Origin of the sequence: Micromonospora sp. NPDC049114 (genome assembly GCF_040648635.1) — a bacterium.
In the GTDB taxonomy this organism is placed as follows: Bacteria; Actinomycetota; Actinomycetes; order Mycobacteriales; family Micromonosporaceae; genus Micromonospora.
Genome location: NZ_JBEZEA010000020.1, coordinates 1 through 56732, shown reverse-complemented (window position 1 = coordinate 56732; position 56732 = coordinate 1). Strand labels below are relative to the sequence as shown.

57 protein-coding genes (1 of these 57 running past the window's edge) are annotated in these 56732 nt (G+C 72.3%); 18 read left to right on the top strand and 39 right to left on the bottom strand.

Annotation, left to right across the window (positions count from 1 at the left end):
* Positions 1–81 carry the end of an aconitate hydratase gene (locus AB0B39_RS31680; RefSeq protein ID WP_357576120.1) on the top strand. Its footprint begins 2772 nt before the window's first position, so 81 of the gene's 2853 nt are visible here — the last part of the coding sequence; the start codon falls outside the window, past its left edge; it ends in the stop codon at positions 79–81.
* A gap of 228 nt (positions 82–309) precedes the next feature.
* On the opposite strand, the gene AB0B39_RS31675 is transcribed toward AB0B39_RS31680, so the two are convergent.
* The 9 genes from AB0B39_RS31675 to AB0B39_RS31635 all read right to left on the bottom strand — a co-directional run bounded on the left by AB0B39_RS31675 (position 310) and on the right by AB0B39_RS31635 (position 10048).
* The gene (locus tag AB0B39_RS31675) at positions 310–1569 is read right to left on the bottom strand and encodes a sigma-70 family RNA polymerase sigma factor (protein ID WP_357576119.1); all 1260 of its coding nucleotides are present in this window, start codon (positions 1567–1569) and stop codon (positions 310–312) included.
* Positions 1570–1573: 4 nt separating this feature from the next.
* Complete coding sequence (locus AB0B39_RS31670; protein ID WP_234588219.1) at positions 1574–1909, bottom strand: YciI family protein; 336 nt, start codon at positions 1907–1909, stop codon at positions 1574–1576.
* Positions 1910–1992: 83 nt separating this feature from the next.
* Positions 1993–2604 carry an ATP/GTP-binding protein gene (locus tag AB0B39_RS31665; protein ID WP_234588218.1) on the bottom strand — a complete coding sequence of 204 codons (612 nt, stop codon included), beginning with the start codon at positions 2602–2604 and terminating at the stop codon, positions 1993–1995.
* Positions 2585–2971 (bottom strand): DUF742 domain-containing protein, encoded by a 387-nt coding sequence (locus AB0B39_RS31660; protein WP_007462630.1) that lies wholly within the window; start codon positions 2969–2971, stop codon positions 2585–2587. Before AB0B39_RS31660 ends, AB0B39_RS31665 begins: the two co-directional genes overlap by 20 nt.
* Before the next feature lie 5 nt (positions 2972–2976).
* Positions 2977–3399, bottom strand: coding sequence for a roadblock/LC7 domain-containing protein (locus AB0B39_RS31655; protein WP_234588217.1), 423 nt, complete (start codon positions 3397–3399; stop codon positions 2977–2979).
* A 91-nt stretch (positions 3400–3490) separates the two neighbouring features.
* The gene (locus AB0B39_RS31650; RefSeq protein ID WP_357576118.1) at positions 3491–6076 is read right to left on the bottom strand and encodes a nitrate- and nitrite sensing domain-containing protein; all 2586 of its coding nucleotides are present in this window, start codon (positions 6074–6076) and stop codon (positions 3491–3493) included.
* Between the two features lie 123 nt (positions 6077–6199).
* Positions 6200–7804 (bottom strand): prenyltransferase/squalene oxidase repeat-containing protein, encoded by a 1605-nt coding sequence (locus AB0B39_RS31645; protein WP_357576117.1) that lies wholly within the window; start codon positions 7802–7804, stop codon positions 6200–6202.
* Positions 7797–8714, bottom strand: coding sequence for a terpene synthase family protein (locus AB0B39_RS31640; protein WP_357498917.1), 918 nt, complete (start codon positions 8712–8714; stop codon positions 7797–7799). The genes AB0B39_RS31645 and AB0B39_RS31640 overlap by 8 nt, the downstream gene beginning before the upstream one ends.
* Complete coding sequence (locus tag AB0B39_RS31635; RefSeq protein WP_357498941.1) at positions 8711–10048, bottom strand: cytochrome P450; 1338 nt, start codon at positions 10046–10048, stop codon at positions 8711–8713. Before AB0B39_RS31635 ends, AB0B39_RS31640 begins: the two co-directional genes overlap by 4 nt.
* Before the next feature lie 465 nt (positions 10049–10513).
* On the opposite strand from AB0B39_RS31635, the gene AB0B39_RS31630 reads away from it, so the two are divergent.
* On the top strand, positions 10514–10762 hold the full coding sequence (locus AB0B39_RS31630; RefSeq protein ID WP_234591490.1) for a DUF2630 family protein: 249 nt from the start codon (positions 10514–10516) through the stop codon (positions 10760–10762).
* A gap of 49 nt (positions 10763–10811) precedes the next feature.
* Here the strand turns inward: AB0B39_RS31630 and AB0B39_RS31625 are convergent, their stop codons facing one another.
* The 3 genes from AB0B39_RS31625 to AB0B39_RS31615 form a co-directional block, all read right to left on the bottom strand.
* Positions 10812–11744, bottom strand: a complete 933-nt coding sequence (locus tag AB0B39_RS31625) for an RIO1 family regulatory kinase/ATPase (protein ID WP_357498914.1) — start codon at positions 11742–11744, stop codon at positions 10812–10814.
* Between the two features lie 210 nt (positions 11745–11954).
* Positions 11955–12599, bottom strand: a complete 645-nt coding sequence (locus AB0B39_RS31620; RefSeq protein ID WP_234591492.1) for an HAD family hydrolase — start codon at positions 12597–12599, stop codon at positions 11955–11957.
* Between the two features lie 65 nt (positions 12600–12664).
* Positions 12665–13525, bottom strand: a complete 861-nt coding sequence (locus AB0B39_RS31615; protein WP_357576116.1) for a carbon-nitrogen hydrolase family protein — start codon at positions 13523–13525, stop codon at positions 12665–12667.
* 77 nt (positions 13526–13602) lie between these two features.
* Between AB0B39_RS31615 and AB0B39_RS31610 the strand changes: the two genes are divergently transcribed.
* The 6 genes from AB0B39_RS31610 to mug all read left to right on the top strand — a co-directional run bounded on the left by AB0B39_RS31610 (position 13603) and on the right by mug (position 18057).
* Positions 13603–14175, top strand: a complete 573-nt coding sequence (locus AB0B39_RS31610) for a TetR/AcrR family transcriptional regulator (protein WP_234591495.1) — start codon at positions 13603–13605, stop codon at positions 14173–14175.
* A 226-nt stretch (positions 14176–14401) separates the two neighbouring features.
* Positions 14402–15331 carry a TIGR04222 domain-containing membrane protein gene (locus tag AB0B39_RS31605; protein ID WP_357576115.1) on the top strand — a complete coding sequence of 310 codons (930 nt, stop codon included), beginning with the start codon at positions 14402–14404 and terminating at the stop codon, positions 15329–15331.
* Positions 15328–16146, top strand: coding sequence for a DUF692 domain-containing protein (locus tag AB0B39_RS31600; RefSeq protein WP_357576114.1), 819 nt, complete (start codon positions 15328–15330; stop codon positions 16144–16146). Before AB0B39_RS31605 ends, AB0B39_RS31600 begins: the two co-directional genes overlap by 4 nt.
* Positions 16143–16667: a hypothetical protein gene (locus AB0B39_RS31595; RefSeq protein WP_357498905.1), complete on the top strand. Its 525-nt coding sequence runs from the start codon at positions 16143–16145 to the stop codon at positions 16665–16667. The genes AB0B39_RS31600 and AB0B39_RS31595 overlap by 4 nt, the downstream gene beginning before the upstream one ends.
* Positions 16652–17413, top strand: a complete 762-nt coding sequence (locus tag AB0B39_RS31590; RefSeq protein ID WP_357498903.1) for an SDR family oxidoreductase — start codon at positions 16652–16654, stop codon at positions 17411–17413. The genes AB0B39_RS31595 and AB0B39_RS31590 overlap by 16 nt, the downstream gene beginning before the upstream one ends.
* A 44-nt stretch (positions 17414–17457) precedes the next feature.
* Positions 17458–18057, top strand: coding sequence for a G/U mismatch-specific DNA glycosylase (mug, locus tag AB0B39_RS31585; protein WP_357576113.1), 600 nt, complete (start codon positions 17458–17460; stop codon positions 18055–18057).
* Positions 18058–18159: 102 nt separating this feature from the next.
* Here mug and AB0B39_RS31580 read toward each other — a convergent pair whose 3' ends face one another.
* The 3 genes from AB0B39_RS31580 to AB0B39_RS31570 form a co-directional block, all read right to left on the bottom strand.
* Positions 18160–20136 (bottom strand): ABC transporter ATP-binding protein, encoded by a 1977-nt coding sequence (locus AB0B39_RS31580; protein ID WP_357576123.1) that lies wholly within the window; start codon positions 20134–20136, stop codon positions 18160–18162.
* Between the two features lie 114 nt (positions 20137–20250).
* The gene (locus AB0B39_RS31575) at positions 20251–21018 is read right to left on the bottom strand and encodes an enoyl-CoA hydratase/isomerase family protein (protein WP_357576112.1); all 768 of its coding nucleotides are present in this window, start codon (positions 21016–21018) and stop codon (positions 20251–20253) included.
* A 46-nt stretch (positions 21019–21064) separates the two neighbouring features.
* The gene (locus tag AB0B39_RS31570; RefSeq protein WP_007462679.1) at positions 21065–21292 is read right to left on the bottom strand and encodes a helix-turn-helix domain-containing protein; all 228 of its coding nucleotides are present in this window, start codon (positions 21290–21292) and stop codon (positions 21065–21067) included.
* Positions 21293–21504: 212 nt separating this feature from the next.
* Here AB0B39_RS31570 and AB0B39_RS31565 point away from each other — a divergent pair, with 212 nt between their 5' ends.
* Positions 21505–22104: a cadmium resistance transporter gene (locus tag AB0B39_RS31565; RefSeq protein WP_357576111.1), complete on the top strand. Its 600-nt coding sequence runs from the start codon at positions 21505–21507 to the stop codon at positions 22102–22104.
* Positions 22105–22150: 46 nt separating this feature from the next.
* Here AB0B39_RS31565 and AB0B39_RS31560 read toward each other — a convergent pair whose 3' ends face one another.
* Complete coding sequence (locus AB0B39_RS31560; protein ID WP_234588419.1) at positions 22151–23755, bottom strand: ABC-F family ATP-binding cassette domain-containing protein; 1605 nt, start codon at positions 23753–23755, stop codon at positions 22151–22153.
* A gap of 246 nt (positions 23756–24001) precedes the next feature.
* Here AB0B39_RS31560 and AB0B39_RS31555 point away from each other — a divergent pair, with 246 nt between their 5' ends.
* Positions 24002–24904: a neutral zinc metallopeptidase gene (locus AB0B39_RS31555; RefSeq protein WP_357498893.1), complete on the top strand. Its 903-nt coding sequence runs from the start codon at positions 24002–24004 to the stop codon at positions 24902–24904.
* Between the two features lie 60 nt (positions 24905–24964).
* On the opposite strand, the gene AB0B39_RS31550 is transcribed toward AB0B39_RS31555, so the two are convergent.
* The 12 genes from AB0B39_RS31550 to AB0B39_RS31495 all read right to left on the bottom strand — a co-directional run bounded on the left by AB0B39_RS31550 (position 24965) and on the right by AB0B39_RS31495 (position 34551).
* Entirely contained in the window at positions 24965–25330 is a 366-nt protein-coding gene (locus tag AB0B39_RS31550; protein ID WP_357576110.1) for an SgcJ/EcaC family oxidoreductase, read from the bottom strand.
* A 2-nt stretch (positions 25331–25332) separates the two neighbouring features.
* Positions 25333–25644, bottom strand: a complete 312-nt coding sequence (locus tag AB0B39_RS31545) for a muconolactone Delta-isomerase family protein (RefSeq protein ID WP_357498889.1) — start codon at positions 25642–25644, stop codon at positions 25333–25335.
* A gap of 107 nt (positions 25645–25751) precedes the next feature.
* Positions 25752–26414: an acVLRF1 family peptidyl-tRNA hydrolase gene (locus AB0B39_RS31540; protein ID WP_357498887.1), complete on the bottom strand. Its 663-nt coding sequence runs from the start codon at positions 26412–26414 to the stop codon at positions 25752–25754.
* A 53-nt stretch (positions 26415–26467) separates the two neighbouring features.
* Positions 26468–27094 (bottom strand): LysE family transporter, encoded by a 627-nt coding sequence (locus AB0B39_RS31535; protein ID WP_357498885.1) that lies wholly within the window; start codon positions 27092–27094, stop codon positions 26468–26470.
* A gap of 568 nt (positions 27095–27662) precedes the next feature.
* A complete protein-coding gene (locus tag AB0B39_RS31530) occupies positions 27663–28118 on the bottom strand; it encodes a metal-sulfur cluster assembly factor (RefSeq protein ID WP_357576122.1) in 456 nt (151 codons plus the stop codon).
* Positions 28119–28263: 145 nt separating this feature from the next.
* Positions 28264–28737, bottom strand: coding sequence for a Fe-S cluster assembly sulfur transfer protein SufU (sufU, locus tag AB0B39_RS31525; RefSeq protein WP_234588465.1), 474 nt, complete (start codon positions 28735–28737; stop codon positions 28264–28266).
* Positions 28738–28739: 2 nt separating this feature from the next.
* Positions 28740–30044, bottom strand: coding sequence for a cysteine desulfurase (locus AB0B39_RS31520; RefSeq protein ID WP_234588430.1), 1305 nt, complete (start codon positions 30042–30044; stop codon positions 28740–28742).
* A 20-nt stretch (positions 30045–30064) separates the two neighbouring features.
* On the bottom strand, positions 30065–30838 hold the full coding sequence (gene sufC, locus AB0B39_RS31515; protein ID WP_151489655.1) for a Fe-S cluster assembly ATPase SufC: 774 nt from the start codon (positions 30836–30838) through the stop codon (positions 30065–30067).
* The gene (locus AB0B39_RS31510) at positions 30838–31164 is read right to left on the bottom strand and encodes a non-heme iron oxygenase ferredoxin subunit (protein ID WP_234588432.1); all 327 of its coding nucleotides are present in this window, start codon (positions 31162–31164) and stop codon (positions 30838–30840) included. The genes sufC and AB0B39_RS31510 overlap by 1 nt, the downstream gene beginning before the upstream one ends.
* The gene (gene sufD, locus AB0B39_RS31505; RefSeq protein ID WP_357498880.1) at positions 31164–32309 is read right to left on the bottom strand and encodes a Fe-S cluster assembly protein SufD; all 1146 of its coding nucleotides are present in this window, start codon (positions 32307–32309) and stop codon (positions 31164–31166) included. Before sufD ends, AB0B39_RS31510 begins: the two co-directional genes overlap by 1 nt.
* A gap of 92 nt (positions 32310–32401) precedes the next feature.
* On the bottom strand, positions 32402–33832 hold the full coding sequence (gene sufB, locus AB0B39_RS31500; protein WP_357576109.1) for a Fe-S cluster assembly protein SufB: 1431 nt from the start codon (positions 33830–33832) through the stop codon (positions 32402–32404).
* Positions 33829–34551, bottom strand: coding sequence for a transcriptional regulator (locus tag AB0B39_RS31495; protein WP_234588466.1), 723 nt, complete (start codon positions 34549–34551; stop codon positions 33829–33831). The genes sufB and AB0B39_RS31495 overlap by 4 nt, the downstream gene beginning before the upstream one ends.
* 173 nt (positions 34552–34724) lie before the next feature.
* Between AB0B39_RS31495 and AB0B39_RS31490 the strand changes: the two genes are divergently transcribed.
* Entirely contained in the window at positions 34725–35687 is a 963-nt protein-coding gene (locus AB0B39_RS31490; protein WP_357498878.1) for a COX15/CtaA family protein, read from the top strand.
* A 250-nt stretch (positions 35688–35937) separates the two neighbouring features.
* Here the strand turns inward: AB0B39_RS31490 and AB0B39_RS31485 are convergent, their stop codons facing one another.
* The 3 genes from AB0B39_RS31485 to AB0B39_RS31475 all read right to left on the bottom strand — a co-directional run bounded on the left by AB0B39_RS31485 (position 35938) and on the right by AB0B39_RS31475 (position 38445).
* Positions 35938–36852: a hypothetical protein gene (locus AB0B39_RS31485; protein WP_357498876.1), complete on the bottom strand. Its 915-nt coding sequence runs from the start codon at positions 36850–36852 to the stop codon at positions 35938–35940.
* Between the two features lie 14 nt (positions 36853–36866).
* A complete protein-coding gene (locus AB0B39_RS31480; protein WP_357498874.1) occupies positions 36867–37202 on the bottom strand; it encodes a hypothetical protein in 336 nt (111 codons plus the stop codon).
* Between the two features lie 289 nt (positions 37203–37491).
* Positions 37492–38445, bottom strand: coding sequence for a heme o synthase (locus AB0B39_RS31475; RefSeq protein ID WP_357576108.1), 954 nt, complete (start codon positions 38443–38445; stop codon positions 37492–37494).
* A gap of 265 nt (positions 38446–38710) precedes the next feature.
* Here AB0B39_RS31475 and tkt point away from each other — a divergent pair, with 265 nt between their 5' ends.
* The 6 genes from tkt (at position 38711) to pgl (ending at position 47268) form a co-directional block, all read left to right on the top strand.
* Positions 38711–40849: a transketolase gene (tkt, locus tag AB0B39_RS31470; RefSeq protein WP_357576107.1), complete on the top strand. Its 2139-nt coding sequence runs from the start codon at positions 38711–38713 to the stop codon at positions 40847–40849.
* Between the two features lie 15 nt (positions 40850–40864).
* Positions 40865–42040: a transaldolase gene (gene tal, locus AB0B39_RS31465; protein ID WP_234588441.1), complete on the top strand. Its 1176-nt coding sequence runs from the start codon at positions 40865–40867 to the stop codon at positions 42038–42040.
* 117 nt (positions 42041–42157) lie between these two features.
* Complete coding sequence (locus AB0B39_RS31460; RefSeq protein WP_357576106.1) at positions 42158–43807, top strand: glucose-6-phosphate isomerase; 1650 nt, start codon at positions 42158–42160, stop codon at positions 43805–43807.
* A gap of 2 nt (positions 43808–43809) precedes the next feature.
* Complete coding sequence (zwf, locus tag AB0B39_RS31455) at positions 43810–45363, top strand: glucose-6-phosphate dehydrogenase (RefSeq protein ID WP_357576121.1); 1554 nt, start codon at positions 43810–43812, stop codon at positions 45361–45363.
* Entirely contained in the window at positions 45360–46376 is a 1017-nt protein-coding gene (locus AB0B39_RS31450; protein WP_234588443.1) for a glucose-6-phosphate dehydrogenase assembly protein OpcA, read from the top strand. The genes zwf and AB0B39_RS31450 overlap by 4 nt, the downstream gene beginning before the upstream one ends.
* A gap of 121 nt (positions 46377–46497) precedes the next feature.
* On the top strand, positions 46498–47268 hold the full coding sequence (gene pgl / locus AB0B39_RS31445) for a 6-phosphogluconolactonase (protein ID WP_234588444.1): 771 nt from the start codon (positions 46498–46500) through the stop codon (positions 47266–47268).
* Between the two features lie 34 nt (positions 47269–47302).
* Here the strand turns inward: pgl and AB0B39_RS31440 are convergent, their stop codons facing one another.
* The 8 genes from AB0B39_RS31440 to rapZ all read right to left on the bottom strand — a co-directional run bounded on the left by AB0B39_RS31440 (position 47303) and on the right by rapZ (position 54391).
* On the bottom strand, positions 47303–47647 hold the full coding sequence (locus tag AB0B39_RS31440) for an RNA polymerase-binding protein RbpA (protein ID WP_354860378.1): 345 nt from the start codon (positions 47645–47647) through the stop codon (positions 47303–47305).
* A gap of 139 nt (positions 47648–47786) precedes the next feature.
* Positions 47787–48047 (bottom strand): preprotein translocase subunit SecG, encoded by a 261-nt coding sequence (gene secG, locus AB0B39_RS31435; protein ID WP_234588446.1) that lies wholly within the window; start codon positions 48045–48047, stop codon positions 47787–47789.
* Between the two features lie 95 nt (positions 48048–48142).
* Complete coding sequence (tpiA, locus tag AB0B39_RS31430; RefSeq protein WP_357576105.1) at positions 48143–48934, bottom strand: triose-phosphate isomerase; 792 nt, start codon at positions 48932–48934, stop codon at positions 48143–48145.
* A gap of 2 nt (positions 48935–48936) precedes the next feature.
* A complete protein-coding gene (locus AB0B39_RS31425) occupies positions 48937–50136 on the bottom strand; it encodes a phosphoglycerate kinase (protein ID WP_357576104.1) in 1200 nt (399 codons plus the stop codon).
* Positions 50133–51137 (bottom strand): type I glyceraldehyde-3-phosphate dehydrogenase, encoded by a 1005-nt coding sequence (gene gap, locus AB0B39_RS31420; protein WP_234588452.1) that lies wholly within the window; start codon positions 51135–51137, stop codon positions 50133–50135. The genes AB0B39_RS31425 and gap overlap by 4 nt, the downstream gene beginning before the upstream one ends.
* Positions 51138–51398: 261 nt before the next feature.
* Positions 51399–52379, bottom strand: a complete 981-nt coding sequence (gene whiA / locus AB0B39_RS31415; RefSeq protein WP_074312802.1) for a DNA-binding protein WhiA — start codon at positions 52377–52379, stop codon at positions 51399–51401.
* A 54-nt stretch (positions 52380–52433) separates the two neighbouring features.
* The gene (locus AB0B39_RS31410; RefSeq protein WP_357576103.1) at positions 52434–53489 is read right to left on the bottom strand and encodes a 2-phospho-L-lactate transferase CofD family protein; all 1056 of its coding nucleotides are present in this window, start codon (positions 53487–53489) and stop codon (positions 52434–52436) included.
* Complete coding sequence (gene rapZ / locus AB0B39_RS31405) at positions 53486–54391, bottom strand: RNase adapter RapZ (RefSeq protein WP_234588457.1); 906 nt, start codon at positions 54389–54391, stop codon at positions 53486–53488. The genes AB0B39_RS31410 and rapZ overlap by 4 nt, the downstream gene beginning before the upstream one ends.
* Before the next feature lie 348 nt (positions 54392–54739).
* Here rapZ and recQ point away from each other — a divergent pair, with 348 nt between their 5' ends.
* The gene (gene recQ / locus AB0B39_RS31400) at positions 54740–56581 is read left to right on the top strand and encodes a DNA helicase RecQ (protein WP_357576102.1); all 1842 of its coding nucleotides are present in this window, start codon (positions 54740–54742) and stop codon (positions 56579–56581) included.
* The last annotated feature ends 151 nt before the right edge of the window (positions 56582–56732 follow it).

Below are 56732 nucleotides of genomic sequence, written 5' to 3'. Positions count from 1 at the left end.
ATCGACACCCCGGGTGAGGCGGACTACTACCGCCACGGCGGCATCCTGCAGTACGTGCTGCGCCGCATGATCGCCAACTGACGTACCGACGCGCGCCAGGCTCCTTTCCGCAGAAGCGGAAGGGAGCCTGCGTCGTCTTCCCGCCGCCCCAGCGCGCCAACCACGAGATCTTGGACAGTTTCCGTTCGAGGCGAACGGAAACTGTCCAAGATCTCGGCGTCCCGTGGCTCCATGGCACCGGCCGAACCGGCCCGGGGGGCCTGGACCCGCTTCCTGGTGCGGGGCAGGCGCGGCTGACCCCCACCCGTCCTACCGGGTGAGTTCGTCCGCCCGGTCGAGCAACGCACGGCGCTCGGCGGCCGAGTCGACCGCAGCCGCGGCCTCCCGGAACAGCGCGGCGGCCCGCGGCCGGTCACCCTGCCGGGCGACCAGATCGGCCCGTACCGCCACGGCGAGCGGGTTGCCGTCCAACCCTCCCCCGGCCTGCGCCGCGTCGAGCACGCCCAACCCGGCGTACGGCCCGTACGCGTAGCCGTGCGCGACGGCGCGGTTGAGCGCGACCACCGGCGAGGCCCGGATGTCGGCAAGCGCGTCATAGGCCCGCGCGATCGTCGGCCAGTCGGTGTCGTCGGCGGACGGCGCGGTGGCGTGGCAGGCGGCGATCCGGGCCTGCCACGCGTACGGCCCGTCATCGCGTACCCGGGCAAGGGCGGCCCGGCCCTCGGCGATGGCCGCATGGTCCCAGCGCGCCCGATCCTGGCGCTCAAGGGTGAGCAGGTCGCCTGCGGCGTCCCGACGGGCGTCCCGGCGGGAGTGCTGGAACAGCAGCAGCGCCAGCAACGCGGCGACCTCGGACTGCTCCGGCATCAACACCTCGAGCAGCCGGGCCAGCCGGACCGCCTCGTCGGCGAAGGCCGGCTCGCCGTCGACGACGTAGCCCCGGGTGAACAGCAGGTACAGCACGGCGAGGACGCCGGGCAGCCGTTCGGCCAGCGCCGGCCCGCTCGGCACCCGGTACGGGATCCCGGCCTGCGCGATGCGGGTCCGGGCGCGGGTCAGCCGGCGGGTCATCGTCGACTCGCTGACCAGCAGGAGCCGGGCGATGTCGGCGGTCGACACCCCGCAGACGGTCCGCAGGGTCAACGCCACCCGCGCCTCGATCGCGAGCGCGGGATGGCAGCAGGTGAAGATGAGCCGCAGCCGGTCGTCCACCACGTCCCTTCCCGCCGGGGTCTCGGGCCACGCGTCGTCCGGCGCGAGCACCGCCAGTTCGTGCAGCTTGCGGCGCTCGACGGCGGTCCGGCGCAGCACGTCGATCGCCCGGTTGCGGGCCACGGTCAGCAGCCAGCCGCCCGGGTTCCCCGGCACACCGTCGCCGGGCCAGCGTTCCAGCGCGACAGCGAGCGCCTCCTGCGCGCAGTCCTCGGCCAACGCCCAGTCCCCGGTCAGTCGGATCAGGGTCGCGACGATCCGGGGGTACGCGTCCGCGCCGGCGGCCGCGACGGCCTGCGCCGCCGCGGCCGCGCCGACGCTGTCGGGCGCACCGCTGGTGGTGTCGGTGCGGCTCATCCGATCAGGCGGACAGGTCCGCGTACGGGCGCAGTTCGAGCCGCCCCTCCCGCGCCATCGGGTGGGTGCGCGCCACTTCGATCGCCTCGTCGAGGTCGGCGCAGTCGAGCAGGTCGAATCCCACGATGACCTCAGTGGTCTCGGCGAACGGCCCCTCGGAGACGAGCAGCTCGCCGTCGCGGACGCGGACCATGGTGGCGGCGCTGGTCGGCGCCAGCACGTTGCCGGTGAGGCGTCGGCCACGGGAGTCGTTCTCCGCCACCCACTTGTGGATGTCGGGCAGCTCGGTCGGGTCCGTGTCCGGTGCGGTGTCGGTGCAGACGAACATCATGAACTTCATCTGGCGCTCCCTCGTGTGTCCGGGTGTCGCCAGCATGACGAACGGGCGCAGCCGTTCCGGACAGCCTCCCCGAAAAAACTCCGTCAGTCCGTGCCGGCAGCCCGCCGGCGGGCCTCGCGGGTCTTCATGGCGTGTTCCATGAGGGTCACGAGCACCTCCTTGCTGGATTCGCGCTGGCGGGCGTCGCAGAGCAGCACCGGCACGCCCGGGTCCAGGTTCAGCGCGGTCTGCACCTCGTCGAGCCGGTACTTGCGGGCACCCTCGAAGCAGTTCACCGCAACGACGAACGGGGTGCCCCGACCCTCGAAGTAGTCGATCGACGGGAAGCAGTCGGCCAGTCGGCGCGTGTCGGCCAGCACCACCGCGCCGATCGCGCCCAGCGCCAGCTCGTCCCAGACGAACCAGAACCGGTCCTGCCCGGGTGTGCCGAACAGGTAGAGCACCAGGTCGTCGCTGATGGTGATCCGACCGAAGTCCATCGCCACGGTGGTGGTGGTCTTACCCTCCACCCCGGACAGGTCGTCGATGCCGACGCCGGTCTCGGTCAGCACCTCCTCGGTGCGCAACGGCCGGGTCTCGCTCACCGCGCCGACCATTGTGGTCTTGCCCACGCCGAAGCCACCGGCGACCAGGATCTTGATCGCGGTGGGCAGTGGCGTCGCTCCCGCCGGCCGGTCAGAGTGCCCGTAGTCCATTGATTACCGCCTCGAAGATGCTGTTGTCGGGAAGACCGGCCGTGGTCTGGGGTTCGCGTACCTGCACGAGGTTGCGGGCCGCCAGGTCGCCGAGGAGCACCCGGATGGTCCCCACCGGAAGGTCGAGGTGGGCGGCGATCTCGGCGACGGACTGTATTCGCTGGCACAGGCCGACGATCGCCAGGTGCTCGGGACCGAGACCCACCTCCGGCGTCACGTCGGCTCGGGTCGCAGTGACCAGGGAGATCAGGTCGAACGTGCCGGTGACCGGGCGGGCACGCCCGCGTGTCACCGCGTACGGGCGCACCACCGGGCCCGCATGGTCATCCACCCACTGATGCTCTGCGGACTCCCCCTGCACCGTCATGGCCGTTACCTCTCGCCAGCCGACTGTTCGGCGCCCCGCGACGGGGAGGCCACGTACTTGCCGACCCGGGTGACGAGCATCGCCATCTCGTACGCGATGAGACCGACGTCGGCGTCCTCGCTGGCGAGAACCGCCAGGCAGGCGTTGCGGCCGGCGGCCGTGACGAACAGGAACGACGACTGCATCTCGATGATGGTCTGCTGCACCTGCCCGCCGCCGAAGCGCTTGCCGGCACCCCGGGCCAGGCTCTGGATGCCGGCCGCCATCGCCGCGAGGTGCTCACCGTCGTCGCGGCTCAACCCCTGCGAGGAAGCCATCAACAGCCCGTCGGTGGAGAGCGCGACCGCATGCTCGGCCTGCTTCACCCGGCCCACCAGATCATCCAGCAACCACGTCAGGTCGGCACTCGAAGCCGTCTTCTGGGCCACTTCGTCGTCCTCTTCTCGCCCGGCAGTTGCGCCGTATTCGTCTTGGGCTTGACCGTCACACCGCGCGGGAACCCGCAGCACCGGTGCTCGGTCAGGTGGCTTGTGGTTCCTCGTCGGTCGGCTCGGGCGTGCCGCTCGCCGAGGCGTCGGACGCGCCACCGAGCAGTCGCGCCGCGTCGGTCCGACCGCGCCGGGTGCCGGTCTGATACGAGCTCATCATCCGGCGTACCTGCTCCGGCGGCCGTGCCACGTCCTCCTCGTCGGACTCGGTTGCCGCCGGGTCGTCGCGCAGCTCGGGAACGATGTTCGCCTGGCGGACGCGGACCGGCAGGCCCGAGTCGGTCCGGTCCGTCTCGGCGGGCGCCGGGGTCGGCCCGCCGTCGCCGGCCGGCTCGCTGCCGCCACCGCTCGGGCCGACCCGGTCCACCGCGGGAAGGCCGGTGGGCACCGTCGGGCCCTCCAGGGCGGGCTGGCCGAGGCCACGCCGGGCCCGGGTGGGCAGCTCCGCCGCCGGGGCGCCCAGGGTCGTCCGCTGCCGGGTGGGGAGTACGACCTCGCTGTCGGTCCCGTCCACCTGCTGCTCGGTCGGGGTGCTGTTCTCGGGCAGCACCGGGGCGAGGGGGGTCACCGGCGTTGCCGGGCCCGGAGCGCTCGTGTCCGTCGCCGCGGCGGCCACCGCGACCGACGAGAGGCTGGCGGAACGGCCGCCGTCGGCGGGACCGGCGGCGGACGGCCCCGACGGCAAGGCGATGGCAGTCGGCCCGGCGGGAAGAGCGCCGGAGTCCTCCGGGTCGGTCCCGTTCGCGGTGACCAGCTCCAACGGAATGAGCACGACCGCGGTCGTGCCGCCGTACGCCGATTCCTTGAGCCGGACCCGCACGCCGTGCCGCTCGGTCAGCCGGCTCACCACGTAGAGGCCGAGCCGGGCGGCGTTGGCGAGGTTCAGCTCGGACTGGTCGACGATGCGGTGGTTCGCCGCGGCCAGGTCCTCCTCGCTCATGCCGAGGCCCCGGTCCTCGATCTCGATGGCGAACCCGTTGGCCACGAGCTGGCCACGGACCTCGACTGTGGTGTGCGGCGGTGAGAACGACAGGCCGTTCTCGATCAGCTCGGCGAGCAGGTGGATGATGTCGCCGACCGCGCGGCCGGCGAGTGAGACGGGCCCGAGCGGCAGCACGTTGACCCGGGTGTAGTCCTCCACCTCGGCGACCGCGCCGCGCACCACGTCCACCATGGGGACGTTGCGCCGCCACGCCCGGCCCGGGGTGGAGCCGGACAGCACGATCAGGTTCTCCGCGTTACGCCGCATCCGCGTGGCCAGGTGGTCGACCCGGAACAGGTCCTCCAACTCCTCCGCGTCGTGCTCACGGCGCTCCATGGCGTCGAGCAGGGTGAGCTGGCGGTGCACCAGGGCCTGCGTACGCCGGGCCAGGCTGAGGAACACGTCGCGGACGTTGCGGCGCAGCTCGGCCTGCTCGACAGCGGTGCTCAGGGCCGTCTCCTGGACGGCGTTGAACGCCTTGCCGACCTGGCCGATCTCGTCGGTGCCGAACTCCAGCGGGGGCGCCTCGGTGGCGACGTCGACCTCCTCGCCGCGACCGAGCCGCTCGACCACCCGCGGCAGCCGCTCGTCGGCGAGCTGCCAGGCGGCCTGGCGCAGCCGTTCGAGCTGGCGCAGGAGGGTCCGGGCCGTGGTGATGGAGACGACGACCGAGGCGATGACGGCGAGCAGGCCCAGGCCGGTGGCGAGCACCAGCCGGACGACCACCATCACGGCCACGCCGGTGGCCCGGCCGACGATGCCCTCGCCGCCGTCGGTGACCGCGTCGTTCACCTCGGCCAGCGCCGGCTCGACGGTGCCGCGCCACTGCTCGGCGCTGACCGGCAGCTGGGTGGCCGGCCGGCCCTCGCGGATGATGCTGTCCTGCACGGCGCGCAGCCGGGTGAACGCCTCGCCCCCGACGAGCTGCCGGTAACGGCGCTCGTCGGCGTCGGCGAGCCGGGTCCGGGTCTCCTCGCCGAGGAAGCGTTCGGCACCGACCAGGCTGACGTAGCGGGCGTACTCCGGGCCACTCATCCGGCCGTTGCCGAAGAGGCCGCTGAGCAGCGCGTCCTCCTGGGAGATCAGCTCCTTCATCCGGTTGAGCTGGATCAGGGCCGCCGCGTCGGCGGCGATCTCCTTGTCGTCCAGGCCGCCGGTGACGTCGTAGATCCGGAAGATCGATCCGATGGCGCCGGTGTAGGCGTCGGCGGCGGAGATCCGGTCCACCTTGCGGGCGAGCACGTCGGCGCGGGTCTGCTTCAGGCCGTCGATCTGCACGATCGTGGCGTCCAGCTGGGCGTCGAGCGCCGAGCTGCCGGCCACGTCGACCTGCCAGTTGCGGACCGAGTCGGCGAAGTCCTCGGCCAACTGCGCGGCCTTGCGCTGCTCGGCCTCCAGCGTCGCGCGCTGCTCGGCGTCGGGGTTGCTCAGGTACGCCTGGGTCAGCCGCCGCTCCAACTGGAGCTCCTGCAGCAGCGGCTCACTGGGCGTGTAGACCTTGCTGTTGAGCAGCTGGACACCGAGCAGGTTGAAGCCGTCCCGCAGGGTCACCCATGCCGCGAACATCCAGAGCGCGACCAGGGAGAGCAGCAGGGCGACAACCTTGGTGCGGATACTCGTACCGCGAGAACGCATTGAACCGTCCCAGGCCGGGGTTGACTCAGCTCATCAACGGGTGATCATGAAAGACGACGTCCCGCCACAGCGGGGCGTACGGGGCTGAGGCTCTGCGTACGCTAGCAGTGTCCACACAACCCCTCAAGTTGTTGTTTTTGTTGCCGGGTAACCACAATCCACCACCGAACGGTCGGCATCCGCCAGATGGACGGACGCCAGACGGCAGGCTGCGAGCACCGCCGCACGGACGATCGCAGTAGGACAGTACAGCTCCTTGCCGTACCACAGTGGACGGTCGGTCCGGCCGGACGGCAGGTGCAGGTAGGCGTGGCCGCGCGCCACCGCGTCGTCGACCCGGGGCGCCCCGGTCGGTGCGGCCAGCAGCACCTGCAGGGCGTACGCGGTCTCCTCGACCGTGCCGCCCCACCGCCCCCACGAGCCGTCGGCGCGTTGACTGTCCAGCACCCAGCGGGCCGCCCGGTCCACCGCCTCGGCCGCCACGCCGCCTCTACCGAACTCCGCCAGCGCCAGCACGCAGCAGGCCGTGGCGTAGTACGGCGAGGCGTGCCACCGGTCCTGCCACGGGCCGTCGGCGAGCTGGTGTGCGGGCAGCACGGCGCTGAGCCGCTCGACCGTCCGGTGGTAGCGCGGGTCCGCGCCGGGGTACGCGGCCACGTGCTGGCCGAACGCGTCCAGCACGTGCGCGTTGGTGGTGACCGAGAAGCCGTCCTCGCTCCCCGGCCAGGTGCAGAAACCGTCCGCCGTCTCGTACGCCCAGAGGCTGGCCGGGTCGGCGGGGTGGCCGAGTCGGGCGAGCGCGTCGAGCGTGACCGATGTGGTGTCGGCGTCGGTCGGCAGGCCCTCGCCGGTGGCGACGCCCTCGGCGGCGGTGGCGGTGGCCAGGGTGCGCAGCACGGTGGCCGGCGGGTTGACCGCGACACCGGCGCGACGCAGCCCGCTGAGCACCCAGGCCCGCTCGAACACGGTGATCGGGGTCGGACAGGGCACCGGTCCGTCACCCTCGCGGATCAGCTGCCGCAGGAAGGCGTGCGCGGCGGGGCCGGCGTCCGGGCCGGCGGCGGTCAGCCAGGCGGCGGTCGCCGCCGGCGAGGCGCCGACGGCGGTGAGGGTCGGCCCGGCGTCGGCAGGTGTCGCGTCCAGCAGCTCGTAGAAGTGGGCCAGCTTGGTCGGCAGCGGCGCCCCGGCGGCCACCGCGGCCCGCACCGCGCGCAACCGGTCCGGGCCGAGCCCCGGTGGCAGGCTCAGCGGCGGGTGGGGCAGCCGGTCGGCGGTCGCCCGGTCCAGCCGGGTCAGCCGGTCGTTGATCGACTCGACGAGCGCCGGGACGATGAGGTCCAGCGCCGGGGTGTCCGGCAACGCCCGCGCGTGCGTGGTGAGCAGTCGGCCGGCGAGCGCGGCCAGCCCGCGCGCCACCGGGGCGAGCAGGTCCGTCCCGGACCATCCGCCGTCGGCCAGCGCGGCGAGCAGAGCGTCGGTGGCGCTGAGCGTGGGCACCAGGGCGTACCCCTCGGGTGGGCCCCACGCGCCGTCCGGGCGCTGCTCGCGCAGCAGGAACCCGATCCGCTGGTGGTGCCCCGGCAGCCAGGGCGCACCGGCAACGAGCCGACCGCTCTCGTACACCGAGGGGGCGACCTGCCCCCACTGTCGCAGCGCGAGGCCGGCGATCAGCTCGCGCGCGGCGTCGGTGGCCGGCTCGACCAGTACGCGCGGGGAGCCCTCACTCATCGCGCGCCCCCCAGAAGTCCGACAGCTGGTAGAAGCCACCCGTGAAGGAGATCTGCCGGTGCAGGTAGTCCGCCTGGCGGGGGCAGCGTTCGGCGAGGGCGGCCAGGTCGCCGCGGGACCGGGTGGTCAGCTCGGCGAGCCGGGTGTGCACCCGCGCCGGGTCGTCGACCAGCAGCAGGGCGTTCAGGTCGCCCCACTCGGCGTCCCGCCCGTGCGTGGCGAGGTCGTTCACCAGTCGCAGCACCCGCTGCACGCCACGTCCGGCGTCCAGCAGGTCGGTCAACTGGGCGAGGGTCCGCTCGTCGCCGGTGGCGATCCAGTGCGTGACGTTGACGAAGGAGCAGGCGAGGTTGTCCGCGTTGTCCAGATAGCGGTCCAGGTCCGGCAGGCGCCGCCCGGTGGTCGGGTCGGTCGGCAGGTTCTTCCAGTCCCACTCGCGCGACACGGCGGCGAGCATCCGCGCCAGCTCGTCGCGCCAGATCGGGCGCAGCCGGCCGAACGCCGGGACGGTCGTCAACTCGTCGCGCAGGTCGGCCAGCAGCCGCGCCAGGTGCCGGCCCGGCGGCGGCGCGGCTCCGTCGGCCACCGCCAGGCAGTCGGTCACGATCGCCCGGACGTCGTCGGCGGACCGGGCCAGGTAGTCGACCTGCCAGTCGGCGGCGAAGACCCAGAGCAGGGTACGGGTGGTGATCCGCAGTTCGGCGGCGGTGTGCCACGGCGCGGTGAACGCGATAGCGGTGGCCACCGAGCTGAGCAGCGCGGCGTCGAACGGCGCGGCGTCGAAGAGTTCGGGGTGGGCAGCGGTGACGCCCTGCAGGTCGCGGACGCCACGGACGGCGAGCGCGCACACCCGGCCCTGCTCGGCTACCGCGTCGGGCCCGGCCTGCACCGGCCACGGCGCCCCGGTCACGACGCGACCGGCCGCTCGACCGGAGTGAGGATCAGCTCGGCCCGCTGCTTGGGTTGCAGCGAGGCACCGAGCCGGGGTGTCAGGCCGACGGGCTCGCGCAGTCGGAAGCGGTAACGGCTCAGCACGGTGCTGACGATGAGCTGGGCCTCCAGCAGGAACAGGTACTGACCGAGGCACTGGTGCGGGCCACCGCCGAACGGGAAGTACGAGTAGCGGTAGCGCCGCCGGGGCTTCTCCGGCGCGAAGCGCTCCGGGTCGAACAGCGTCGGGTCGTCCCAGAACGTCGACATCCGCTGGGTGACGTACGGGCTGACCAGTACGGTGCCACCGGCCTTGATCCGCACACCGCCCAGCACGTCGTCGCGCACCGCGGTGCGGGGGATCATCCAGCCGGCCGGGTAGAGCCGCAGCATCTCGTCGAGCACCATGCGGCCGTAGCGCAGCTGCGGCAGGTGCTCGCGGCCGACCCGTTCCGCGCCGACGACCTGCTCGATCTCGTCGGTCATCCGCTCGGCCACGTCGGGTCGGGAGGCCAGCACGGGCCACAGCCAGGAGAGCAGGGCGATGGTGGTCTCGGTGGCGGTGGAGAACATCGCGACCACGTCGCCGCGGATCGCGTACTCGTCGGGTTCGCTGCCGTCGGCGCGCGGTCGACAGAGGGTGGAGATGATGTCGTCGCCGTCGGTGGGCCGGGCCCGGGCCTCCCGGATGATCGGCAGCACCACCTCGTCGATGGTCCGCACGGCCTCGGCGAAGCGTCGGTCGCCGGGCATCGGCACCGCGTACGGCACGAAGGGCACCAGCAGGCGCGGAAGCATCGCGGTGGTGACGGTGTCCAGCGCGGCGCTGATCCGCAGCGCGTCCGGCACCGAGATGCGGTCGGCGAAGAGGACCCGCATGGTGGTCCGCAGCACGATCCGGGTCAGCTCGCCGCCGCCGTCGATCGGGCGGCCGTCGCGGGCGGGTTCGAGCCACTCGTCGACGGCCTCGTTGATCGCCTCGGCCATCCGGTCCACGAGCGTCTCGGCCCGCTTCGCGGTGAACAGCGGTTGCAGCGCGCCGCGGCTGGACTCCCAGATCTCGCCCTCGGCGACCAGGATGGCGTCGCCGACGATCCGGCGGACCGGACGCCACAACAGGCCGTCGCCGTCGCGGGTGTAGTTGGCAACGTTGTCCCTCAGGACGCGTTGCAGGTGCTCCGGGTGACTGACGAGGTAGGGGCGGAACGAGCCGAGGTTCAGCCGGACGACCTCACCGCCGGCGGCGTCCGCGAAGCCGACCAGCGCGCCGAGCGGGTCGCGGATCAGCGCGGGCAGGGCGCGACGGAGCGGAATCTTCCGGGGTTCGGTGCTGACGGGGGCGGGGCCGGCATCGGACACCTGGGACATGCAACGTCTCCTCGTCGTTCCGCCGGCCTGGGTTGTCCACTTCGGCCGGACGGGACTGTGGAACTTTCACCTTCTGGGCGACGGAAGCATCTCACCAAATCGGGGGCACCTCTAGACCTGTGACCGGTGAGATTCCACCGACGCGCCCGATGAACATCGATGTCCATGGCGGGCTCGGGTCCTGAGTGGATTGTCAGGATGTGGCACCGGTGCAGGTCGCACCCGTACCGGTTGGGGTCGCGGACACCGGAGGGCCCGCGGGACGGCGGGCCCGGGGGCCGCACGCCCAGCGGAGCCACCCACCGGGTCGCACCCGTGCGATCCCAGAGGGCGGGCGGCGCGTGTGAGCCAGGACGCACCGGTACCTGCGAATCCGGGCGATGCCGGGCACCCTGTGCCAGGCTCTGTGGCATGGACGACAAGACCATCCTGAACCGGATCTCCGAGCTGGTCGACGAGGAACACCGGCTGCGCGCGGACGCCCAGGCCCACGAGTCGGGCACCGAGGGGGAGGCCAGCGAGCGGCTCCGCGCGCTGGAGGAGTCCCTCGACCAGTGCTGGGACCTGCTGCGCCGCCGTCGGGCCGCCCGAGAGACCCACGGCGACCCGGACTCCCAGGGCGAACGCCCCAAGCCCGAGGTCGAGCGCTACCTGCAGTGACCGGTGGGAGTGGGTCGGGCAGCCGCTCGGGCAGCCCGACCCGCTCCGCTCAGCGGATGCCCGCCTCCCGCAGCAGCTCCCCCGTCAGTGCGCCGGGGTCGACCTGCTCGGCGCTCAGCCCCCGGGCCACGAACCACGCGCTGACCACCCGCACGTCGCGGGCCAGGAACTCGGGACCCTGCGGGTTCGCCACCACGTCGACCACCTGCGGCAGATCGATCACGACCAGCCGCCCGGAGTGCACGAGCAGGTTGTACGGCGACAGGTCGCCGTGCGCGTAGCCGGCCCGAGCCAGCACGCGCAGCGCCTCGACAAGCTGGCCCCACAGGTCGCGCAGCTCCGCCGTGCCGGGCCGGAGCTGGGCCAGCCGAGGCGCGGCAAGCCCCGACTCGGCGTCGCCGACGAACTCCAACATCAGTTCGGTGCCCCGCAACTGCACGGGGTACGGCACGGCGATCCGGTCGTAACCGGCGCCGATCTCCCAGAGCCGGGCCAGCGCGGCGAACTCGGCCGCCGCCCACTGCCCGGCGATCATCTGCCGGCCGAAGGCCGTCCGGCCGGCCATCGCCCGGTTTTCCCGGGACCGCCGCACCCGGCGCCCCTCCAGGTAGCCGGCATCACGGTGGAACAGCCGGTGCTCGGCGTCCCGGTATCGCTTGACGGCCAGCAGGCAGGATCGGTCCGTGTCCGGTACCGCACGGCGGACCAGGTGGACGTCCGCCTCCTTGCCGGTCTTGAGCACACCCAGTTCGGTGTCCTTGGCGGCCAGCTCGGTGATCAGCCACTGCGGGTGCGGCTCGGGGCCGTGCACGGCGTCGTCCCACGACGACCAGCGTTCGCCGGTGGCCGGGTCGGGTTCGCCGTCGGGGTCGGCGGGCGGCTCGGTGGGCCGCCCGCGCTTCAGAAACTGCGGTTCGTCGTCGTCGAAGCGGCTCTTGCCGCGGCTGCGGCGCTCCAGCGCCGGCAGGTCATGATCGCGCACTGTGGTGAGGTTCCCTTGGTCGAGGCTGAGTTAGGCAGCTGGAAGCGACCTGCGAAGACGGCCATGACCGACCCCCTCTCCTCGACCGGGCGCACGCCCGGGTGCACGATGCGCCGCCCATGCTGCCGTCGCCCCGACGGCGGGTCAATCGAATTAGCGCGGCCGCTGCAACGGCCGGGTGCACGCCGCGTCCGGCGGCGGCGAACCCCGTCAGCTAGCGAGCACCGTGGCGACCGCGGCGATCAGCCCGTCCACCGTGCGGCTCGGCGCGAACCGGACGTCCGACCAGGTCCGTCCCCGGTGCAGCCAGACGCTGGGCAATCCGACGGCCGCGGCGCCGCCGATGTCCGCCTCCGGGCTGTCGCCGACCACCCAGGCGCCGCGCAGCGGCATCCGGACCCGCTGCGCGGCGAGCGCGAAGATCCGCGGGTTGGGCTTGCTGACCCCGGCCTCCTCGGAGATCACCCAGTCGGCGACGTACCGATCCAGGCCGGTACGTCGGATCTTGGCGTCCTCGACGCGTACGGTGCCGTTGCAGACCACCACCGGCACCCAACCCGCGTCGTCGGCGATCCGCAGCGCGCAGGCGGTCAGCGGATCGAGGCGGGTCTGCTCCACCACCCCGTCGTGCAGCTCCTCCACCAGGTCGATCGAGGGGATACGCAGCTCGTAGCGGTCCCGGATGGCGTCGGCGAGATCCCAGCGGTCGGTCAGACCGTCGGCGTCGATCGAGAGCAGCCAGTCGATGTCGGTGGGGGGCGCACCTATGCCGTCCAGGAAGCGCTCACCCCAGCGGCGGAACGGCCCGGCCCGATCCAGCAGGGTGTTGTCCAGGTCCAGCAGGAGCAGTGGCACTCGGGCACCCTACGGGACCGACGTGTCCGCCAACAGATCCCGCGGGCGTCGACCTGACGGTGGGCTCAACCGGTCAGCGACACCCGTGGGCCGCCCTGGCCCGGCAGCAGATCGGCGAGCATCGAATGGGCCGACCGGGTGTCCGCGAGCGCGGCCGGGTCGAGGGTCGCCACCAGCACCGCCGTGCCCTCGTCGGCGCCCCGGGCGAGCGTACGTCCCTGCGGGTCGTAGATCGCCGCGCCGCCGTTGAACCGCCACGGGTCGCTGCCGCCGACCGCGTTGGCGAAGACCACGAACATGGTGTTGTCCAGGGCCCGCGCGGCGTAGTACAGGTCCCGGCGGTGCTCGGAGCCGGCCAGGTAGCCGCTGGGGCACAGGTAGGCGTGCGCGCCGTCGAGCGCGGCGGCGCGGCCGTGCTCGGGGAAGCAGCCGTCGTAGCAGATGCCCAACCCGAGCCGCCAGTCGTCGACCAGCAGCGTGGCGCCCCGACCGCCGGGGGTGAACAGCTCGCGCTCGTCGCCCCACAACTGCTGCTTGTCGTACCCGACCCGGATCGTGCCGACGCGGTCGACCACCAGGGCGGCGATGGTGCGCCGGCCGTCCGGGTGCCGTGCCGCCGCCCCGACCACCAGGGTGCTCCCGGCCGTGCGCGCCGCGTCGCGCAGCGGGTCGAGTCGGGCGTCGACGACCACCCCGGCCGGGTCGACAGCCACGTCGGTGCCGACCGGGTCGACGGCGAGGGTCGGCGGGTGGTACGCGCACAGGTACAGCTCGGGGAGGACGACCACGCGGGCGCCCTGGCCGGCGGCGTGACGGACCAGCTCGGCCGCCGCCGCCGCGTTGCCGGCGACGTCACCGGGGACGGGGGTGGCCTGGACGGTGGCGACGGTCAGCGCCGCGGTGGGCGTGGGGTGCAGCGGGGTCACCGGAGGATGGTAAACGGCACCGCACCAAGCCGTACGTACGGTTTGCATGGCCCGGGGTGACCTGCGACGATCGACGTGTGCCCAGAGTAAGCCAGGACCAGCTCGACGCGCGCCGGCAGGAGATCCTCGCCGCCGCGCGGGCGTGTTTCGCGCGGCTCGGCTACGAGGGGGCGACTGTCCGTCGCCTCGAGGAGGCCACCGGGCTGTCCCGGGGCGCCATCTTCCACCACTTCCGGGACAAGGACTCGCTCTTTCTCGCCGTCGCCGAGGACGACGCCGCCGCGATGGTCGAGACGGTGGCCCGCAACGGTCTGGTGCAGGTGATGCGCGATCTGCTGGCCCGCGCGGTCTCCCCCGACACCACCGGCTGGCTGGGCAGCCAACTGGAGGTCTCCCGCCGGCTGCGCACCGATCCGGCGTTCGCCAAGCGCTGGGCGGAGCGGTCGGCAGCGATCGCCGAGGCGACCCGGGACCGGTTGGCCCGCCAGCGCGACGCCGGGGTGCTGCGCGAGGACGTACCGATCGACGTGCTGGCCCAGTTCCTGGAGCTGGCCTACGACGGCCTGGTGCTGCACCTGGCGATGGGCCGACCCGCCGGCGACCTGGGTCCGGTGCTCGACCTGGTCGAGGAGGCCGTTCGCCGCCGCTGAACGCCTGCCGCATACCGGGACGGGGACCGTGGCGGTCGTGCTCCACGAAGAAGGCGGTCCGCCGCCGCTGAACGCCTGCCGCACACCGGGACGGGGACCGTGGCGGTCGTGCTCCACGAAGAAGGCCGTCCGCCGCCGCTGAACGCCTGCCGCACACCGGGACGGGGACCGTGGCGGTCGTGCTCCACAATGGGGCCGCCGATCCCTCCGGCGACAGGAGCAGCCGATGATCGTCCACGCCGCGTCGGGCGACACCTGGGGCATCCCCGGCCCGACCTTCCTCCGGCTCTACCTCGTGGCGACCGCCGTCGTGGTCACCCTCGCGGTGCTGCACCGGCTCCGCCTCGCCACCGAAGGGGGCCACGCCAGCGCCGACCCGCTCGGCCCCCAACAGGTCGCGTACCTCAACGGTGGGCCGGCACTCGCCGTGCACGCCGCGCTCGGCGGGCTGCGCGGCAGCGGCGCGATCGGCGTACGGCCGGACCGTCGACTCACCACCGTCGGGCCGGCGCCGACCGGGCTCACCCCGTTGGACGGCGCCATCCACTGGGCGGCCCACCAGCACTCCCGCGTCCGTGACCTGAGCCAGAACGACCGGGTGGTCACCGCGCTCGCCCAGCTCCGCACCGGCCTCGAAGAGCGCGGCCTGCTCGTGAGCCCGGAGCGACGCGCCACCGCGAGGCGGTGGGCACGGCTCCTCGCCGCGCTGCTGGTGCTCGGCGTGGTGCGGCTGTTCGCCGGCCTGACCAACGGGCGGCCCGTGGGCTACCTGCTGCTCACCCTGGTCGGGGTGCTGGTAGCGGTGCTGCTGCTCTGGCGCGTGCCCCAGACCAGTCGGGCCGGTCGGGCCATGCTGCGCGACCTGCGTAAGCGCAACAACCACCTGGCCCCCGCCTCGTCTCCCGCGTACGCCACCTACGGCGCGGCGGGCGCGGCGATGGGCGTGGCGCTGTACGGCACCGCGTCGCTCTGGGCGATCGACCCCGGCTTCGCCGAGCAGGCCGAGATCCAGCGCCAGGCCATCGCCAGCAGCGGCTGGTCGTCGGGCTCCGGCTCGTCGGGCAGCGGCAGCTCGTGTGGCGGCGGCAGCTCCTGCGGTGGCGGCAGTTCCTGCGGGGGCGGGGGCGGGTGCGGCGGAGGCGGGTGCGGCGGATGACCGCCCCGTCCGGCGTCGGCATCGGCTGGCGTCCCGAGATCGCCGGTTTCGTGGCCGAGCTGCCCGGGCTGCGCTTCGTCGAGGTGGTGGCCGAGTCGGTGCCCGCCACCGGGCCGCTCCCGCCGGGGCTGGCGCAGCTGCGCGAGCGCGGCGTGACAGTCGTACCGCACGGGGTGCGGCTCTCCCTCGGCGGCGCCGAGCCGGTCGACCCGGCCCGCGTCGCCCACCTGGCCGCGATGGCGCAGCGGCTCGACGCCCCGCTGGTCAGCGAGCACATCGCCTTCGTCCGGGCCGGTGGGCTGGAGGCCGGGCACCTGTTGCCGCTGCCGCGCAGCGCCGAGGCTGTCGACGCGGTCTGCGCCAACGTGGCCCGGGCGCAGGCCGAGCTGCCCGTGCCGATCGCGCTGGAGCCGATCGCCGCCCTGTTCGACTGGCCCGACGACGAGCTGGACGAGGCGGACTTCCTCACCGAGATCCTCGACCGCACCGGTGCGCTGCTGCTGCTGGACATCGCCAACGTGCACGCCAACGCCCGCAACCGGGGTGAGGACCCGCTCGCGCTGCTCGACCGGCTGCCGTTGGACCGGATCGGTTACGTGCACGTGGCCGGCGGTGCCGAGCACGGCGGGTTCTACCACGACACGCACACCGATCCGGTGCCGCCGGAGGTGCTGGAGCTGGTCCGCGCGCTCTGCGCCCGGCAGCGGCCACCGGCGCTCCTGCTGGAACGCGACGGCGGCTACCCACCGGCCGCCGAGCTGCGCGCCGAACTGGACGCCCTGGCCGCCGCCGCCGGCTTCCCGGCCGTGACGTGACGGGCGCCGATCCCCGTACCGGGCTCGCCGCCCGGCAGGCGGAGCTGGTGGCGACGCTTGTCGCCGGAGGTCCGCCGCCGGCGGGGTTCGCGGCCGGACCGCTGGCCGCCACCCGGGCGGCGCTGCGCCGCAAACGGGCCGGTGAGGTGGCCCGACACTGGCCGCTGCTCGCCGCCGGCCTCGGCGCGGCGTGGCCGGCGACCTTCGCCGAATGGGCCGCCGAGCGCCCCACCGCCGGGTCGCTGCGCGACGGCTGGGACCTGGCCCGGACGCTGCGGGAGCGCGGCGCGCTGCCGCCGGGCGGCGCCGAGGAACTGGCCGTCCGCGAGGCGGGCCTGCGCTATGACGGGCGTCGGGCGCCGCGCCCGCGCCGGCTGCCGGCCGTGGCCCGCGTCGGCGGCGCCGTCGCGGTGCAGGTCGCCGGTCGGGTACGTCTGGTGCGCCCCGCCGCGCGTCCGCCCGCCCACGTTGGCGGGCCCGACCCGGATGCGGCAGGATCGGCGACATGGATCTCGGACTGACCGACCGGGTGTACGTGCTCACCGGCGCCTCCCGCGGGCTGGGCTACGCGACGGCGCAGTGCCTGGTCGCCGACGGCGCGCGGGTGGTGCTCTCGGCCCGCGACACCGACGCCGTCGACGCCGCCGCCGAAGCGCTGGGTGGCCCGGACCGGGCGGTCGGAGTCGCCGCCGACCTGGCCGACCCGCAGACCCCGGAGCGGCTCGTCGCGGCGGCCCGCAAGCACTTCGGCCGGATCGACGGCGCGCTCATCTCGGTCGGCGGCCCGCCCGCCGGCACCGCGGCGTCGATCACCGACGAGCAGTGGCGGCACTCCTTCGAGACCGTCTTTCTGGGCACCGTCCGCGCGGCGCGCACCGTCGCCGCCGCGCTGCCCGAAGGGGGCGCGATCGGGCTGGTGCTCTCCACCTCGGCGCGCGGCCCGGTGCCCGGCCTCGGCATCTCCAACGGCCTGCGGCCCGGCCTGGTCGGCGTCGCCAAGGACATCGCCGACGACTACGGCCCGCGTGGCGTACGCGTGGTCGGCCTGCTGCCCGGCCGGGTCCTGACCGACCGCAACCGGGAGCTGTTCGCCGCCACCGGCGACCCGGAGCGCGCCCGCGCCGAGGCGGAGGCGAGCATCCCGCTGCGCCGCCTCGGCGACCCGGCCGAGTTCGGGCGGGTGGCAGCGTTCGTGCTCTCTCCCGCGGCCAGCTACCTGACCGGCCTCACCGTCCCGGTCGACGGCGGCGCGCTGCGCGGCCTGTGACAGCGGGCGCTCCGACACCCGGCGAGGGCGGCCGAGGCGGGGATGTGCCGACCGCGCTGGGAGGTCGCACGGGTGCCGCGCATCCACGGCCGAGCAAGGCGGACCTGGCCGCCGCCACCGACCGGACCATCCCGGACGTGCTCGCGCCAGCGCTGTCGGTGCTCTTCGTCGGGATCAATCCGGGCCTGTGGTCGGCCGCCACCGGCTGGCATTTCGCCCGGCCCGGCAACCGGTTCTGGCCGGCGCTGCACCTGGGCGGGTTCACTGCCCGGCTGCTGCACCCGAGCGAACAGGACGAGTTGCCGGCCCTCGGGCTCGGAATCACCAACATGGCCGCCCGGGCCAGCGCCCGCGCCGACGAGCTGACCGCCGAGGAACTGCTCGACGGCGCCGCGATCCTGACCGACAAGGTGACCCGGTACCGGCCGCGCTGGGTGGCGGTGGTCGGGGTGACCGCGTACCGGATCGGCTTTCAGCGGCCGAAGGCCGCCTTCGGGCCGCAGCCGGAGTCGCTGGCCGGGGCACGGCTGTGGGTGCTGCCGAACCCGAGTGGACTGAACGCGCACTTCACGCCGGTGACGCTGGGCGCGGCGTTCGCCGAGCTGCGCGAGGCGACCGGCCTGCCGGACCGCCACCCGACCTGACGCCGCCTGCCGTTGATCGACTCGACTTCCTGGAAGTCGGCCTGTCGACGCGGCCGGGACACCCCGATTTCCAGGAACCGGAGTCGATCAACCGATCGTCGGTCAGTTGGCGGCGGCGGGTGGCATCGCCTCGTCGGCGACGTACGTGCCCAGGGGCATGACCACCGGCTCGGGGCCTGTCGCGTCCACGAAGGGCCGGGGCGAGTCGGCGACAGCGAACTGGGTGCGGTACAGCTCGGCGTAGAGCCCGCCGACCGCCACCAGCTCGTCGTGGCGGCCCCGCTCGACGATCCGGCCGCCGTCGAGCACGAGGATCTGGTCGGCGTCGCGGACTGTGGAGAGCCGGTGCGCGATCACCAGGGCGGTACGCCCGGCCAACGCGACCGACAGCGCCCGCTGCACCGCCGCCTCGCTCTCCGAGTCCAGGTGGGCGGTCGCCTCGTCGAGGATCACGATCGACGGGGCCTTGAGCAGCAGCCGGGCGATGGCGATGCGCTGCTTCTCGCCGCCGGAGAAGCGGTAGCCGCGCTCCCCCACTGTGGTCTCCAGCCCGTCGGGCAGCGACCGGACGAGGTCGGCGACCTGTGCGCCGGCGAGCGCCGCCCAGATCTCGTCGTCGGTGGCGTCCGGCTTGGCGTACCGCAGGTTCTCCGCGATCGTCTCGTGGAACAGGTGCGAATCCTGGGTGACGACGCCGATCTCGTCGCGCAGGGAGGCGAGCGTGGCGTCGCGCACGTCCGTCCCGCCGACCAGCACCTGGCCGTCGGTGACGTCGTAGATGCGGGAGATGAGCATGGACAGCGTCGACTTGCCGGCGCCGGACGGGCCGACGAGGGCGACCATCTGCCCCGGCTCGACGCTGAACGAGACGCCCTTGAGCACCGGCTCGTTGACCGTCCGGTCGAGGGTGGCGACCTCCTCCAGCGAGGCGAGGGAGATCTCGGCGGCGCTCGGGTAGCGGAAGCGGACGTCGCGGAAGTCGACGCGACCGTTGCCGCGGGGCACCGGCACCGCGTCGGGCTTCTCGACGATGCCCGGCTGCAGGTCGAGCACCTCGAAGACGCGGTCGAAGGAGACCAGCGCGCTCATCACGTCCACCCGGACGTTGGAGAGCGCGGTGAGCGGCCCGTACAGCCGCGTGAGCAGCAGCGCGAGGGTCACCACGGTGCCCGCGCTGACGCCGCCGGTGACGGCGAGCCAACCGCCGAGGCCGTAGGTGAGTGCCTGCGCCAGCGAGGCGACCAGCAGCATCGCCACGAAGAACGTCCGGGAGTACATGGCGGACTGGATGCCGATGTCACGCACCCGCTCGGCCCGGTCGGCGAACCGGCGAGCCTCGATCTCGGGCTGGCCGAACAGCTTCACCAGCAGCGCCCCGGCCACCCCGAACCGCTCGGTCATGGTCGCGCTCATCTTGGCGTCGAGGTTGTACGCCTCGCGGGTGATGTCGGCCAGCCGCCGTCCGACCCGTCGGGCCGGGATGATGAAGATCGGAAGCAGCACCAGTGAGAGCGCGGTGATCTGCCAGGAGAGGGTGAACATCACCGCGGCGGTGAGGACCAGTTGGATGACGTTGCTGACCACACCGGACAGGGTGGAGGTGAACGCCCGCTGGGCGCCGAGAACGTCGTTGTTGAGGCGGCTGACCAGGGCCCCGGTCTGGGTGCGGGTGAAGAACTGCAACGGCATCCGCTGCACGTGGTCGTAGACCCGGGTGCGCAGGTCGAGGATGATGCCCTCGCCGATGCGGGCCGAATACCACCTCTGGGCCAGGGACAGCAGCGCGTCGGCGACGGCCAGACCGGCGATGAACAGGGCCAGCTTGACCACGAGCCGACCGGCCTCGCTGCCGCCCCGGTTGATGGCGTTGATGACGTCACCGGCGAGCACCGGCGTCGCCACGCCGATGATGGCGGCCAGCACCACGGTGGCCAGAAAGACGATGATGTCGCGCCGGTAGGGCTGGGCGAAGGCCACGATGCGGCGGGCCACGCCGTGCTTGAGCCGGTGGGTGGAGACCTCGTCGCGGTTACGCATCGACCGGAGCATGCTCCACCCGGCCATGCCACCGCCGGACATCGGGTTGGACACCGCTCACCTCCGGGTCGTCGGGTGGACCACACACGTCAGGTCAATTCTCCCGACGACTCTGACAACCTCGGTCGTAACCCGGATCTTCCCGTACGGTCCTTACTATTCTCCGCGGCCGGCCAGATCCCGCAGGCGGCGGGTCTGCGCCTCCCGCTCGGCGCGCTGCTGGTCGGCGTGCGACCGCCCCGCCGCGCCGGCGAGCAGGGCCTTGATCTCCACCACCGCGTCGCGGGGCCCGGCCAGCAGGCCCGCGGTCAGGTCACGGACCGCGCCATCCAGCTCCGCCGGCGGTACGACAAGAGTGGCCAGGCCGATCCGGTCCGCCTCGGCGGCGTCCAGCCGGCGGCCGGTCGCACAGATCTCCAGCGCCCGGGAATAGCCGACCAGCTCGACGAGGCGCTTGGTGCCGGCCAGGTCGGGCACGAGCCCGAGCGTCACCTCGGCCATCGACAACTTCGCGTCGGCGGCCAGGATCCGCAGGTCACAGGCCAGAGCGAGTTGGAAACCCGCGCCGATCGCGTGCCCCTGCACGGCGGCCACCGAGATGACGTCCGGCCGGTGCAGCCAGGTGAAGCCGGCCTGGAACTCGGCGATCCGGTCGGCGCACTCCTGCTCGGGCAGCGTGGCCAGCTCGGCGAACGACCCCGGGCCGGATGCGCCAGCCACCGCGAGGTCGAGGCCGGCGGAGAACGCACGCCCCTCGCCACGCACCACCACGACCCGGACGTCGCCGGGCAGGTCGCGAGAGAAGTCGCTCATCGCGCGCCACATCGCCGGCGTCTGGGCATTGAGCACGTCGGGCCGGCACAACGTCACCGTGGCAACCGGCCCGTCGCAGGTCAGCCGAACCCCGGTCGCCTCGGCGGTCACCGGGCTGCCCGGGGCGCGGCGCTGGTGAACGACGCGAAGGGGCGGGTCACGCCTTCTTGCGGCGCCGGGCACCGCCGCGCTGACGCAGCTGAACCCCGGACTCGGTGAGCACTCGGTGGATGAACCCGTAGGAACGGCCGGTCGAGGCCGCCAGCGCGCGGATGCTCTCCCCCGACGTGTACCGCTTTACCAGGTCCTTGGCGAGCGTCTGACGCTCGGCTCCGACGATCCGGCGACCCTTCTCAGTGCTGGTGGCTGTGCCAGTGGCTGCCATGCTGTGTCCTCACGTCCCAGACTGTGCGGTTCGGATACGGTCCCACCTATTAGACCGCCTCGGACGATCATGCGCCAGATATCAACTCTTCGCCAACCGACACGCTATGCAATGTCAGCTTCCCGATAGAGTGATCCTCGCGATCGGCCCCGGCGCATCGTCCGGAAGGGCCACCGCCGCGCGGCGACGCCTCGACCCGTACGCTCCCGGGCGTGATCGACCTGCTGGGCACCGCGGCCGGAGCGGCGGTGGTCTTCGCCGCCACCGACATCGACGACATCGTCATCCTCACGCTGTTCTTCGTGGCGGCCCGCACCACCGGCCGGCCCCGCACCTGGCAGATCGTCGCGGGCCAGTACCTGGGAATCGGCGCGCTCGCGCTGGCCAGCGCGGTGGTCGCCGCCGGGTTGCTGGTCGTGCCGGACCCGTGGACCGGGCTGCTCGGCCTGCTGCCGATCGCGTTGGGCATCCGCGCGCTGCGCGGCGCGGACGATGACGAGCCGGCCACTGTCGTCAGCGGGACACTCGGCGTGGCCGGGGTGACCATCGCCAACGGTGCCGACAACGTGGCCGTCTACGTACCCGTGTTCCGGGCTCTCGGCCCCGGCGACAGCGCGGTCTTCCTGCTGGTCTTCGTCGTGTTCGTCGGCGTGTGGTGCGCCGCCGCAGCCTGGCTGGGTGGACACCGCAGGGTCGTACGCCTGGTGGAGCGCGCCGGCCACTGGCTGGTGCCGGCCATCTTCGTCGCCATCGGCGTGGTGATCCTGGTCAGCTCCGGCGTGCTCGGCCGGCTGGTCGACCTGCTGGGCTGAGACCCGGCCCGGCGGTACGGCCAGCTCGACCAGTACGGCCCGGCGGTCAGGCCAGCTCGACCAGTTCGAGCAGGTCGTCGCTCCAGGCGTCCTCGTCGCCGTCGGGCAGCAGGATCGCGCGGTCGGGCTTGAGCGCGAGCACCGCGCCCGGATCGTGCGTGACCAGCACGATGGCGCCCGGGTAGTTGGCGATCGCGTCGAGCACCTGCTCGCGGCTGACCGGGTCGAGGTTGTTGGTCGGCTCGTCGAGCAACAGCACGTTGGCGCCGGAGCAGACCAGGGTGGACAGCGCCAGGCGGGTCTTCTCGCCGCCGGAGAGCACCCCGGCCGGCTTGTTCACGTCGTCGCCGGAGAACAGGAACGCACCGAGGATCTTGCGCAGGTCGGTGTCGGACTGCTCGACGGCTGCGGCGCGCATGTTCTCCAGCACCGTCCGCTCCACGTCAAGCGTCTCGTGCTCCTGGGCGTAGTACCCCAACCGCAGCCCGTGCCCCGCGTGCACCTCGCCCGTGTCCGGGGTGAGCAGCCCGCCGAGCATCCGCAGCAGCGTCGTCTTGCCAGCGCCGTTGAGCCCGAGGATGGCCACCCGGGAACCACGGTCCACCGCGACGTTGACGTCGGTGAAGATCTCCAGCGAGCCGTACGACTTGGACAGGCCGGTCGCGGTGAGCGGCGTCTTGCCACACGGGGCGGGGCTGGGGAAGCGCACCTTGGCCACCCGGTCGGCGACGCGTACCTCCTCCAGGCCCGAGATCAGCTTCTCGGCGCGGCGGGCCATGTTCTGCGCGGCGACGGTCTTGGTGGCCTTGGCCCGCATCTTGTCGGCCTGCGCCATCAGCGCGCCGGCCTTCTTCTCCGCGTTGGCCCGCTCCCGGCGGCGGCGGCGCTCGTCGGTCTCGCGGGCCTCCAGGTACGCCTTCCAGCCCAGGTTGTAGACGTCGATCACGGACCGGGTGGCGTCGAGGAACCAGACCTTGTTGACCACCGACTCCAGCAGCGCGCCGTCGTGGGAGATCACGATGAGGCCGCCCTTGTGGTTGGCGAGGAAGCCCCGCAACCAGGTGATCGAGTCCGCGTCGAGGTGGTTCGTCGGCTCGTCGAGCAGCAGGATGCCGCCGCCGTTCTCACCGGCGTCGCGGAACAGGATCCGGGCCAGCTCGATGCGCCGGCGCTGACCGCCGGAGAGAGTGCCGATGGTCTGGGCGAGCGCGCGGTCCGGCAGCCCCAGGTTGGCGCAGATGCGAGCGGCCTCGGCCTCGGCCGCGTACCCGCCCAGGGCGGCGAACTGGTCCTCCAGCGCGCCGTAGCGGCGGACCAGCTTGTCGCTGGCGTCCTCGGCCAGTTGGGCCTCGATCTCCTTCATCTGGGACATCAGCACGTCCAGGCCACGGGCGGAGAGCACCCGGTCACGGCCGGTGACCTCCAGGTCGCCGGTGCGCGGGTCCTGCGGGAGGTAGCCGATGGCGCTGCGCTGGTCGATCTGCCCGCCGTACGGCTGCCCCTCGCCGGCGAGCACCTTCAGGGTGGTGGTCTTGCCGGCGCCGTTGCGGCCGACCAGGCCGATCCGGTCACCGGGCTGCACGCGCAGCGTGGTGTCGGACAGCAGGATCCGGGAGCCGGCGCGCAACTCCAGGCCGGTGGCAGTGATCATCTCGTGGGACTCGCTCTCGGGGTCTGGAAGGCTGACTCAGGGCACGCGAAAGCGCCGGCGGGCGGTGGGCCCGTCGGCGCGGGGGCGGTTCAGCCTTCGCAGCGCGGCACGGGGACAAGTGTACCGGGGCGCGGTCGAGCGGCCGGGCCGGATTACCAATCAAGATCATCGGGTACCGAATCGCCGTCCGGACCCGGTCCGGCGCTGACGGCCTATCACAGGACATTTCACGCGATCGAGGTCATCATGGAGCTGAACGAGAACGCGCAGGTCGACACCAGTCAGGTAGAGGACATGCGTGGATCCGGCGGAGGCGGCGGGGGCGGAGGCCTCGGGATCCCGATCCCCGGGGGCGGCGGCCTGATCGGCATCATCATCGCCGTCGTGCTGGCGTTGGCCGGTGGCGGGTTCGGGCTCAGCCAGCTCGGCGGCGGCGGCAGCGACCAGCCAGCCGACAACTCCAGCCTGGACGCCGAGTGCTCCGCGAGCGCGACCAAGACCGAGGACTGCCGCAACACCCTCTTCATCAATTCCATCCAGGCTTACTGGAAGGACGCCATGCCGAAGGCGTTCGGCGACCAGTACCAACCGGTCACCACGCGGTTCTTCAGCAACAGCGTGAACACCGGCTGCGGTCAGGCCGACTCGGGTGTCGGCCCGTTCTACTGCCCGGCGGACAAGCATGTCTACATCGACCTGACCTTCTACGACACGCTCAAGTCCGAGTTCGGCGTCGACGGCGAGTTCCCCCAGCCGTACGTTCTCGCGCACGAGTACGGCCACCACGTGCAGGACCTGCTCGGCACCGAGGCCAAGGCGCAGGACGGCAAGACCGGGGCCACCTCCGGCTCGGTCCGGCTGGAGTTGCAGGCGGACTGCTTCGCGGGCGCCTGGGCCAACCACGCCACCGAGACCAAGTCGAAGAACGACAAGGCGATCTTCAAGTCGATCAGCGAGCAGGACATCCAGGACGCGGTGGACACCGCTGGCGCGATCGGCGACGACGCCATTCAGCAGAAGTCCGGCCGGGGCAACGACCCGAGCTCGTACACCCACGGCACCGCCGCCCAGCGGCAGAAGTGGTTCGAGCAGGGCTACAACAGCGGCGACCCGAAGACCTGCGACACCTTCGGCACCAACCAGCTCTGACATCTCCACGCGATCGCGGCAGGCCCGCCGAGCGGGCCTGCCGCGATTGTCGTTGGGTGGTCAGTCGAGCCGGGAGACCTGGTAGTGCCCGATCAACCAGGCGTCGTGGACCCGCCGGACGACCACACCGAGGTGCACGGTCAGCGCCGGTCGGTCGGTGAACCCGAACTCGACCTCCAGATAGCCGAGGACCGCATCGTCGGCGAGCCGCCGGGTCTCCCGGATCTCGTACGCGGCGGTCAGGCCGAGCGGCTGCGCGGCGTAGTACGCGGCGACGCCGTCCCGGCCGACGACGTACGGGCGCAGGCCCTGGAAGATCGCATCCTCGGTGAAGACCGACGCGACCTGATCCGGCTGGTGGGCGTCGACGGCCGACTTCCACCGGTCCAGGACGGTCCGCAGGACGTCCGCCTCGCTGCCGGCCACCGTCAACTCCTCGCCTGCCGGGGCGGCTGACCCGGGTCGTTCGGGTGCGGCGTCAACACGGTGACCGTCTCCCGCCGCCAGGCGCGCAGCGGCATCGACGCGAGGACCGCCTCCAACTCGTCCGCGTCGGCGGCCTGGAAGAGCCCCCACGTACGCCACTCCCCCGGCGCCAGCGGCGGCCGCCACAGGCGCAGGAGGGTGCCCTGTGCCACCAGCTCGGCCGAACGCGCCGCCTCGCGTGCGCGCATGTCGGCGACCTCGTCCTCGGACGTGCCGTCGGGAACCGTCGTCACCATGTCAACCAGGAACTCCACCCGCCCATCCTCCGGCCGGCGGCCCGGCAGCACGCCGGGAACCCCGATCTGCGTGGCGGTCGTCTCCCCCTGCGGCCCGCCGTCGCTGGCGCCGAGGCCGGCGGCCGTTACCGCGCGGGATCGGGCTCCGGGTCGCGCAGCCGGATCCGTACCGCCCGGGCCGCGCCCACCGCCGCCACCAGCACCGCGTGCCGCGGCTCCGGCACGTCGAGCAACCGCTCGGCCCGCAGCGGCACGAGCGGGGCCAACCGCCGGTCGGCCAGCACCGTGTCCACCGCCCGCCGGTCACCGCCACAGACGAGGGCCGCGAGCCGCGCCGCCTCCGGCAACAGCAGGCGTACGGCCAGGTCCGCCGCGTCGCCCAGCGCCGCCTTGGCCTGGTTGTCGCGGCGGCGGGCGAACCGGTGCTGCGACCATCCCCCGGCGGCGGTGCGCCCCTGCACGTACCGGGTGTCCACCTTGGAGACCACGAGGTCGGGGCCCTGCGCCACACCTACCGCCACCGCACCCTTGCGGGCCAGCAGCAGGCCGATCCGGTGCGGTGCGCCGGCTGCGGCGACGAAGGCCGCCACGTCCGCGCCGACCGGAGCGCCCGGCGGGGCGTACAGCTCGGCGGTGGTCCCGTCGGGGGCGGTGAGCAGCAGGCCGTACTCCCGCGCGGTGGTGGTGGGCGGGCCGTGCCGGTCGGCGAAGCCCTCGACCCAGCGGCCGACGCGGGCCGGGTCGACCTCGACCCACCGGCCGCCCCCGGCTGCGGGTCGACTGGTCACGGCCCGACCGTACGCCACGGCGGCTCGGGGCGGGGCGTCGGGCGGGTTCGGCCTCAGCCGGGCAGCAGCGCCACCACCGCGAGCGCGGCGATGAGCGCGCTGGAGACCAGGCCGGTGACGAGCCGGCCACGCGGCCCGGTCAGCGCCCGGCCGACCATCGTGCCGCCGCCCGCGATGAGCAGCTGCCAGCTCGCCGACGCCAGGAACACGCCGGCCACGAAGAGCCCGGCGGTCAGCCCGTTCGCGTCCGCGGTGTCCCGGCGCCCGAGCACCAGCGCGGCGAAGTAGAGCACTGTCATCGGGTTCAGCAGGGTCAGCCCGAGCACCGCCGCGTACGCCCGAGCGGGAGTACGCAGGCCCCCGCCGGCCGATGGCGCCGGCCGGGCGCGGTGGGTGGTCCACGTGCGCCAGAGGCCGTGCGCGGCGAGCCCCAGCAGGACCACTGCGGCGACCACCCGCAGCGGACCGGCCGCCGGGGCGACGACCCCGGCCAGGCTCGCGCCGCCGAACGCGGCGACCGCCGCGTACAGCCCGTCGGCCGTCGCCACCGCGAGCGCCGCGGCCGCGCCGACCCGGAACGAGGTACGGGCGCTGAGCCCCAGGATGAGGATCGCTATCGCGCCGACCGGGATGGCGACGCCGTACCCGGCCACCAGACCGGCGAGGAACGCGCCGCTCACGACGACGGGCGACGGGTCGAGGTCACCCCGGGCACGGTCCGCTGTCGACGCGCGGCGGTGGCCGCACGGACAGAAACCTGCATCGGGTACGCCTCAATCACAGTCGGCATCCTGCGCGCCCCACCCACGCCCCCGCAACGGACTTTCACCCCACGCCCCACGCCCCACGCCCCACGCCCCACGCCCCACGCCCCACGCCCCACGCCCCACGCCCCACGCCCCACGCCAAGATCCTCACAACATCGCCGATGTTGCTGCCTCAGCCTGGCGGGAGACCGCAACATCGGTGAAGTTGCGCGGATCTTGCCAAGGCCGCCGGCGAGCAAGCCCATCTGGAGGCGAGCTGCGAACGTCAACGACGATCCGGCCAAGATCGCGCTCCGACCAGGATGTAGTGGCCTCGGCGACGCACCGAGGCCACTACATCAATGATCGAGCACGACCTTGGGCCCGTCAGGGTCGACAAGTGCGGGGCTCCGGGCCACTGCGGTTTCCCGCGCATCCCGCAACGGATCGAGCGCGGCACCCCGGAGGGCACCGCGCTCGACGACTGTGGGACGGAGTCGGGTCAGACGTTGAAGCCGAGGGAACGGAGCTGGTCCCGACCCTCGTCGGTGATCTTGTCCGGGCCCCACGGCGGGAGCCACACCCAGTTGATCCGGATGTCGTTGACCAGGCCGCCGCCCGGGCCGGTGGTCAGCGCCTGCCGGGCCTGGTCCTCGATGACGTCGGTCAGCGGGCAGGCCGCCGAGGTGAGCGTCATGTCCAGGGTCGCGACGTTCTCGTCGTCGACGTGCACCCCGTACACCAGGCCGAGGTCGACCACGTTGATGCCCAGCTCGGGGTCGACGACGTCCTTCATTGCCTCCTCGATGTCGGCGATCATCGCCTTGCTGACGCCGCCCGTCGAGGTGGCGGCGTCGCCGGCACCCGGGGTCGCAGCCGCGTCGGTCGCAGCGCCGTCGGTCGTCGCAGCGCCGTCGGTCGCAACGGCGTTGGTCGTCGGGGCTCCGTCGGTCGTCACGGCGTCGGTCTGCGGCGCCGCGGTGGCGTCACCGGCCTCCGGCGTCGCCGCGGTAGCGGTGTTCTCGCTCATGCCGTCCCTCCGGTTCGCTTCGTGATGCCACCCGGCACCACAGTGCTGCTGGAAATCGCTCGCTGACGCACGCTCACGCCTTCACCTCCGGGCCCACGCCCACGCCGGCGCGTGCCGCGGCGTCCTTGAACGCCATCCACGGCAGCAGCGCGCACTTCACCCGGGCGGGGTAGCGGGCGACGCCCGCGAAGGCCACCCCGTCACCGAGTACGTCCTCGTCGGGCGTGACCTGGCCACGTCCCGACATCAACTCGACGAACGCCTCGTGCACCTCGAATGCTTCCCCGGTGCCCCGACCGCGCAGCAGTTCGTGCAGCACGCTCGCCGAGGCCTGGCTGATCGAGCAGCCCATGCCGTCGTACGAGATGTCGTGCAGCACGTCGCCGTCGGTGGCCACCCGGACGGTGATCTCGTCGCCGCAGGTCGGGTTGACGTGGTGCGCTTCCGCGACCTGGTCGGTCGCGTCGTCGGCGTCGCGCAGGCCACGGCCGTGCGGATGCTTGTAGTGGTCCAGGATGATCTCCTGGTAGAGCTGGTCGAGTTGCACCATCAGTCGAACACCTTCCGCACCTGCTCCAGACCGCCCACCAGGGCGTCGATCTCCTCGGTGGTGGTGTAGAGGTAGAACGAGGCCCGGGTCATCGCCGGGACGCCGAACCGGCTGCACACCGGCTTCGCGCAGTGGTGGCCCACCCGCACCTGCACGCCGAGCGAGTCGAGCACCTGGCCCACGTCGTGCGGGTGCACGTCACCGAGGGCGAACGAGATGGTGCCGCCGCGGCCCACCGGCACGGTCGGGCCGAAGATCCGCAGGTCCGGCACCGTGCCGAGGGCCTCCAGCGCGTATGCCGTCAGCTCCTTCTCGTGCCACTGGACGGCCCGCATCCCGACGCCGGTCAGGTAGTCGACGGCAGCACCGAGCGCGACCGCCTCGGCGATCGGCGGGGTGCCCGCCTCGAAGCGGGCCGGCGGCGCGGCGAACGTCGACCGGGCCATGGTCACCGTCTCGATCATCGAGCCGCCGCCCATCACCGGCGGCATGGCCGCCAGCAGCTCACCGCGGCCCCAGAGCACGCCGATGCCGGTCGGACCGAGCATCTTGTGCCCGGTGAACACGATGTAGTCGGCGTCCAGGTCGACGACGTCGATGGGCAGGTGCGGCACCGACTGCGAGCAGTCCAGCAGCAGCAGCGCGCCCACCTCGCGGACCCGCGCGGTGATCCGGGAGGTCGCGTTGACGGTGCCGAGGATGTTGGACACGTGCACCAGCGAGACGATCTTCGTCCGTTCGGTGACCAGGTCCTCCAGGCCCGACTCGTCGAGCCGACCCTGGTCGGTCACCGGGAACCAGCGCAGGGTCGCGCCGGTCCGCTCGCAGAGCAGCTGCCACGGGACGATGTTCGAGTGGTGCTCCATCTCGGAGATCACCACCTCGTCGCCGGGGCCGAGCCGGAACCGGGGGTCACCGTCCGGGCGCAGGGAGGCGTTCGAGAAGGCGTACGCCACGATGTTGATCGCCTCGGTGGAGTTCTTGGTGAACACCACCTCGTCGACGCTCGGCGCGTTGATGAACGCGGCGATCTTGGCCCGCGCCCCCTCGTACGCCTCGGTTGCCTCGGTGCCCAGGGTGTGCACCGAGCGCGACACGTTGGCGTTGTGCCGCGCGTAGTGCTCGTCGAGCACGTCGAGCACCTGCCGGGGCTTGTGCGAGGTGTTGGCGCTGTCGAGGTAGACCAGCGGGTGCCCGTTGATCTCCCGATCGAGGATCGGGAAGTCGGCGCGTACCCGGGCCACGTCGAAACGCGGCACGTCGTCGTACTGCGGCATCCCCTCGGGGATCGCGATGCTGGTCATCTCGGCAGCGCCTTCCCCACTCAGGCCTTGGCCGTGCCGGCCCCGGCGGCGTACCGCTCGTAGCCCTCGGCCTCGAGCTTGTCGGCCAGCTCCGGGCCGCCCTGCTCGACGATCCGGCCGGCCACGAAGACGTGCACGAAGTCCGGCTTGATGTAGCGCAGGATCCGCGTGTAGTGGGTGATCAGCAGCACGCCGGTGTCACCGGTGTCGCGGACCCGGTTGACGCCCTCGCTGACCACGCGCAGCGCGTCCACGTCGAGGCCCGAGTCGGTCTCGTCGAGGATCGCGATCTTCGGCTTGAGCAGCTCCAGCTGGACGATCTCGTGCCGCTTCTTCTCACCGCCGGAGAAGCCCTCGTTGACGTTGCGCTGGGCGAACGCCGGGTCCATCTGCAGGCGCTCCATCGCGCCGCGCAGCTCGCCACCCCAGGTGCGCAGCTTCGGGGCCTCGCCGTCGATGGCGGTCTTCGCGGTACGCAGGAAGTTCGCCACCGAGACGCCGGGCACCTCGACCGGGTACTGCATGGCCAGGAAGAGGCCGGCGCGAGCGCGCTCGTCGACGGTCATGGCCAGCACGTCCTCGCCGTCGAGGGTCACCGAACCGCCGGTGATCTCGTACTTCGGGTGGCCGGCGATCGAGTACGCCAGGGTGGACTTGCCGGACCCGTTCGGGCCCATGATCGCGTGGGTCTCCCCCGACTTCACGGTCAGGTCGACGCCGGCCAGGATCGGCTTGAGCTCACCCTCGGGCAGCTTGACCGACACCTTCAGGTCGCGGATCTCCAGGGTGCTCATTATCGGGTCACTCCATTACTCGGCGTCAGGCTGAGGTAGATGTCGCCGTCGCGGACTTCGACGGGGTAGACGGGGACGGGTTCGGTGGCGGGCAGGCCGGTCGGCGCACCGGTGCGCAGATCGAAGCGCGAGCCGTGCAGCCAGCACTCCAGCGTGCAGCCGTCGACCTCACCCTCGGAGAGGGCGACCGCGGCGTGCGAGCACTCGTCGTACGCGGCGTAGAACTCGCCGTCCTCGCCGTGCACCAGGGCGATCGGGGTGCCGTCGACGTCCGCGCTGATCGCGGTGCCCTTCGGCACGTCCTCGGTGGAGCAGATGCGGATCATCAGGCGCCCGCCTTGGCCAGCCGGGCCTCGATCGCGTCGCCCAGGCGCTCGCGCAGCTCCTCGACCGGGATCTTGTTGATCACCTCGGCGAAGAAGCCGCGGACCACCAGTCGGCGGGCCTCACCCTCCGGGATGCCCCGGGCCATCAGGTAGAACAACTGCTCGTCGTCGAACCGGCCGGTCGCGCTGGCGTGGCCGGCGCCGGCGATCTCGCCGGTCTCGATCTCCAGATTGGGTACGGAGTCCGCCCGCGCACCGTCGGTGAGCAGCAGGTTCCGGTTGATCTCGTACGTGTCGGTGCCGGTCGCCTCGGCCCGGATCAGCACGTCGCCCACCCAGACGGTGTGCGCGTCCGCGCCCTGCAGGGCGCCCCGGTAGCCGACGTAGCTGCGGCAGTCCGGCACGGAGTGGTCGACCAGCTGGCGGTGCTCCAGGTGCTGGCCACCGTCGGCGAAGTAGACGCCGTACAGCTCGGCCTCGCCGCCCCGGCCGGTGTACTCCACGCTGGTGAACTGGCGCACCAGGTCACCGCCCAGGCTCACCTGCACGTGCGTCACCCGGGCGTCCCGGCCGAGCTTGAACTTGAGGTGCTGCGCCTGCACCGCGTCCGGTGCCCAGTCGGCAACGGTGACCAGGGTCAGCTTGGCCCCGTCGCCCACCGACACCTCGACGTTGTCCGCCAGGGTCGCCGAGCCGACGTGCTCCAGCACCAGCGTCAGCTCCGCGAAGCGGCCCACCTCGACGAAGGTGTGCCCGAAGGCCAGACCCTCGCCGCCGTCGCCGACCACCCGCACGCTCACCGGGGCGCCCACCACGACATCGCTCGCGACCGAGAACAGCAGCGCCTGCCCGGCGCCGCCGTACGCGAGCGCGCTGACCCGGTCGACCGGGGTGAGCACGCTGCCCACCCGCGGGTCGTCGGTGCCGATGCGCTCGATGGCCACGCCCTCGGGCAGCTCGCCGTACTCGTGCCGGACCGTGCCGGTGCCGGCCTGCGCGTCGCCGGCGAGGCCGCGCAGTCGCTTGAGCGGGGTGAAACGCCACTCCTCCTCCAGGCCGGTGAGGGCCGGGAAGTCGGCGACGTCGTACGAGCGCAACGCCTGCGACTTGGTGCTGGGCGGTGGCGCGGAAGCCTGGGTAGTCATGTCTTCCTTGGTCTGTCTGTTCCGTGACGACGAGGTTGGGGCAGGGTGCGGGCGGGCCGAGGTTCCGGCCCGCACCGCGGGCGGAGGCGGCGTCAGCCGACCGCGCCCTCCATCTGAAGCTCGATCAGGCGGTTCAGCTCCAGGGCGTACTCCATCGGGAGCTCCTTGGCGATCGGCTCGATGAAGCCACGGACGATCATGGCCATCGCCTCGTCCTCGCTCAGGCCCCGGCTCATCAGGTAGAAGAGCTGGTCGTCGCTGATCTTGGAGACGGTCGCCTCGTGCCCCATCGACACGTCGTCCTCGCGGATGTCGACGTACGGGTAGGTGTCCGAGCGCGAGATGGTGTCGACAAGCAGCGCGTCGCACTTGACCGTGCTCCGGCTGTTGTGCGAACCCTCCAGCACCTGCACCAGACCGCGGTACGAGGTGCGGCCGCCGCCACGGGCGATCGACTTGGAGATGATGGACGAGGAGGTGTGCGGCGCGGCGTGCACCATCTTGGCGCCCGCGTCCTGGTGCTGGCCCTCGCCGGCCATCGCCACCGAGAGCACCTCGCCCTTGGCGTGCTCGCCGGTCATGTAGACCGCCGGGTACTTCATCGTCACCTTGGAGCCGATGTTGCCGTCGACCCACTCCATGGTCGCGCCCTCGTGGCAGACGGCGCGCTTGGTGACCAGGTTGTAGACGTTGTTCGACCAGTTCTGGATGGTCGTGTACCGGCAGCGCGCGTTCTTCTTGACGATGATCTCCACGACGGCGCTGTGCAGCGAGTCCGAGGAGTAGAGCGGCGCGGTGCAGCCCTCGACGTAGTGCACGTACGCGCCCTCGTCGACGATGATCAGCGTCCGCTCGAACTGGCCCATGTTCTCCGTGTTGATCCGGAAGTAGGCCTGCAGCGGGATCTCCACGTGCACGCCCTTCGGCACGTAGATGAACGAGCCACCGGACCAGACGGAGGTGTTCAGGGCGGCGAACTTGTTGTCGCCGACCGGGATCACCGTGCCGAAGTACTCCTTGAAGACGTCCTCGTGCTCGCGCAGCGCCGTGTCGGTGTCCAGGAAGAGGACGCCCTGCTCCTCAAGGTCCTCACGGATCTTGTGGTAGACGACCTCGGACTCGTACTGCGCCGCGACACCGGCGACCAGACGCTGCTTCTCCGCCTCCGGGATGCCCAGCCGGTCGTAGGTGTTCTTGATGTCCTCGGGCAGGTCCTCCCAGCTGGTGGCCTGCTTCTCGGTGGACCGCACGAAGTACTTGATGTTGTCGAAGTCGATGCCGGTGAGGTCCGCGCCCCAGGCCGGCATCGGCTTGCGGCCGAACAGCCGCAGACCCTTGAGGCGCAGGTCGAGCATCCAGGCCGGCTCGTTCTTCTTGGCCGAGATGTCCCGCACCACTGCCTCGTTGATGCCACGCTGGGCGACCGCCCCGGCGGCGTCCGGGTCGGACCAGCCGTACTCGTAGCGACCCAGGGCGGCGAGCTGCTCTTCCTGGGTCAGGGGCTGGACGATCTGCTCGGTCATCTATCTGTCCTCACAGTGGTGACGGGATTACCGGATTGAGCGCGGCCCGGCTGGGTCGGGATGTGCGTGGTGCACACCCCGTCGCCGTGCGCGATGGTGGCCAGGCGCTGTACGTGGGTGCCGACCAGACGGGAGATCACCGCGGTCTCGGCCTCGCACAGCTGGGGAAACTCGGCGGCCACGTGCGCCACCGGGCAGTGGTGCTGGCAGAGCTGGCCGCCGGAGGCGATCGTGGTCGCGTTGGCAGCGTAACCCTCGGCGGTGAGCGCTCCGGCGAGTGCCTCAGCCCGCGCGAGGGGGTCGTCGCCGGCGTCCTCCATGGCGGCGCGGCAGCGCGTCTCCAGTGCGGACACCTGCTCGGTGGCGAACGCCTCGACCGCGTCCGGGCCTCCGCTGCGGGCGATCCAGCGCAGCGCGGCGGTGGCCATGTTGTCGTAGTGGTGTGTGCCACAGCGGACCCGGGCCGCGTCGGTCAGCACGAACACCTTGGCCGGACGCCCCCGACCGCGGCTCCCCCGCACCGTCTGGTCGCGGGCGACGACGTCACCGTCGGCGAGCATCGCGTCCAGGTGCCGGCGGATCGCCGCCGGGCTGAGGCCGAGCGCCAGACCGAGCTGCGCGGCGGTGGTCGCGCCCCGCTCCAGCAGCAGCTGGGTGACGCGGTCCCGGGTGGAGATCTCCGTCGTGGCGCCGCCCAGCGCGGACGACGAGGCCCCGATGAGGGCGGACGCGGACGCGCCGACGGCCTGGGCAGCCGTCGGCTGGTGCCCGGAGAGCGCCGCCGCGTTTTTCACAACGCCAACGTTACGTAATTACCCGGAGGGTCGCAAACCCGGGCCCCGGTGATCCGAACCACCGGCCCGGCGGAGTCGGACGAACCTCGAGCACTACGGTGCGTAGGATTTGCGCCGTGAACCGCATCGTCCGTCCGGTCTCCGGTCTCCTGCTGCGCCGCCTCGCGCTCGCCTCGATCATCGCGAACGTGGCCATCGTCGTCACCGGCGGGGCGGTCCGGTTGACCGCGTCGGGCCTCGGCTGCCCCACCTGGCCCCGGTGCACCGACGACTCGTACGTCACGACACCCGAGATGGGCGTGTACGGCGTCATCGAGTTCAGCAACCGGATGCTCACCTTCGCGGTGGGCCTGATCGCGCTGGCCACCGTGCTGGCCGTCCTGGCACACCGGCCCCGCCGCCGCGGGGTGCTGACCCTCGCCGTCGCCGTCTTTCTGGGCATTCCCGCCCAGGCGGTGATCGGTGGCATCACGGTGCTCACCAACCTCAACCCGTGGGTGGTCGGGCTGCACTTCCTCGCCTCGATGGCGGTGCTCGCCGCCGCGTACGCCCTCTGGCGGCGGGTCGACGAACCGGACGCCCCGACGGTCGCCGTGGTGCCCTCCCCCCTGCGCACGCTGGCCCGGGTCACCACCGGCGTCACCGTCGCGGTGCTGGTGATCGGCACCTGGGTCACCGGCAGCGGCCCGCACGCCGGCGACCACGGCGCGGCCCGCAACGGACTGGACCCGGAGTCGATCTCCCAGGTGCACGCCGACGGCGTCTTCCTGCTGATCGGCCTGTCGGTGGCGTTGATCTTCGCGTTCCGCGCGGTCGGCGCGGCGCGGGCCACCCGCGCCGCCGTCGTCCTGCTCGCGGTGGAGCTGGGTCAGGGGCTCATCGGCTTCGTGCAGTACTTCACCCACGTGCCGGCGATCCTGGTCGGCGCGCACATGCTCGGCTCGTGCCTGGTGCTGCTGGCCGCCCTCTCGGTCCAGTGGTCCACCCGCGAACGCCGCCCGGCGGCCCCCGCGCCGCAGACCACCGCGACCGAGGTCGAAGCCGTCCCGGTCACCGCCTGACACCGCACCGAGCATCCGCCACCCCGCGCCCCGCAGGCGCAGGCCCGCGCCCGAGCACCCCGTCACCCCGCGCCCGGCCGGCCCGCGCCCGAGCGCGGCCGTTACCCCGCGGCGATCTTGCACTTTCCTCAAGATCTACACAACATCGGGGATGTTGCTGCTTCCCGTCGGGGCGAGGCAGCAACATCCCCGATGTTGCGCGGATCTTCGGGGTACGCCCACGGCCAGGCGGCGGGGTGGGAGATCAGGCTCAGCGGGTCAGGTGGGTGGCGATCGCGGTGGCGAGGCGGTCGGGGGCGCCGTCGGCGTACCCGATGAAGAGCGACGGCTCGGTCAGCTCCAGTTCGACCAGGACCGGGTCGCCGTCCGGGCCGGGGATCAGGTCGACCCGGGCGTAGAGCAGTCGACGCGTGCCACCGGGCACCGCGGCGAGGGTCCGCTCGGCGACCGCCAACTGCTCGGGGCGCGCGGCGCGGGAGCTGATCTCCTCGGCCTTGTAGAGACCGTCTGGGCCAAGATCCGGGCCGGTCAGCATCGGGCCCTTGCGGATGGCGTGGCTGTACGCGAGCCCGTCCGGGCCGGCCAGGAAGAGCAGCGCGGTCTCGCCCTCGCTGTCGACGGCGCTCAGGTACGGCTGAACCATCGTCGTGCGGCCGGCGGCGGAGAGGCGGCGTACGTGGGCCCGAGCCAGGTCGCGGTGCTCCGGGTCGGCCAGGTCGTACCGGCCGGTGTCCTGGCTGCCGGCGCTGACCGAGGGCTTGAGCACGTACTCGCCAGTCCCGGCGGGCGGCGACCAGGTCTCCCCCGGCTCGACCCAGGACGTCGGCACGGTCGGCACCCCGGCGGCGCTCAGCTCGGCCAGGTAGCGCTTGTCGGTGTTCCACCGCACCACGTCGGCCGGGTTGACCAGCGCGGGCACGGACGCGGCCCAGGCGACGAACTCGTCGCGGCGCAGGGCGTAGTCCCACGGTGAGCGGAGCACGACGAGGTCGTACGAGGACCAGTCGGCGGCCGGGTCGTCCCAGACGACCGCCTCGGCGGCGATCCCCCGGGCGCTGAGCGGGTCGAGGACGAGACGGTCGTCGGGGTCGAGGTCGACCAGCTCGGTGCAGGTGACGAGAGCGACCCGGGGTTCCCCCCGGGTCGACTGGTGGTGGTTGGTCAATTCAGCTGTCTATCTCAACGGGCCATCGTGCGCCGGGCCATCGACCGCCAGAGGTCGTTGCTCGGTCGCATCTGGTCCATCAGTTCACGCTCCCAGGCGTTCTCGACGGTGACTCCCGCCTTGGCGCACGCCTCCCGAGCGGTGACGGTGTCCTCGGCGAACTGGTCGCCCCACTCACCGTCGGTACCCACGAGGACGATCCGTGCGCCGCGCTTACCGACGTACTCGATGACGGCCTTCGCGCCGCCGTGCGCGGCGGCGAACGACTGAAGGCCTGCGACCAGGCCGTGCGGGGCCTGCTCGCCGGCGGTCTGCTCAGCCGTCAGCGTCGTATCGGAACCATCTGCCATGACGCGAAGCCTAAGCAGAGTTGCACTCGCGCGTGCGAGAACCATGAACCTTTTGTGATGCCAATTACCTACAGGTTTAAGGATGAGCACAGACTTCCTGTCCGGTTATATCCGGACTTTCCCGCACTAATCGCTTAGGCAAATCAGGGTTCACCACCCGCAGGTTGAGTCGATCCGACTCATGGCGAAAGTTACTCTCATGTGACGTTAAACCCGGACAACTCATCCACGGCCATGATTAGTCTGCGGATTTCCGGTGCACCCCTGCGGGACGTCCGCGCGACAGGCGTCAGATCAGCGCGTCGAGCGCGACGGCCACGAAGACGATCGTCAGGTACGTCGTCGACCAGTGGAACAGCCGCATCGGCTTGACCGCCTCGCCGCGGGTAGCCCGCCGGCAGAGCCGGTGCGCCTCGACGATGAAGATGGCGCCCACGACGAGGGTCGGCACGCCGTAGATCGCGCTGAGGCCCAGCGGCCAGACCGCGAGGGAGGTGAGCACGGTGAGCCACGCGAAGATCAGGATCTCGGCGTTCACCCGCCGGATGGAGGCCACCACCGGCAGCATCGGGATGCCGGCGCGGGCGTAGTCGTCCTTGTACTTCATGGCGAGGGGGTAGAAGTGCGGCATCTGCCAGAAGAAGACCACGGCGAACAGGCCCCAGGCCGCCGGGGCGAGCCCGCCGGTCACCGCCGCCCACCCGATCAGCACCGGAGCGGCCCCGCAGGCGCCACCCCAGAACGTGTTCGTCGGCGTGGAGCGCTTGAGCCAGAGCGTGTAGACGACGTCGTAGTAGACGATCGCGGCGAGCGTCAACCCGGCGGCGAGCAGGTTGGTGAAAGCCGCCATCAGGACGATCGAGATCGCCGCCAGCACCAGACCGAAGACGAGCGCGCTACGCGGCGACACCGTGTGCGCCGGCAGCGGACGCCGCTTGGTCCGCCGCATCAACTGGTCGATGTCCCGGTCGATGTAGCAGTTGAGCACGCTGGCCGCCCCCGCGGCGAGCGAGCCACCGATGAGCACCACGGCCATCAACCACAGCGACGGCAGACCCCCCTCGGCGAGCATCATCGCCGGGACGGTGGTGACCAGCAGCAGTTCGACGATGCGCGGCTTGGTGAGCGCCACGTACGCCGACACGATCGCGCGCACGTCCCGCCGCGCCACCGGACCCTCGGCCGCCCGGGCCGGGGGCTGCCCGGCGGGGTTGCTCGCGGGGCGCTCGGTGATCATGCTCACGGATTGCCACCTTCCGGCATCGGCACGGGGAGATCGAGTCGGGCGGGGCCCACTTGCGACCGCACACCGACCCACACACTACGCGTTGTCGTTTTGGCTGCCCGGCCGACCCGACAACGGTGCGGGCCGTCACACCACCGGGTTGAACGACTCGCTGCCCTGTCCCGTACCGCAGACCATGCAGAGATCCCCGGGCGGACGTTTAGTCACGCTCGATAGGGTCACCAGTGAGGGTTCCGCCCATCTGCCGAGGAGCACAACCATCGTGGCTGCCAACCGACCTGAGCACTCTGAACTCAACTGGTCCGACCTCGATCGCCGGGCTGTCGACACCGTCCGCGTTCTGGCCATGGATGCCGTCGAGAAATCCGGCAACGGCCACCCGGGCACCGCGATGAGCCTGGCGCCCGCGGCCTACCTTCTCTTCAACAGGGTCATGCGGCACAACCCGGCCGACCCGAACTGGCCCGGCCGGGACCGGTTCGTGCTCTCCGCCGGGCACTCCAGCCTGACCCTCTACATCCAGCTGTTCCTGTCCGGCTACCCGCTGAGCCTCGCCGACCTCAAGTCGCTGCGGCAGTGGGGCTCGCAGACCCCGGGTCACCCGGAGCACGGTCACACCCCGGGCGTCGAGACCACCACCGGCCCGCTCGGGCAGGGCCTGGGCAACGCGGTGGGCATGGCCATGGCGGCCCGTCGCGAGCGCGGCCTGTTCGACCCGGAGGCCGAGCCGGGCACGTCGGTCTTCGACCACAACATCTGGTGCATCGTCTCCGACGGCGACATCGAGGAGGGCATCAGCCACGAGGCCAGCGCCCTCGCCGGGCACCAGCAGCTGGGCAACCTCACTGTCGTCTACGACGACAACGAGATCTCGATCGAGGACGACACCCGCATCGCCAAGAGCGAGGACGTGGCGGCCCGCTACGAGGCGTACGGCTGGCACGTCCAGACTGTCGACTGGCGCAGCGGTGACGCCGACCAGGGCGACTACCACGAGGACGCCGAGGCGCTGTACCGCGCGCTGGTGGCCGCCAAGGCCGAGACCGGCCGTCCCTCCTTCATCGCGCTGCGCACCATCATCGGCTGGCCCGCGCCCAACAAGCAGAACACCGGCAAGATCCACGGCTCGGCGCTCGGCGCCGACGAGGTGAAGGCCACCAAGCGGATCCTCGACTTCGACCCGGAGCAGACCTTCCAGGTCGACGAGGAGGTGCTCGCGCACGCCCGCAACGTGATGGGCCGCGGCTCGGACGCCCAGCAGGAGTGGACCGTCTCGTTCGACGCCTGGAAGAAGGCGAACCCGGAGCGCACCGCCCTCTACGAGCGGATGGCCGGCCGGGTGCTGCCGGACGGCTGGACCGAGGCGCTGCCGGTCTTCCCCGCCGACGCCAAGGGCGTGGCCACCCGGGCCGCCTCCGGCAAGGTGCTCGAGGCGCTCGCGCCGGTGCTGCCGGAGCTGTGGGGCGGTTCGGCCGACCTGGCCGAGAGCAACAACACCACGATGAAGGGCGAGCCGTCGTTCATCCCGGCCTCGCACGCCACCAAGGACTTCCCCGGCCACGAGTACGGCCGCACCCTGCACTTCGGCATCCGTGAGCACGCCATGGGCGCGATCCTCAACGGCATCGCCCTGCACGGCGGCACCCGCCCGTACGGCGGCACGTTCCTGGTGTTCAGCGACTACATGCGCCCGTCGGTGCGACTGGCCGCGTTGATGAAGCTGCCGGTGACGTACGTCTGGACGCACGACTCGATCGGCCTGGGCGAGGACGGCCCGACCCACCAGCCGGTGGAGCACCTGACCGCGCTGCGCGCCATCCCGGGCCTGGACGTGGTCCGCCCGGCGGACGCCAACGAGACGGCGTGGGCCTGGCGGCAGGCGCTGGAGCACACCGACCGGCCGACCGCGCTGGCGCTGAGCCGCCAGCCGCTGCCGACCCTGGACCGGGACGTCCTGGGTGCCGCGGACGGGGTGGCCAAGGGCGGCTACGTGCTGGCCGAGGCATCCAACGGCAAGCCGCAGGTGATCATCGTCGGCACCGGCTCCGAGGTGCAGCTCTGCCTGACCGCCCGGGAGCGGCTGGAGGCCGACGGCACGCCGACCCGGGTCGTTTCGATGCCCTGCCAGGAGTGGTTCTACGAGCAGGATGAGGCTTACCGGGAGTCGGTGCTCCCGCGCGGGGTAAAGGCACGGGTGAGCGTGGAGGCCGGGATCGCCATGTCCTGGCGCGGCGTCGTCGGTGATCTCGGCGAGAGCGTCAGCCTGGAGCACTACGGGGCGAGCGCCCCGCACACCGTGCTCTTCGAGCAGTTCGGGTTCACCCCCGACCGGATCGTGGCGGCGGCACACGCCTCGCTGGCCCGGGTGGGCGACATCACCGGTTTCACGACCGGCAACTGAGGGAGCGTGGACGGCATGACGGACAAGCTGAATGAGCTCACCGCCGCAGGTGTGGCGGTGTGGCTCGATGATCTTTCCCGGGTACGTTTGAGCTCCGGCGGGCTGGACCAGCTCCGCCGTGAGAAGCACGTCGCCGGCGTCACCACCAACCCGACGATCTTCGCCAAGGCGTTGAGCGACGCCGACGAGTACAACTGGCAGCTGCGTGACCTCGCCATCCGTGGCGTGGACGTGGAAGAGGCCGTACGGATGCTCACCACGTACGACGTACGGTGGGCCTGCGACGTGATGCGCCCGTCGTACGACGGCAGCGCGGGCGTGGACGGCCGGGTCTCGATCGAGGTGGACCCGCGCAGCGCACACGACGCGGACAAGACGGTCGCCGAGGCCAAGGCGCTGTGGTGGCTGGTCGACCGGCCCAACCTCTTCATCAAGATCCCGGCCACCGAGGAGGGCCTGTCGGCGATCACCGACACCCTCGCCGAGGGGATCAGCGTCAACGTGACGCTGATCTTCGGTCTGGACCGCTACTCGGCGGTCATGGAGGCCTTCCTGGCCGGTCTGGAGCAGGCCAAGGCCAACGGGCACGACCTGTCGAAGATCGGCTCGGTCGCGTCGTTCTTCGTCTCCCGGGTCGACTCCGAGGTCGACAAGCGGCTGGAGAAGGTCGGCTCCGACCAGGCCAAGGCGCTCAAGGGCAAGGCCGCGGTGGCCAACGCCCAGCTGGCGTACGAGCGCTACACCGAGGTCTTCTCCTCGGACCGCTGGAAGGCCCTGGAGGCCGCCGGAGCGCACCCGCAGCGGCCGTTGTGGGCCTCCACCTCGACCAAGAACCCGGACTACCGGGACGTGATCTACGTCGAGGAGCTGATCGCCCCCGGCACGGTCAACACCATGCCGGAGTCGGTCATCCACGCGTACGCCGATCACGGCGAGACGCGCGGCGACACCGTGACCGGCGCCTACGACGCGGCCCGGAAGGTCTTCGCGGACCTGGAGTCGGTCGGGGTGGACATGGCCGACGTGATCGCCACCCTCGAACGCGAGGGTGTGGAGAAGTTCGAGGCGAGCTGGCAGGAGCTGCTCGACGGCGTCAGCAAGTCGCTGAAGGCCGCGGGCACCGGCACGGGCGCTCCGAACAAGGCTGCCAAGGGCAACGCCAAGGCCGCCGAGAAGGCCGGTGGCGCGTGAGCGAGCGAATCAGCAAGCGGCGAAGCGGAGTGACGGCATGAGCGAGCGCAGCGAGCGAATCGGAAAGCCCAGCGCGAAGGTGCCTCATGGCGGCACGCAGCGAAGCGGAGTGACGGCATGAGCGACCTTCTCGCAGGGCCGGTGGAGGCAGCCGCCGGGCTCGCCGTGTACGGCGCGGACGCGGTCGACAAGTCCGCGCCCGCCTCGACCCGGGAGGCGCTGGTCAAGGCCGGCGTCCCCGGCAAGCTGGCCGCCAAGGACGCGGGCCTGTGGGGTCCGGACGCCGAGGCCGAGGCGAAGATCCGGCTCGGCTGGGTGGACACCCACCGGCGCAGCCGGGAGCTGCTGGCGCAGCTCGCCGAGCTGAGCGCGGAGCTGGCCGACCTGGACCACGTGGTGCTCGCCGGCATGGGCGGCTCGTCGCTCGCCCCCGAGGTGATCACGCGGACGCTGGGCCGGCCGCTGACCGTGCTGGACACGACCGACCCGGGCCAGGTCCGGGCGGCCCTGGCTGACCGGCTGGAGCGCACCGTGGTGGTCGTCGCCAGCAAGTCCGGCTCGACGGTGGAGACCGACAGCCACCGTCGCGCCTACTGGCAGGCGTTCCTGGACGCCGGGATGACCGAGGCGGAGGCCGGCCGGCACTTCGTCATCGTCACCGACCCGGGTTCGCCGCTGGAGGCCACCGCGGCCGAGATGGGCGCGTTCACCGTGCTCGCCGACCCGAACGTGGGCGGTCGGTACTCGGCGCTCACCGCGTTCGGGCTGGTGCCCTCGGCGCTGGCCGGCGTCGAGGTCGCCGAGCTGCTCGACCAGGCCGACGCGTTGGCCGAGTCGCTCGCCTCGGACCGCGACAACCCGGCGTTGGCGTTGGGCGCCGCGCTGGGCGCGGCCGCCACGCTGGCCCGTGACAAGGTCGCCCTGGCGTCCGACGGCACCGGCATCGACGGCCTGGGCGACTGGGCCGAGCAGTTGATCGCCGAGTCGACAGGCAAGGCCGGGGTGGGCATCCTGCCCGTCGTGGTCGAGTCCCCGCAGAGCCCCGGCGCCACCGGGCCGGACGTGCTGACCGTCAGCTATGGCGGCGCGTTGGCCGCCGGTGACGTGCCGGGCGGCGGCGCCGACCCGGACGTGGCCGTCAACGGCCCGCTCGGCGCGCAGTTCCTGGCCTGGGAGTACGCCACCGCGGTGGCCGGCGTGGTGCTCGGCATCGACCCGTTCAACCAGCCGAACGTCACCGAGTCCAAGGAGAACACCAACAAGATCCTGGCCTCGGGTCTGCCGGCGGAGACGCCGTCGTTCACCGAGGGCGCGATCGAGGTGTACGCCCCGCAGGGCGCCCCCGGTGACCTGGTCGGTGTGCTGCGCTGGCTGCTCGACGGGTTGGGCGAGGACGGCTACCTGGCCGCGATGGCCTACCTGGACCGGTTCGCCGACGCCGACGCGGCCCGGCTGCGTCCGCTGCTGGCCGAGGCGAGTGGCCGGCCGGTCACCTTCGGCTGGGGGCCACGGTTCCTGCACTCCACCGGCCAATACCACAAGGGCGGCCCGCAGGTGGGCAGCTACCTTCAGGTGACCGGCGCGGTCGCCGAGGACCTGGCGGTGCCGGGCAAGCCGTACACCTTCGGTGAGTTGCAGGCGGCACAGGCCGCCGGCGACCGGCAGGCCCTCGCCGGCCGGGAGCGTCCGCTGCTGCGGCTGCACCTGACCGACCGGGCAGCCGGCGTCGCCCAACTACTCGACGCGGCCGGTGAGCTGCGGGCGTGAGGATGGACGCTGTGACTGAAGCGGAGCGAGACGGCGGTTCGGTGAACCCGCTACGCGACCCGCAGGACCGCCGGTTGCCCCGGATCCCCGAGCCGTGCGCTCTGGTGATCTTCGGGGTGACCGGCGACCTGGCCCGCAAGAAGCTGCTCCCCGCGGTCTACGACCTGGCGAACCGGGGGCTGCTGCCGCCCGGTTTCGTGGTGCTCGGCTTCGCCCGCCGAGACTGGGGTGACGGCGACTTCGAGACCCTCGCGTGCGAGGCGGCCCGCAAGCACGCCCGCACCCCGTGGCGGGAAGAGGTGTGGGCGCGGCTGGCCGGCAACATCAAGTTCGTCGGCGGGTCGTTCGACGACGACGCGGCCTTCGACCAGCTCGCCTCGACGCTGGACGACCTGCGGCAGACCCACGGCATCGCCGGCAACGCGGCGTTCTACTTCTCCATCCCCCCGGCCGCGTTCCCCGTCGTGCTCAAGCAACTGGCCCGCACCGGGATGGCCGACAACGAGAAGTCCGGCGGCTGGCGCCGGGTCGTGGTGGAGAAGCCGTTCGGCAACGACCTGCCGTCGGCGAAGGCGCTCAACGACCTCGTCGACGACGTGTTCACCCGCCAGGACGTCTTCCGGATCGACCACTACCTGGGCAAGGAGACCGTCCAGAACATCCTGGCCCTGCGGTTCGCCAACAACCTGTTCGAGCCGTTGTGGAACTCGAAGTACGTCGACTCGGTGCAGATCACCATGGCCGAGGACGTCGGCATCGGCAGTCGGGCCGGTTTCTACGACACCGTCGGCACCGCCCGTGACGTGCTCCAGAACCACCTGCTCCAGCTCCTGGCGCTGGTGGCGATGGAGGAGCCGACCAGCTTCGACGCCGACGAGATCCGCGCCGAGAAGCTGAAGGTGCTCAAGGCGATCACCCTGCCCAAGGACGTGGCCCGGGACACCGTCCGCGGCCAGTACCTGCCCGGCTGGGTGGGCGGCGAACGCGCGGTCGGCTACCGGGAGGAGCAGGACGTCCCCGCCGACTCCACCACGGAGACGTACGTGGCGGTGCGGCTCGGCATCCAGAACCGGCGCTGGGCCGAGGTGCCGTTCTACATCCGGGCCGGCAAGCGGCTGCCCCGGCGGGTCACCGAGGTCGCCATCATGTTCAAGAAGGCGCCGCACCTGCCGTTCAACGACGCCGACATGGAGTCGCTGGGCAACAACCAGCTCGTCATCCGGGTGCAGCCCGACGAGGGCGTGGTGCTCAAGTTCGGCTCGAAGGTGCCGGGCACCACGATGGAGGTCCGCGACATCGCGATGGACTTCCAGTACGGCGAGGCGTTCACGGAGTCCAGCCCGGAGGCGTACGAGCGGCTCGTCCTGGACGTGCTGATCGGGGACCGCACCCTGTTCCCGGACGCGGCCGAGGTCGAGCAGAGCTGGCAGGTGATCGACCCGCTGGAGCACGCCTGGGAGGGCACCACGCCGGAGCCGTACCGCGCCGGCGAGTGGGGGCCACGGGCTGCCGACGAGATGCTGGCCCGCGAGGGCCGCGCTTGGAGAAGAGCATGATCGGGCTGTGGGACACCACCGGCAACGAGGTGGTCAAGGCGCTTGCCGCCGAGCGGCGCAGCGCCGGTGGTGTGGCCAGCGGCATGGCGCTCACCCTCATCGTGGTGGTGGACGAGAAGCGGGTCCGCGAGGCGGAGGCGGCGGCGACGATCGCCGCCGCGGCCCACCCGTGCCGGCTGGTGGTCGTGGTCCGCTCCGACATCGAGCGGGAACGCAACCGGCTGGACGCGGAGATCGTTGTCGGTGGCCGGCTCGGCCCCTGCGAGGCGGTGGTCACCCGGATGTACGGGCGGCTCGCCCTGCACGCCGAGTCGGTGGTGATGCCGCTGCTGGTGCCGGACGTGCCGGTGGTCACCTGGTGGCACGGCGAGCCGCCGGCGGAGATCGCCACCGACTTCCTCGGGGTGGTCGCCGACCGGAGGATCACCGACACGGCGCAGGCCACGGACCCGATCGAGGCGCTGCGGCAGCGCGCCCGGGACTACGCCCCGGGTGACACCGACCTGGCGTGGACCCGGATCACCCCGTGGCGGACCCTGGTCGCCGGGGCGTTCGACACCACCGAGGCGAAGGTCACCGAGGCGACTGTCGTCGCGCCGCCCAGCGACCCGACGGCGGCGCTGATGGTCGGCTGGCTGTCCAGCCGGCTCGGCATCACCCCGCGCCGGGTCGACAGCGACGAGTTCCCCCGGATGCGGGAGGTGCAGTTGACCTGCGCCAACGGCGACCGCCTGACGCTGACCCGCGAGGACAGCCTGGCGGTGTTCCGGCGGACCGGTCAGGACGACCGGACCCTGCCGCTGGTCCGTCGGCCGCTCGGCGACGAGCTGGCCGAGGAACTGCGCCGGCTGGACGCGGACCAGGTGTACGCGGAGGCGCTGGGCGCGACCGCCGGTCTGCGGGGTCTGGAACAGCGCCCCCCGCAGCGGGTGCACGTCTGGAAGGATCCGGCCACGGCCCAGCGCGCCGAGGCCGGGGTCACCGCGCACACCGGCACGAGCGGCGAGAGCTGAGCAGCACCACACCCGAGGGCCGGGACGCCATGTCCCGGCCCTCCACCGCCACCTCCGGACGTTCCGTCCGGTAACGACGCGACAGCGACCGCCCAGCGGTCGGGAAACGAAGGCACAACCCATGAGTGAGGCGAGTGTCGCCGTCCACGCCGACGCCGACCTGCTGGCGCAGGCCGTGGCGGCCCGGCTGCTGGTGAAGTTGCTCGACGCCCAGGCCGACCGGGGCGAGGCCGCGATGGTGCTCACCGGTGGGCGCATCGCCGCCGCCGTGTACCGGGCGGTGGCGCAGTTGCCGGCCCGCGACGCCGTGGACTGGTCCCGGGTCGACGTGTGGTGGGGTGACGAGCGGTTCCTGCCCGCCGGCGACCCGGAGCGCAACGAGACCCAGGCCCGCGCCGCCCTGTTGGACGTGGTGCCGCTGGACCCGGCCCGGGTGCATCCCATGCCGGCCTCCGACGGACCGGCAGGCAACGACCCCGAGGCGGCCGCCGCCGCGTACGCCGACGAGTTGGCCCGCGCCGCCCGGCCGGGGCACGCCGCGCTGCCGCACTTCGACGTGCTGATGCTGGGCGTCGGTGAGGACGGGCACGTCGCCTCGGTCTTCCCGGAGCACCCGGTGCACTACGAGACGCGGCCGGTCAGCGCGGTGCGGGGCAGCCCGAAGCCGCCGCCGGTGCGGACCACGCTCACCCTGTCGGCGATCAACACCGCCGAGGAGGTCTGGCTCGTGGCCGGCGGCGCCGACAAGGCCCGTGCGGTGGGCATGGCGCTGGCCGGCGCCGGCCCGGTGCAGCTGCCGGCCGCCGGGGTGCACGGCGTGGACCGTACCCGCTGGCTGCTGGACCGCGCGGCGGCCGCTGACGTGCCCGCCCGGCTGCGGAGCCTGCGCTGAGCGACGGTGCGGCCCCCGATGCGGGGGCCCGCACCTAGCTTTCGCCCCGGCGGCGGCGCAGCGCCGCGAGCGCCTCCGCCAGCAGCGCCTCGCCCTCTTCGGCGGTACGCCGCTCCTTCACGTACGCCAGGTGGCTCTTGTAGGGCTCGGCGCGGACCCGTCCGGGCGGGTTCTGCGCGTCCAGACCGGCGGGGAGCCCGCAGCGGGGGCAGTCCCACAGCGGCGGCGCCGTGGCGTCGGCCGCGATGCGGATGTCGGTCTGGTGGTCGTTGCGACACCAGTAGGTGACGTCCTGTCGGGGTGCGGGTTGGTGCCGCTCGTCCGGGCGCATGGGTGCGGACCCGACGCGGGCGCCGCGGATGACGTTGCCACTGGGCACGGCTGCTCGCTCCTGTCGTCGGAGGGGACCCGCCACCGTCGGGGATGGGCGGCGGGCGACGCGGTGCAGCGGAGAAAAGACTGCGCGCGGCCCGTCGAGTGACGGACCGCGCGCAGATTGTACGACTTCGCGGACCTGCTCAGGTGCCGCTGTTCAGCTGGAGACGGAGCCAGAGCCCCAGCCCGACGATCGCCGCGAACCAGACGACACCCACCAGAACGGTGTAACGGTCCAGGTTCTTCTCGGCCACCGAGGAGCCGGCGAGGCTGGAGCTGACGCCACCGCCGAACATGCTCGACAACCCGCCACCCTTACCGCGGTGCAGCAGGATGAGCAGGGTGAGCAGGATGCTCGTGATGACCAGCAACACGATCAACGTGTATGCGAACCAGATCGGCATGGCTGGGGGCAGTCCTCTCGTAGCGATCCTCGCCCGGACAGGTCGGGCACGGCGGCACCGGCCGGTGGACGGGCGGTGTCCAGGATAGCGAGCGATCAGCGAGCGATGTGCTCGGGGAACCGGCAGATCTGCGCGAATTCTTCGGCGTCCAGGCTGGCGCCACCCACCAGGCCACCGTCCACGTCCGGCTGACCCATGATCGAGGCGACGTTGGACGCCTTGACCGAGCCGCCGTAGAGGACCCGGACCGCGTCGGCGGTCTCGGCGTCGAAGCGCTCCGCCAGCCGCTGGCGGACCGCACCGCAGACCTCCTGCGCGTCCTCGGGCGTCGCGGTCTTGCCGGTGCCGATCGCCCAGACCGGCTCGTACGCGATGACGACCTGGCGCACCTGCTCGGCCGTGAGCCCGGCGAGGCCCCCGTCGAGCTGGTCGGCGCAGTGCGCCACGTGGGTGCCCTGCTCGCGGACGTCCAGCCCCTCCCCCACGCAGAGGATCGGGGTCAGGCCGTGCGCGAGCGCCGCCTTCACCTTCGCGTTGACCACCCCGTCGTCCTCGTGGTGGTAGGCCCGCCGCTCGGAGTGCCCGACCACCACGTACGTGCAGCCGAGCTTGGCGAGCATCGCGCCGGAGATGTCCCCGGTGTACGCGCCGGAGGCGTGCGGGGAGAGGTCCTGCCCGCCGTAGCCGATCAGCAGCTTGTCGCCGTCCACAGCCGTCTGCACGGTGCGCAGGTCGGTGAACGGCGGCAGCACCACCGTCTCGACCTCGGTGAGCTGCTTCTCGGTGAGGCTCGCGGCCAGCTTCTGCACGAGCAGGTTGGCCTCGAGGTGGTTGAGGTTCATCTTCCAGTTGCCGGCCATCAACGGCCGGCGGGTCGTGCTCGCCATGCTCAGTTCTCCAGGGCCGCGATGCCGGGGAGGGTCTTGCCCTCCAGGTACTCCAGGGAGGCGCCGCCGCCGGTGGAGATGTGACCGAAGCTCGACTCGTCCAGGCCCAACGCCCGCACCGCCGCGGCGGAGTCGCCGCCACCGACGACGCTGAACGCGTCGGCCTTGGTGATCGCCTCGGCGATCCCCCGGGTGCCGGCCGCGAACGCCGCCATCTCGAACACGCCCATCGGGCCGTTCCAGAAGATCGTCTTCGCCTGCGACAGGGCGGCGGCGAAGCCGGCGACCGTCTCCGGGCCGATGTCCAGGCCGAGCCGGTGGCTCGGGATGCCGTCGACGCGGACCGTGTCGTGCGCGGCGTCCGGGGCGAAGGCGTCCGCGACCACCACGTCGACCGGCAGCATGATCTTGCCGCCGGAGCGCTCCAGCAGGTTGCGGCAGGTCTCGACCATGTCCTTTTCCAGCAGCGAGGTGCCCACCTCCAGGCCCTGGGCCTTGAGGAAGGTGAAGCACATCCCGCCGCCGATGAGCAGCCGGTCGACAGTCGGCAGCAGCGCCTCGATCACCGCGAGCTTGTCGGAGACCTTGGAACCGCCCAGCACCACCACGTACGGCCGCTCGGGCTCGCTGGTGAGCTTGGAGAGCACCTCGACCTCACGCAGCACCAGCCGGCCGGCCACGTGCGGCAGCCGCGCCGGCACGTCGTAGACGCTGGCGTGCTTGCGGTGCACGGCGCCGAACGCGTCGTCCACGTACGCGTCGCCGAACGCGGCGAGCTGATCGGCGAAGGCGGCCCGCTCGGCCTCGTCCTTGCTGGTCTCCCCCGCGTTGAAACGCAGGTTCTCCAGCAGGGCGACCTGGCCGTCGGCCAGGCCCGCGACGGTGGAGCGGGCCGAGTCGCCGACCGTGTCGGTGGCGAAGTGCACCGGAGCGCCGAGCAGCTCACCGAGCCGCCCGGCGACCGGGCTCAGGCTGAACTGCGGGTCCGGCGTGCCCTTCGGGCGGCCCAGGTGCGAGCAGACGACCACCTTCGCGCCGGCCTCGACCAGCGCACCGAGGGTCGGCAGCACCGCGCGGATGCGCCCGTCGTCCGTGATGGCGCCGGACTGCTTGTCGAGCGGGACGTTCAGGTCGGCGCGCACCAGCACGCGCCGACCCGACACCCCCTCGGCGAGCAGGTCGTCGAGGGTCCGGATGCTCACAGCGACGAACCGACCAGCTTGACGAGGTCGACCAGGCGGTTGGAGTAGCCCCACTCGTTGTCGTACCAGCCGACGACCTTGACCTGGTTGCCGACGACCTTGGTCAGCGGCGCGTCGAAGATGCACGACGCCGGGTCGGTGACGATGTCGGTGGAGACGATCGGGTCCTCGTTGTAGACCAGGATGCCCTTGAGCGGGCCGTCCGCGGCGGCCTTCAGCGCGGCGTTGACCTCGTCCACGGTGGTCTCGCGACCCACGTTGACGGTGAGGTCGGTGACCGAGCCGGTCGGGATCGGCACCCGCAGCGCGTACCCGTCGAGCTTGCCCTTCAGGTCCGGCAGCACCAGGCCGATGGCCTTCGCGGCGCCGGTCGAGGTCGGGACGATGTTCAGCGCGGCGGCGCGGGCCCGACGCAGGTCCGAGTGCGGCGCGTCCTGCAGGTTCTGGTCCTGGGTGTACGCGTGGATCGTCGTCATCAGGCCGTGCTGGATGCCGAACGTGTCGTGCAGGACCTTCGCCATCGGCGCGAGGCAGTTGGTGGTGCACGAGGCGTTGGAGATGATGGTGTGCTTCGCCGGGTCGTAGGTGTCCTGGTTGACACCCATGACGACGGTGACGTCCTCGTTCTTCGCCGGAGCGGAGATGATGACCTTCTTGGCCCCGCCGTCGACGTGCGCCTTGGCCTTGGTGGCGTCGGTGAAGAAGCCCGTCGACTCGATGACGACGTCGGCGCCGACCTCGCCCCACGGCAGCTTCGACGGGTCCTTCTCGGCGTACGCCTTGATGGTCTTGCCACCGACGGTGATCTCGTCGGCGGTCGCCTTGACCTCGTACGGCAGGCGACCGAGGATGCTGTCGTACTTGAGCAGGTGGGCGAGCGTGGCGTTGTCGGTCAGGTCGTTCACCGCCACGACCTCGATGTCGGCGTCGGACGCCAGCACTGCCCGGAAGAAGTTACGGCCGATTCGGCCGAAGCCGTTGATGCCAACCCGGATGGTCACAGGTCCCATCTCCTCGCGTTCTGGTCTGCCGGCTTCAGACAACGGGCCGGCGGAGTGGTGTGCGCCGACCGTTGGAGCCGGCCGTTGACGGTTCGTCTCGGCACCCCGCCGCGGTCTGAGGACCTGACCGCCCGAGGCGGTAAGCACGACGAGGAGTGCCTGTGTCGGCCCCCTTGCCGTACTCAGCGACCTTATCCGAGCGCGTGAGAGCACGCCGCGCCGGGGCGTGGTCCCGGCGCACCGTACGGCCCCACCGTCCTATCAGACCACGAGCATGTCGGGTGTGACGGCCGCTTCGGTATCCGGGATGCCGAGGTCCCGGGCCCGCTTGTCGGCCAGCGCCAGCAGACGGCGGATCCGTCCGGCGATGGCGTCCTTGGTCAGCGGAGGCTCGGCCAACGCGCCCAGCTCCTCCAGCGACGCCTGCCGGTGCTCCAGGCGCAGCCTTCCGGCGTCGGTGAGGTGGTTGGGCGCCTCGTCGGCAAGGATCTCCAGCGCCCGGGTCACCCGGGCCGCGGCGGCGACGGCGGCACGCGCCGAGCGGCGCAGGTTGGCGTCGTCGAAGTTGGCCAGCCGGTTGGCGGTGGCCCGCACCTCGCGGCGGACCCGGCGCTCCTCCCAGGCCAGCACGCTGGAGTGCGCGCCGATGCGGGTGAGCAGCGCGGCGATCGCGTCGCCGTCCTTGACCACCACCCGGTCCACCCCGCGCACCTCGCGGTTCTTCGCGGTGATGCCGATCCGCCGGGCCGCGCCGACCAGCGCCAGCGCCGACTCCGGCCCCGGGCAGGTGATCTCCAGCGCGCTGGAGCGGCCGGGCTCGGTGAGCGAGCCGTGCGCCATGAACGCCCCCCGCCACGCCGAGACCGCGCAGCAGACGTTTGCCGCCACCACGTGCGGGGGCAGCCCGCGCACCGGACGACCGCGCACGTCCAGCAGGCCGGTCTGCCGCGCGAGCGCCTCACCGTCCTTGACCACGCGGACGATGAAGTGGCTGCCCTTGCGCAGCCCACCGGACGCCAGCACGTGGATCTCGCTGGGGTAGCCGTAGACCTCCGCGATCTCCCGGCGCAACCGACGCGCCACCGCGCCGGTGTCCAGCTCAGCCTCCACCACCACACGGCCGGAGACGATGTGCAGCCCGCCGGCGAAGCGCAGCAGCGCCGCCATCTCCGCCCGCCGGCAGCAGGGCTTGGGCACGTCGACCCGACTCAGCTCGTCCTTGACCGCAGCCGTCATCGCCATTGTGCGTCCCCTCACGGACCTGTTCCGGCGTGTCGCCGGAGATTACGTACGTGTCTAACGATCGGCGCCCAGGACAGGCACCAGCGCGGCGCCCAGGGCAGCCGGATCATGGCGGGGAGTGCCGTCGGTGACGGCGACGGGGGCGAGGACCAGGCGGGCACCCAGCGATTCTGCCGCACGTTCGACCGGTTCAGGGTCACCCACCGCCTTGGCGTCCGCGAGCACGAGATCGACCTTGAGTTCGGGCAGGTACCAGCGCAACGCCGCCAGATGATCGGCGACCGAGAGGCCGAGGGTCTCCTTCTCCGCGGCCAGGTTCAGCGTGACCAGCCGCCGGGCCGAACTGGACACGATCGCGTCGGCCAGCTGCGGCACCAGCAGGTGCGGAAGAACACTCGTGTACCAGCTGCCCGGCCCGAAGATCAACCAGTCTGCCGCGCCGATCGCCGCCAGGGCCTCGGCGCAGGCCGCCGGGGCGGCCGGGGTGAGACGCAGCGACTCGACCCGCCCGGTGGTGACCGCCACCTGGTGCTGACCGCGTATGGTCCGCACCTCGTCGGGGGCGCTCGGATCGGCGCCGCGCACCCGCGCCTCGATGCCTACCGGCTGGCGCGACATCGGCAGGACCCGCCCGACCGTGCCGAGCATCGCCCCGGCGTGTTCCAGCGCCGCCACCGGGTCGCCGAGCAGCTCCATGAGGCCGCAGAGCACCAGGTTGCCCACCGCGTGCCCGGCCAGGCCGTCGGAGCGCACCGCCGCCGGTTCCGCGCCGCGCGACTCCGGGCCGCCCGCCGCCGTCAGGTCCGCGTCGGTCCCGTCCTGCGGGGGTACGCCGACAGCCGGCACCGCGGCGAAGCGGTGCTGGAACAGTCCGGCGCTGCGTCGGGTGGCCGGGTGGTCTCCGGCCAGCGCCACCAGCGCCTGGCGCAGGTCACCCGGAGGCAGGCCGCCCCGTTCGGCGCGCAGCCGGCCGCTGGAACCGCCGTCGTCGCCGACCGTGACCACCGCGGTGATGTCCAGGTCGAGTTCGGGGGCGCAGTGGCGCAGCGCACGCAGCGACGCGGACAACCCGTGCCCTCCGCCGAAGGCGACCACCCGACGCGCCGTCATTCCCGCCCCAGGTCGCGGTGCTGCGCGTTGGCGGCCAGCCCCGACTGGCGCAGCCGACCGGCCAGCTCCTCGGCGATGGCCACGCTGCGGTGTTTGCCGCCGGTGCAGCCCACGGCGACGGTCAGGTACCGCTTGCCCTCCCGCTCGAACCCGGTGGTGGTGGCGTTGACCAGGTCGGCGTACGAGGCGACGAAGGCGTCCGCGCCCTCCTGACCCAGCACGTACGCGCTGACCGCCTCCTCCCGACCGGTGTGCTCGCGCAGCTCCGGCACCCAGTACGGGTTGGGCAGGAACCGGGCGTCCAGCACGAAGTCGGCGTCCGGCGGCAGGCCGTACTTGAAGCCGAACGACAGCACGGTGACCCGCAGCCGGCGGGCGTCCTCGCCGCCGAACAGCTCCTCGATGCGCCGACGCAGCTGGTTGACGTTCAGGTGGCTGGTGTCGATGATCACGTCGGCCTGGTCGCGGGCCTCCTCCAACAGCCCGCGCTCCACGGCGATGCCGTCGGCCAGCCGCCCGTCGCCCTGCAACGGGTGCGAACGCCGGACGCTCTCGAAGCGCCGGATCAGCACCTCGTCGTCGGCGTCGACGAACACCACCCGGGGCGAGAAGCCCCGCTCCTTGAGCTCGCGGATCGCCCCGGCCAGGTCGGTGGAGAAGGCCCGCGAACGGACGTCCAGGACCATCGCCGTACGCCGGGCCGCGCCGCCGGCCTTGAACGCCAGCTCGGCCATGTCGAGCATGAGCGCCTGCGGCAAATTGTCCACGACGTAGTAGCCGACGTTCTCCAACGCCCGCGCGACGGTGCTGCGACCGCCACCGGACAACCCGGTGACCACCACCAGAGTGGTCTCCGACTCGGCCGCCGGCTGCCCGTCACCGGCTGTGTGCGCCTCGCTCACCCGTACCCCCAAGCCGTGGCGCCGCGGCCGCCATCGGCCGCGATTGGTCAATCAGCGACTCTATCCCGCCGGTCGGCGCCGGGTCGGGCGCGTCCGCTCCCGGGTAGCGTGGGTCGCCCTCCCGACAGGCCGCACCCTTGGCGGCTGTCAGTAGTCATCTGTGCGCTTCGCGCGATCGCCGCAGGTCAGGACCGACATTCCGGAGGTCTCCGCCGAGCAACGTGCGGGATCGGGGCCGCTTCACCCCGCCGAGCGGCCCGGCCGACCGGTCCAACTGACCGCTCGCCCGTCCGGTGCGCCCGGGTGCGCCGGGCGAGTGGTGTCGGGGTCGGCTCGTAGACTCCGCGGATGGCTTCCCCCACCGACGTGCGAGCCGAGGCCGCGCTGGACGCGCTGCGCCGGGTGTTCGGCTACGACGCCTTCCGCGGTTTCCAGCAGCAGGTCATCGACCATGTCGTCGCCGGTGGCGACGCGCTGGTGCTGATGCCCACCGGTGGCGGCAAGTCGCTGTGCTACCAGATCCCGGCCCTGGTCCGCGATGGTGTCGCGGTCGTCATCTCCCCGCTGATCGCGCTCATGCAGGACCAGGTGGACGCGCTCACCGCGGTAGGTGTCCGCGCCGGCTTCCTCAACTCCACCCAGACCCTGGACGCCCGGCGGCGGGTGGAGGCCGCGTTCGTCGCCGGCGAGCTGGACCTGCTCTACCTGGCCCCGGAGGCGCTCGGCGTCCGGTCCACCCTCGCCCTGCTCGACCGGGGGCGGATCTCCCTGTTCGCGATCGACGAGGCGCACTGCGTGTCCCAGTGGGGGCACGACTTCCGGCCCGACTACCTCGCGCTGTCGATGCTGCACGAGCGCTGGCCGCAGGTCCCCCGGATCGCGCTGACCGCCACCGCGACGAGCGCCACCCGCCGCGAGATCGCGAGCCGACTGGGGCTCGACGACGCCCGGCACTTCGTGGCCAGCTTCGACCGGCCCAACATCCAGTACCGGATCGTGCCCAAGCGGGAACCCCGCAAGCAGCTGCTGGCCCTGCTGCGCGACGAGCACCCCGGCGACGCCGGGATCGTCTACTGCCTCTCCCGCGCCTCGGTGGACAAGACCGCCGAGTTCCTCGTCGCCAACGGGGTCGCCGCCCTGCCGTACCACGCCGGTCTGGACGCGGCCACCCGCGCGGCCAACCAGCAACGCTTCCTGCGCGAGGACGGCCTGGTCATGGTGGCCACCATCGCCTTCGGGATGGGCATCGACAAGCCGGACGTGCGCTTCGTCGCCCACCTCGATCTGCCCAAGTCCGTCGAGGGCTACTACCAGGAGACCGGCCGCGCGGGCCGCGACGGACTGCCGTCCACCGCCTGGCTGGCGTACGGCCTCCAGGACGTGGTCCAGCAGCGCAAGATGATCGAGACGTCCGACGGCGACCTCGCGCACCGGCGCAACCTCGCCGCACACCTGGACGCGATGCTCGCGCTCTGCGAGACGGTCCGCTGCCGACGGGTGCAGCTGCTCGAGTACTTCGGCGAGACCACCCCGACGGCCTGCGGCAACTGCGACACCTGCCTCAACCCACCGGAGTCGTGGGACGGCACCGTCGCCGCCCAGAAGCTGCTCTCCGCCATCTTCCGCCTCGACCGCGAACGCAACCAGCGGTTCGGCGCCGGGCACTGCATCGACATCCTGCTCGGCAAGCAGACCGACAAGATCAGCCAGTACGGTCACGACGCGCTGACCGTCTTCGGCATCGGCACGGAGTTGAGCGAGGCCGAGTGGCGGGGCGTCGTCCGGCAACTCCTCGCCGAGGGGCTGCTCGCCGTGGAGGGCGACTACGGCACCCTCGCCCTGACCGAGGCCAGCGCCGACGTCCTGGGCCGCCGCCGCACCGTCACGATGCGCCGCGAGCCGGAGCGGCAGGCGTCGAGCCGGTCGTCGAAGCCGCGCGGCGCGGCCACCGTCGTCGCCGAGCTCACCCCGGCGGCCGCGTCGGTCTTCGAGCGGCTGCGCGCCTGGCGGGCGGCCACCGCCAAGGAGCAGGGCGTCCCGGCGTACGTCATCTTCCACGACGCCACCCTCCGGCAGATCGCGGGCGACGCGCCCACCTCGCTGGCCGAGCTGTCCCGGGTCAGCGGGGTCGGCGAGAACAAGCTCGCCAAGTACGGCGAGCAGATCCTGGCCGTCCTCGCGGCCGAATGACCCCGGGCATGCCGCAAGGGCCGGGCTCCTGTGGTGGGGTCCGGCCCTTGTCGGATATGTGGCAAGGGCCGGACCCCACGATCGGGGTCCGGCCCTTGTCGGTTGGTGTGTTGGTGTGTGGGTCAGCTGGTGGCGTAGCCGCGGGTGGCGA

Coding starts and splice junctions, on each gene's coding strand:
- zwf (WP_357576121.1), top strand. CDS start 43,810: ATGGACGCTGTGACTGAAGCGGAGCGAGACGGCGGTTCGGTGAACCCG.
- recQ (WP_357576102.1), top strand. CDS start 54,740: ATGGCTTCCCCCACCGACGTGCGAGCCGAGGCCGCGCTGGACGCGCTG.
- AB0B39_RS31570 (WP_007462679.1), bottom strand. CDS start 21,292: ATGGCAGCCACTGGCACAGCCACCAGCACTGAGAAGGGTCGCCGGATC.
- AB0B39_RS31675 (WP_357576119.1), bottom strand. CDS start 1,569: ATGAGCCGCACCGACACCACCAGCGGTGCGCCCGACAGCGTCGGCGCG.
- sufD (WP_357498880.1), bottom strand. CDS start 32,309: ATGACTACCCAGGCTTCCGCGCCACCGCCCAGCACCAAGTCGCAGGCG.
- AB0B39_RS31630 (WP_234591490.1), top strand. CDS start 10,514: ATGGACGACAAGACCATCCTGAACCGGATCTCCGAGCTGGTCGACGAG.
- AB0B39_RS31600 (WP_357576114.1), top strand. CDS start 15,328: ATGACCGCCCCGTCCGGCGTCGGCATCGGCTGGCGTCCCGAGATCGCC.
- secG (WP_234588446.1), bottom strand. CDS start 48,047: ATGCCGATCTGGTTCGCATACACGTTGATCGTGTTGCTGGTCATCACG.
- sufB (WP_357576109.1), bottom strand. CDS start 33,832: ATGACCGAGCAGATCGTCCAGCCCCTGACCCAGGAAGAGCAGCTCGCC.
- AB0B39_RS31580 (WP_357576123.1), bottom strand. CDS start 20,136: ATGTCCGGCGGTGGCATGGCCGGGTGGAGCATGCTCCGGTCGATGCGT.
- AB0B39_RS31660 (WP_007462630.1), bottom strand. CDS start 2,971: ATGACGGTGCAGGGGGAGTCCGCAGAGCATCAGTGGGTGGATGACCAT.
- tal (WP_234588441.1), top strand. CDS start 40,865: ATGACGGACAAGCTGAATGAGCTCACCGCCGCAGGTGTGGCGGTGTGG.
- AB0B39_RS31510 (WP_234588432.1), bottom strand. CDS start 31,164: ATGATCCGCATCTGCTCCACCGAGGACGTGCCGAAGGGCACCGCGATC.
- AB0B39_RS31450 (WP_234588443.1), top strand. CDS start 45,360: ATGATCGGGCTGTGGGACACCACCGGCAACGAGGTGGTCAAGGCGCTT.
- pgl (WP_234588444.1), top strand. CDS start 46,498: ATGAGTGAGGCGAGTGTCGCCGTCCACGCCGACGCCGACCTGCTGGCG.
- AB0B39_RS31410 (WP_357576103.1), bottom strand. CDS start 53,489: ATGACGGCGCGTCGGGTGGTCGCCTTCGGCGGAGGGCACGGGTTGTCC.
- AB0B39_RS31650 (WP_357576118.1), bottom strand. CDS start 6,076: ATGCGTTCTCGCGGTACGAGTATCCGCACCAAGGTTGTCGCCCTGCTG.
- AB0B39_RS31555 (WP_357498893.1), top strand. CDS start 24,002: ATGGAGCTGAACGAGAACGCGCAGGTCGACACCAGTCAGGTAGAGGAC.
- sufC (WP_151489655.1), bottom strand. CDS start 30,838: ATGAGCACCCTGGAGATCCGCGACCTGAAGGTGTCGGTCAAGCTGCCC.
- AB0B39_RS31645 (WP_357576117.1), bottom strand. CDS start 7,804: ATGAGTGAGGGCTCCCCGCGCGTACTGGTCGAGCCGGCCACCGACGCC.
- AB0B39_RS31605 (WP_357576115.1), top strand. CDS start 14,402: ATGATCGTCCACGCCGCGTCGGGCGACACCTGGGGCATCCCCGGCCCG.
- AB0B39_RS31665 (WP_234588218.1), bottom strand. CDS start 2,604: ATGGACTACGGGCACTCTGACCGGCCGGCGGGAGCGACGCCACTGCCC.
- AB0B39_RS31460 (WP_357576106.1), top strand. CDS start 42,158: ATGAGCGACCTTCTCGCAGGGCCGGTGGAGGCAGCCGCCGGGCTCGCC.
- whiA (WP_074312802.1), bottom strand. CDS start 52,379: ATGGCGATGACGGCTGCGGTCAAGGACGAGCTGAGTCGGGTCGACGTG.
- AB0B39_RS31670 (WP_234588219.1), bottom strand. CDS start 1,909: ATGAAGTTCATGATGTTCGTCTGCACCGACACCGCACCGGACACGGAC.
- AB0B39_RS31590 (WP_357498903.1), top strand. CDS start 16,652: ATGGATCTCGGACTGACCGACCGGGTGTACGTGCTCACCGGCGCCTCC.
- AB0B39_RS31560 (WP_234588419.1), bottom strand. CDS start 23,755: ATGATCACTGCCACCGGCCTGGAGTTGCGCGCCGGCTCCCGGATCCTG.
- AB0B39_RS31520 (WP_234588430.1), bottom strand. CDS start 30,044: ATGACCAGCATCGCGATCCCCGAGGGGATGCCGCAGTACGACGACGTG.
- tpiA (WP_357576105.1), bottom strand. CDS start 48,934: ATGGCGAGCACGACCCGCCGGCCGTTGATGGCCGGCAACTGGAAGATG.
- AB0B39_RS31480 (WP_357498874.1), bottom strand. CDS start 37,202: ATGGCAGATGGTTCCGATACGACGCTGACGGCTGAGCAGACCGCCGGC.